General features: G+C 62.7%; 54 protein-coding genes, 1 tRNA gene and 1 pseudogene (2 of these 56 running past the window's edge). 30 read left to right on the top strand and 26 right to left on the bottom strand.

Annotation, left to right across the window (positions count from 1 at the left end; all coding sequences use genetic code 11):
* Positions 1-463, top strand: the 3' end of a protein-coding gene (locus ACX3P1_RS14645) for an AI-2E family transporter (RefSeq protein WP_459080317.1). Its footprint begins 1,514 nt before the window's first position; the window shows 463 of its 1,977 coding nt (coding positions 1,515-1,977); its start codon lies beyond the left edge, outside the window; its stop codon occupies positions 461-463.
* A 7-nt stretch (positions 464-470) separates the two neighbouring features.
* Here ACX3P1_RS14645 and ACX3P1_RS14640 read toward each other — a convergent pair whose 3' ends face one another.
* A complete protein-coding gene (locus tag ACX3P1_RS14640) occupies positions 471-596 on the bottom strand; it encodes a DUF1127 domain-containing protein (RefSeq protein WP_459080379.1) in 126 nt (41 codons plus the stop codon).
* Between ACX3P1_RS14640 and ACX3P1_RS14635 the strand changes: the two genes are divergently transcribed.
* Genes ACX3P1_RS14635 through xseA form a run of 3 tightly spaced genes read left to right on the top strand, consistent with a single transcriptional unit; the run spans position 537 to position 3,483 of the window.
* Positions 537-887, top strand: a complete 351-nt coding sequence (locus tag ACX3P1_RS14635; RefSeq protein WP_459080385.1) for a hypothetical protein — start codon at positions 537-539, stop codon at positions 885-887. The two genes, ACX3P1_RS14640 and ACX3P1_RS14635, sit on opposite strands and share 60 nt — an antisense overlap.
* 12 nt (positions 888-899) lie before the next feature.
* Complete coding sequence (locus tag ACX3P1_RS14630; RefSeq protein WP_459080316.1) at positions 900-1,856, top strand: LysR substrate-binding domain-containing protein; 957 nt, start codon at positions 900-902, stop codon at positions 1,854-1,856.
* Positions 1,857-1,902: 46 nt separating this feature from the next.
* Positions 1,903-3,483: an exodeoxyribonuclease VII large subunit gene (gene xseA, locus ACX3P1_RS14625; protein ID WP_459080315.1), complete on the top strand. Its 1,581-nt coding sequence runs from the start codon at positions 1,903-1,905 to the stop codon at positions 3,481-3,483.
* Between the two features lie 83 nt (positions 3,484-3,566).
* On the opposite strand, the gene ACX3P1_RS14620 is transcribed toward xseA, so the two are convergent.
* From ACX3P1_RS14620 to ACX3P1_RS14610, 3 genes are all read right to left on the bottom strand, one after another.
* Positions 3,567-3,872, bottom strand: a complete 306-nt coding sequence (locus ACX3P1_RS14620) for a DUF768 domain-containing protein (RefSeq protein ID WP_459080314.1) — start codon at positions 3,870-3,872, stop codon at positions 3,567-3,569.
* Between the two features lie 133 nt (positions 3,873-4,005).
* Positions 4,006-4,082: transfer RNA gene (locus ACX3P1_RS14615), tRNA-His, on the bottom strand.
* Between the two features lie 354 nt (positions 4,083-4,436).
* Entirely contained in the window at positions 4,437-4,886 is a 450-nt protein-coding gene (locus ACX3P1_RS14610) for a phasin (protein ID WP_459080313.1), read from the bottom strand.
* Positions 4,887-5,144: 258 nt separating this feature from the next.
* Here ACX3P1_RS14610 and ACX3P1_RS14605 point away from each other — a divergent pair, with 258 nt between their 5' ends.
* The gene (locus tag ACX3P1_RS14605; protein WP_459080312.1) at positions 5,145-8,534 is read left to right on the top strand and encodes a histidine kinase dimerization/phospho-acceptor domain-containing protein; all 3,390 of its coding nucleotides are present in this window, start codon (positions 5,145-5,147) and stop codon (positions 8,532-8,534) included.
* A 273-nt stretch (positions 8,535-8,807) separates the two neighbouring features.
* Here the strand turns inward: ACX3P1_RS14605 and ACX3P1_RS14600 are convergent, their stop codons facing one another.
* Positions 8,808-10,766, bottom strand: a complete 1,959-nt coding sequence (locus ACX3P1_RS14600) for an acetoacetate--CoA ligase (protein ID WP_459080311.1) — start codon at positions 10,764-10,766, stop codon at positions 8,808-8,810.
* Positions 10,767-10,956: 190 nt separating this feature from the next.
* On the opposite strand from ACX3P1_RS14600, the gene ACX3P1_RS14595 reads away from it, so the two are divergent.
* Entirely contained in the window at positions 10,957-12,816 is a 1,860-nt protein-coding gene (locus tag ACX3P1_RS14595) for an AsmA family protein (protein ID WP_459080378.1), read from the top strand.
* A 47-nt stretch (positions 12,817-12,863) separates the two neighbouring features.
* On the opposite strand, the gene ACX3P1_RS14590 is transcribed toward ACX3P1_RS14595, so the two are convergent.
* The 7 genes from ACX3P1_RS14590 to ACX3P1_RS14560 form a co-directional block, all read right to left on the bottom strand.
* Positions 12,864-13,682 (bottom strand): ABC transporter permease subunit, encoded by an 819-nt coding sequence (locus ACX3P1_RS14590; RefSeq protein WP_459080310.1) that lies wholly within the window; start codon positions 13,680-13,682, stop codon positions 12,864-12,866.
* A 1-nt stretch (position 13,683) separates the two neighbouring features.
* On the bottom strand, positions 13,684-14,658 hold the full coding sequence (locus ACX3P1_RS14585; RefSeq protein ID WP_459080309.1) for an ABC transporter permease subunit: 975 nt from the start codon (positions 14,656-14,658) through the stop codon (positions 13,684-13,686).
* Between the two features lie 9 nt (positions 14,659-14,667).
* Positions 14,668-15,807, bottom strand: a complete 1,140-nt coding sequence (locus ACX3P1_RS14580; RefSeq protein ID WP_459080308.1) for an ABC transporter ATP-binding protein — start codon at positions 15,805-15,807, stop codon at positions 14,668-14,670.
* 100 nt (positions 15,808-15,907) lie between these two features.
* Positions 15,908-17,005, bottom strand: a complete 1,098-nt coding sequence (locus ACX3P1_RS14575; protein ID WP_459080307.1) for a polyamine ABC transporter substrate-binding protein — start codon at positions 17,003-17,005, stop codon at positions 15,908-15,910.
* A 203-nt stretch (positions 17,006-17,208) separates the two neighbouring features.
* The gene (locus ACX3P1_RS14570; RefSeq protein ID WP_459080377.1) at positions 17,209-17,943 is read right to left on the bottom strand and encodes a 16S rRNA (uracil(1498)-N(3))-methyltransferase; all 735 of its coding nucleotides are present in this window, start codon (positions 17,941-17,943) and stop codon (positions 17,209-17,211) included.
* A gap of 31 nt (positions 17,944-17,974) precedes the next feature.
* A complete protein-coding gene (locus ACX3P1_RS14565; protein WP_459080306.1) occupies positions 17,975-18,169 on the bottom strand; it encodes a hypothetical protein in 195 nt (64 codons plus the stop codon).
* Positions 18,170-18,255: 86 nt separating this feature from the next.
* On the bottom strand, positions 18,256-18,903 hold the full coding sequence (locus tag ACX3P1_RS14560; protein ID WP_459080305.1) for a hypothetical protein: 648 nt from the start codon (positions 18,901-18,903) through the stop codon (positions 18,256-18,258).
* Positions 18,904-18,989: 86 nt separating this feature from the next.
* Between ACX3P1_RS14560 and ACX3P1_RS14555 the strand changes: the two genes are divergently transcribed.
* Together ACX3P1_RS14555 and ACX3P1_RS14550 are read left to right on the top strand one after the other, a co-directional pair.
* Positions 18,990-19,688, top strand: a complete 699-nt coding sequence (locus tag ACX3P1_RS14555; protein WP_459080304.1) for a type 1 glutamine amidotransferase — start codon at positions 18,990-18,992, stop codon at positions 19,686-19,688.
* 259 nt (positions 19,689-19,947) lie between these two features.
* Entirely contained in the window at positions 19,948-20,088 is a 141-nt protein-coding gene (locus tag ACX3P1_RS14550; protein WP_459080303.1) for a hypothetical protein, read from the top strand.
* On the opposite strand, the gene ACX3P1_RS14545 is transcribed toward ACX3P1_RS14550, so the two are convergent.
* The 3 genes from ACX3P1_RS14545 to ACX3P1_RS14535 are packed head-to-tail and all read right to left on the bottom strand — an operon-like array spanning position 20,061 to position 22,809.
* Positions 20,061-20,855, bottom strand: a complete 795-nt coding sequence (locus ACX3P1_RS14545) for a metallophosphoesterase (protein WP_459080302.1) — start codon at positions 20,853-20,855, stop codon at positions 20,061-20,063. The two genes, ACX3P1_RS14550 and ACX3P1_RS14545, sit on opposite strands and share 28 nt — an antisense overlap.
* A 13-nt stretch (positions 20,856-20,868) precedes the next feature.
* Positions 20,869-22,005 carry an alpha-hydroxy acid oxidase gene (locus tag ACX3P1_RS14540; RefSeq protein WP_459080301.1) on the bottom strand — a complete coding sequence of 379 codons (1,137 nt, stop codon included), beginning with the start codon at positions 22,003-22,005 and terminating at the stop codon, positions 20,869-20,871.
* Between the two features lie 15 nt (positions 22,006-22,020).
* Entirely contained in the window at positions 22,021-22,809 is a 789-nt protein-coding gene (locus tag ACX3P1_RS14535; protein WP_459080300.1) for an FCD domain-containing protein, read from the bottom strand.
* A gap of 257 nt (positions 22,810-23,066) precedes the next feature.
* Between ACX3P1_RS14535 and ACX3P1_RS14530 the strand changes: the two genes are divergently transcribed.
* From ACX3P1_RS14530 to glcF, 5 genes are all read left to right on the top strand, one after another.
* Positions 23,067-24,335: a DUF3422 family protein gene (locus ACX3P1_RS14530; RefSeq protein ID WP_459080376.1), complete on the top strand. Its 1,269-nt coding sequence runs from the start codon at positions 23,067-23,069 to the stop codon at positions 24,333-24,335.
* Positions 24,336-24,465: 130 nt separating this feature from the next.
* Positions 24,466-25,962 (top strand): FAD-linked oxidase C-terminal domain-containing protein, encoded by a 1,497-nt coding sequence (locus tag ACX3P1_RS14525; RefSeq protein WP_459080299.1) that lies wholly within the window; start codon positions 24,466-24,468, stop codon positions 25,960-25,962.
* Position 25,963: 1 nt separating this feature from the next.
* The gene (gene glcE, locus ACX3P1_RS14520) at positions 25,964-27,223 is read left to right on the top strand and encodes a glycolate oxidase subunit GlcE (RefSeq protein ID WP_459080298.1); all 1,260 of its coding nucleotides are present in this window, start codon (positions 25,964-25,966) and stop codon (positions 27,221-27,223) included.
* Positions 27,220-27,606, top strand: a complete 387-nt coding sequence (locus ACX3P1_RS14515; protein ID WP_459080297.1) for a DUF4870 family protein — start codon at positions 27,220-27,222, stop codon at positions 27,604-27,606. Before glcE ends, ACX3P1_RS14515 begins: the two co-directional genes overlap by 4 nt.
* A gap of 9 nt (positions 27,607-27,615) precedes the next feature.
* Entirely contained in the window at positions 27,616-28,929 is a 1,314-nt protein-coding gene (gene glcF, locus ACX3P1_RS14510; RefSeq protein WP_459080296.1) for a glycolate oxidase subunit GlcF, read from the top strand.
* 229 nt (positions 28,930-29,158) lie between these two features.
* On the opposite strand, the gene ACX3P1_RS14505 is transcribed toward glcF, so the two are convergent.
* Entirely contained in the window at positions 29,159-30,076 is a 918-nt protein-coding gene (locus tag ACX3P1_RS14505) for a bifunctional 5,10-methylenetetrahydrofolate dehydrogenase/5,10-methenyltetrahydrofolate cyclohydrolase (protein WP_459080294.1), read from the bottom strand.
* Positions 30,077-30,342: 266 nt separating this feature from the next.
* A complete protein-coding gene (locus ACX3P1_RS14500; protein WP_459080293.1) occupies positions 30,343-31,110 on the bottom strand; it encodes a L,D-transpeptidase in 768 nt (255 codons plus the stop codon).
* Between the two features lie 215 nt (positions 31,111-31,325).
* Here ACX3P1_RS14500 and ACX3P1_RS14495 point away from each other — a divergent pair, with 215 nt between their 5' ends.
* Complete coding sequence (locus ACX3P1_RS14495) at positions 31,326-31,964, top strand: DNA-3-methyladenine glycosylase I (protein ID WP_459080292.1); 639 nt, start codon at positions 31,326-31,328, stop codon at positions 31,962-31,964.
* 5 nt (positions 31,965-31,969) lie between these two features.
* On the opposite strand, the gene ACX3P1_RS14490 is transcribed toward ACX3P1_RS14495, so the two are convergent.
* Positions 31,970-32,176 (bottom strand): hypothetical protein, encoded by a 207-nt coding sequence (locus ACX3P1_RS14490; RefSeq protein WP_459080291.1) that lies wholly within the window; start codon positions 32,174-32,176, stop codon positions 31,970-31,972.
* 210 nt (positions 32,177-32,386) lie between these two features.
* Between ACX3P1_RS14490 and hisS the strand changes: the two are divergent.
* From hisS to hisG, 4 genes and pseudogenes are all read left to right on the top strand, one after another.
* Positions 32,387-34,023: pseudogene (gene hisS / locus ACX3P1_RS14485) on the top strand (histidine--tRNA ligase).
* A 9-nt stretch (positions 34,024-34,032) separates the two neighbouring features.
* Positions 34,033-34,398 carry a VOC family protein gene (locus ACX3P1_RS14480; RefSeq protein WP_459080290.1) on the top strand — a complete coding sequence of 122 codons (366 nt, stop codon included), beginning with the start codon at positions 34,033-34,035 and terminating at the stop codon, positions 34,396-34,398.
* On the top strand, positions 34,395-35,516 hold the full coding sequence (locus ACX3P1_RS14475; protein ID WP_459080289.1) for an ATP phosphoribosyltransferase regulatory subunit: 1,122 nt from the start codon (positions 34,395-34,397) through the stop codon (positions 35,514-35,516). Before ACX3P1_RS14480 ends, ACX3P1_RS14475 begins: the two co-directional genes overlap by 4 nt.
* Positions 35,513-36,211, top strand: a complete 699-nt coding sequence (gene hisG / locus ACX3P1_RS14470; RefSeq protein WP_459080288.1) for an ATP phosphoribosyltransferase — start codon at positions 35,513-35,515, stop codon at positions 36,209-36,211. Before ACX3P1_RS14475 ends, hisG begins: the two co-directional genes overlap by 4 nt.
* A gap of 6 nt (positions 36,212-36,217) precedes the next feature.
* On the opposite strand, the gene ACX3P1_RS14465 is transcribed toward hisG, so the two are convergent.
* The 3 genes from ACX3P1_RS14465 to ACX3P1_RS14455 all read right to left on the bottom strand — a co-directional run bounded on the left by ACX3P1_RS14465 (position 36,218) and on the right by ACX3P1_RS14455 (position 38,182).
* Positions 36,218-36,985, bottom strand: coding sequence for a class II aldolase and adducin N-terminal domain-containing protein (locus ACX3P1_RS14465; RefSeq protein WP_459080287.1), 768 nt, complete (start codon positions 36,983-36,985; stop codon positions 36,218-36,220).
* Between the two features lie 86 nt (positions 36,986-37,071).
* Positions 37,072-37,512 (bottom strand): DUF3995 domain-containing protein, encoded by a 441-nt coding sequence (locus ACX3P1_RS14460; protein WP_459080286.1) that lies wholly within the window; start codon positions 37,510-37,512, stop codon positions 37,072-37,074.
* A 70-nt stretch (positions 37,513-37,582) separates the two neighbouring features.
* Positions 37,583-38,182, bottom strand: a complete 600-nt coding sequence (locus ACX3P1_RS14455) for a hypothetical protein (protein ID WP_459080285.1) — start codon at positions 38,180-38,182, stop codon at positions 37,583-37,585.
* A gap of 153 nt (positions 38,183-38,335) precedes the next feature.
* On the opposite strand from ACX3P1_RS14455, the gene ACX3P1_RS14450 reads away from it, so the two are divergent.
* The 4 genes from ACX3P1_RS14450 to ACX3P1_RS14435 all read left to right on the top strand — a co-directional run bounded on the left by ACX3P1_RS14450 (position 38,336) and on the right by ACX3P1_RS14435 (position 41,254).
* Positions 38,336-38,785: a hypothetical protein gene (locus ACX3P1_RS14450; protein ID WP_459080284.1), complete on the top strand. Its 450-nt coding sequence runs from the start codon at positions 38,336-38,338 to the stop codon at positions 38,783-38,785.
* 240 nt (positions 38,786-39,025) lie between these two features.
* Complete coding sequence (locus tag ACX3P1_RS14445) at positions 39,026-39,280, top strand: acyl carrier protein (protein WP_459080283.1); 255 nt, start codon at positions 39,026-39,028, stop codon at positions 39,278-39,280.
* Positions 39,281-39,309: 29 nt separating this feature from the next.
* The gene (locus ACX3P1_RS14440; protein WP_459080282.1) at positions 39,310-40,518 is read left to right on the top strand and encodes a beta-ketoacyl-[acyl-carrier-protein] synthase family protein; all 1,209 of its coding nucleotides are present in this window, start codon (positions 39,310-39,312) and stop codon (positions 40,516-40,518) included.
* Positions 40,519-40,549: 31 nt separating this feature from the next.
* Complete coding sequence (locus ACX3P1_RS14435; RefSeq protein WP_459080281.1) at positions 40,550-41,254, top strand: glutathione binding-like protein; 705 nt, start codon at positions 40,550-40,552, stop codon at positions 41,252-41,254.
* Positions 41,255-41,277: 23 nt separating this feature from the next.
* Here ACX3P1_RS14435 and ACX3P1_RS14430 read toward each other — a convergent pair whose 3' ends face one another.
* The 3 genes from ACX3P1_RS14430 to ACX3P1_RS14420 form a co-directional block, all read right to left on the bottom strand.
* Positions 41,278-41,604 carry a hypothetical protein gene (locus ACX3P1_RS14430; protein ID WP_459080280.1) on the bottom strand — a complete coding sequence of 109 codons (327 nt, stop codon included), beginning with the start codon at positions 41,602-41,604 and terminating at the stop codon, positions 41,278-41,280.
* A gap of 54 nt (positions 41,605-41,658) precedes the next feature.
* Positions 41,659-42,300 carry a nucleoside triphosphate hydrolase gene (locus ACX3P1_RS14425; RefSeq protein WP_459080279.1) on the bottom strand — a complete coding sequence of 214 codons (642 nt, stop codon included), beginning with the start codon at positions 42,298-42,300 and terminating at the stop codon, positions 41,659-41,661.
* A gap of 76 nt (positions 42,301-42,376) precedes the next feature.
* The gene (locus tag ACX3P1_RS14420; protein WP_459080278.1) at positions 42,377-43,462 is read right to left on the bottom strand and encodes a hypothetical protein; all 1,086 of its coding nucleotides are present in this window, start codon (positions 43,460-43,462) and stop codon (positions 42,377-42,379) included.
* 144 nt (positions 43,463-43,606) lie between these two features.
* Here ACX3P1_RS14420 and ACX3P1_RS14415 point away from each other — a divergent pair, with 144 nt between their 5' ends.
* The gene (locus ACX3P1_RS14415; RefSeq protein WP_459080277.1) at positions 43,607-44,488 is read left to right on the top strand and encodes a D-alanyl-D-alanine carboxypeptidase family protein; all 882 of its coding nucleotides are present in this window, start codon (positions 43,607-43,609) and stop codon (positions 44,486-44,488) included.
* A gap of 10 nt (positions 44,489-44,498) precedes the next feature.
* On the opposite strand, the gene ACX3P1_RS14410 is transcribed toward ACX3P1_RS14415, so the two are convergent.
* Positions 44,499-45,053, bottom strand: coding sequence for a TetR/AcrR family transcriptional regulator (locus tag ACX3P1_RS14410; RefSeq protein WP_459080276.1), 555 nt, complete (start codon positions 45,051-45,053; stop codon positions 44,499-44,501).
* Positions 45,054-45,204: 151 nt separating this feature from the next.
* Between ACX3P1_RS14410 and ACX3P1_RS14405 the strand changes: the two genes are divergently transcribed.
* Together ACX3P1_RS14405 and ACX3P1_RS14400 are read left to right on the top strand one after the other, a co-directional pair.
* Entirely contained in the window at positions 45,205-46,443 is a 1,239-nt protein-coding gene (locus ACX3P1_RS14405; RefSeq protein ID WP_459080275.1) for an efflux RND transporter periplasmic adaptor subunit, read from the top strand.
* Positions 46,440-49,523, top strand: a complete 3,084-nt coding sequence (locus ACX3P1_RS14400; protein ID WP_459080274.1) for an efflux RND transporter permease subunit — start codon at positions 46,440-46,442, stop codon at positions 49,521-49,523. The genes ACX3P1_RS14405 and ACX3P1_RS14400 overlap by 4 nt, the downstream gene beginning before the upstream one ends.
* A 192-nt stretch (positions 49,524-49,715) precedes the next feature.
* Here the strand turns inward: ACX3P1_RS14400 and ACX3P1_RS14395 are convergent, their stop codons facing one another.
* Positions 49,716-50,189 (bottom strand): VOC family protein, encoded by a 474-nt coding sequence (locus tag ACX3P1_RS14395; protein WP_459080273.1) that lies wholly within the window; start codon positions 50,187-50,189, stop codon positions 49,716-49,718.
* 252 nt (positions 50,190-50,441) lie between these two features.
* On the opposite strand from ACX3P1_RS14395, the gene ilvD reads away from it, so the two are divergent.
* The 5 genes from ilvD to ACX3P1_RS14370 all read left to right on the top strand — a co-directional run.
* Complete coding sequence (ilvD, locus tag ACX3P1_RS14390; protein ID WP_459080272.1) at positions 50,442-52,277, top strand: dihydroxy-acid dehydratase; 1,836 nt, start codon at positions 50,442-50,444, stop codon at positions 52,275-52,277.
* A 153-nt stretch (positions 52,278-52,430) separates the two neighbouring features.
* Entirely contained in the window at positions 52,431-53,711 is a 1,281-nt protein-coding gene (locus ACX3P1_RS14385) for an amidohydrolase family protein (protein WP_459080271.1), read from the top strand.
* A 108-nt stretch (positions 53,712-53,819) separates the two neighbouring features.
* Positions 53,820-54,734 carry a DMT family transporter gene (locus ACX3P1_RS14380; protein ID WP_459080270.1) on the top strand — a complete coding sequence of 305 codons (915 nt, stop codon included), beginning with the start codon at positions 53,820-53,822 and terminating at the stop codon, positions 54,732-54,734.
* Positions 54,735-55,020: 286 nt separating this feature from the next.
* Positions 55,021-55,743: a WecB/TagA/CpsF family glycosyltransferase gene (locus tag ACX3P1_RS14375; RefSeq protein WP_459080375.1), complete on the top strand. Its 723-nt coding sequence runs from the start codon at positions 55,021-55,023 to the stop codon at positions 55,741-55,743.
* On the top strand, positions 55,740-56,269 hold the 5' end (the start) of the coding sequence (locus ACX3P1_RS14370; RefSeq protein ID WP_459080269.1) for an FAD-dependent oxidoreductase. The gene runs 697 nt beyond the window's last position; only the first 530 of its 1,227 coding nucleotides appear in the window; its start codon is at positions 55,740-55,742; its stop codon lies beyond the right edge, outside the window. Before ACX3P1_RS14375 ends, ACX3P1_RS14370 begins: the two co-directional genes overlap by 4 nt.

Raw genomic sequence — 56,269 nt, 5'->3', positions numbered from 1 at the left:
CATGACGGTGCTTTGCGCCGGCGGACGCGGCGAGATCGACGATGCCGCCGCCGCAATGCTGGCCCAGATATTTGAGGTGCAAGGTGCCGCCGCTACGTCGATTACCCATGAGGGCCTTCAGCCTCTGGCGGCCCGCAAGCTTGTGCTGGACAAGGTCGACACCGTCATCGTGACGTTTCTCAACGGGACATCGGCAACCCAGGCCCGCATCGTGGTTCGCAGGCTGAAGAAACTGCAACCGGGCCTGCGCGTTGGCGTTCTCGCTCCAGCCGAAGGCGGTTTCGGCGAGGCCAAGGCGGAAAGCATCGGCGCCGATTTCATCGCGTCCAGTGCTTCGGAAGCGGCGATTGCCGGCTTGACGAAAGCCGCGCCGGTACGGCTGAAGAACACCGTCCGGCATATGGCGAGACGCAAGCCGACGTCGCGAAAGGCCACTCTCGAAAAAGAGCCGTCGCCGGCGTGAGTCCGAATTAGCGCGCCGTCAAGCAGCGCAGGCGGGCGGTCGGATCGCTCCCGAAAGGAGCGTCGATGGCGGCGTGGAGGTCGCTGCGCGTCAGGCCTATATCGGCAAGCTCGGTGTCCGTCATTTCGCTCAGCCGATCAAAAGCCCGCCGGTTTTTCCACACGCGAAAGAAAGTTGCGATGCTCACGAACACACGCGCCGCAACGGTTGGACGCCGGGCGGCATGCGTATTGTCGGACGCGAAATCACAAGTGCTCATGGCCATGTTCCTTCATCTGTAAAGGCACGCAGAACCCCAACGGTCACCGGGAGGATGGTGACCGCCAAGGCTCGATGCGGGCCTTTTCGTGGACGATGGTATTTTGCCATCGGCGGATTGATTAATCCAACGAATGTTTCTAATCTTTATGATCAATATCAATGATGGATTGGACTCATGAAAGCGCCGCTCGATCTTGACCAGTTGCAGACCTTCATCGCTATCTCCGACACCGGCAGCTTTACCCGCGCCGCGGGCGAAGTGAACCGGACCCAATCGGCGGTGTCCATGCAGATGCGCCGGCTGGAGGAGCGCATCGGCAAGCCGCTGTTCGAAAAGGACGGGCGCACCAACAAGCTGACGGAGGAAGGCGACAAGCTGCTGTCCTATGCGCGGCGGCTACTTTTTCTCAACCGCGAAACCCTTGCCGCCTTCGACGATCAGCGCCTGGAAGGCACGATCCGCATCGGCACGCCGGATGACTACGCCGACCGGTTCCTGCCGGAGATCATGGCGCGTTTTGGCCGCTCCAACCCGCGTGTCGAAATGACCGTGATATGCGAACCGACGCCGGGTTTGGTCGAGCACCTCAAGCGCGGCAATCTCGACATCGCGCTGGTGACGCATAACGTAACGCGGGCGCAATCCGAGGTGGTGCGGCGCGAACCGCTTCTGTGGGTAAGTTCGGCCAACCATGCAACGCACGAGCAAACGGTGCTGCCCATGGCGTTCGGGCGTCCGAACTGCATCTGGCGGCGCGCTGCCTGCGATGTGCTCGACAATATGGACCGGGAATACCGCGTCCTCTTCACCAGTTTCTCGGCCACCGTCATCGCTGCCGCCGTGCTTTCCGGCCTGGCGATATCGGTGTTGCCTGAATGCGCGCTGCGCCCCGGCATGCGCGTCCTGGGCGAGGCCGACGGTTTTGGCGCATTGCCCGATTGCCACATCGCGATCATGCGGGGACAGAGTTCGCGCCCGGACATCGTCGAGGCGCTTGCGCGTCATATTTCGGAGAGCCTGGACAACATATCCGTGCCGCTCGGCGACGAAGCGGGAAGTTTCGATCTTTCCGCGCTGGCATTTTCGAAAATGAAGAAGCCCCGGTCCGCCCAACTCATGCCGGGATGGTAGCAGCGGCGGCCTTGACGCACCGCGCCGATAGAAGCTCAATCCGGCCATGAGCGAATTGGCATCCGAATCACGCACCAACGCTGCCGAATACACGGTGAGCGAAATTTCCGGCGCGCTGAAGCGTACCGTCGAGGACACATTCGGCAATGTGCGCGTGCGGGGCGAAATTTCGGGCTACCGCGGCCCCCATTCCTCCGGCCATGCCTATTTCGCCTTGAAGGACGACCGCGCCCGGCTGGAGGCTGTGGTCTGGAAGGGCGTGATGGGGCGGCTGAAGTTCCGGCCCGAAGAGGGCATGGAGGTGATCGCCACCGGCAAGCTCACCACCTATCCGGGTTCGTCGAAATACCAGATCGTTATCGACAATCTGGAGCCGGCCGGCGCCGGCGCGCTGATGGCCCTGCTGGAGGATCGCAAGCGGCGCCTGCAGGCCGAAGGCCTGTTCGACCCGGCCAGAAAACAGCTTTTGCCATACATGCCGCGCGTCATCGGCGTCGTCACCTCGCCGACCGGTTCGGTCATCCGCGACATCATCCACCGCATCAAGGACAGGTTTCCGCTGCATGTCATCGTCTGGCCGGTGCGCGTGCAGGGCGAGACATCGGGCGCGGAAGTGGCGGCCGCCGTCGAAGGCTTCAACGCGCTACCGCAGGACGGCGGCATTCCGATCCCCGATCTGCTGATCGTGGCGCGGGGCGGCGGCAGTCTCGAGGATTTGTGGGGTTTCAACGACGAAGCGCTGGCGCGCGCGGTTGCCGCATCGAACATCCCGGTGATTTCGGCGGTCGGCCATGAGACGGACTGGACACTGATCGATCTGGCTGCGGACGTTCGCGCGCCGACCCCGACGGGCGCCGCCGAAATCGCGGTGCCGGTACGGGCGGAACTCGAGGCGACGCTCGCCAGCCTGGCTGCACGGTTGCGCAGTTGTGTTTCGCGCGGCGTCGACCGCAAGCGTCAGGCCGTTCGCGCGGCAGCTAGGGCGCTGCCTTCGCCCGACCAGTTGCTGGCGCTGCCGCGCCGGCGTTTCGACGACGCCGTCAGCCGGCTCGACAGGGCGCTTGTCATCGGGGTCGAGCGCAAGCGGGCGCGGCTTGGTGGCGTACGGCTTTCGCCGGCTACGCTGTCTCGGCGCATAAACGAGGCGCGGACATTGACGGAACGCGACCTCGCGCGGGCGGGCGCAGCTTTCTTCGCCGTTGTGCGCGAGCGACGGACCCGGTTTTCCCACGCAGCCCTGCGGCTGACGCCAGCCCCGATCGAAAGACGGCAAAAACGGCAGGGTGAGGCGCTCACGGCGCTTTTCAGGCGCGGCGAGCACGCGATGTCTGCCAAGCTAGACCGATTGCGGGCACGGCTGACACAGGCGGATCGGCTGCTGGCGACGCTGAAATTTTCCGAACAGGCCATCCTCGATCGTGGCTACGCGCTGGTGCTGGATGCGTCCGGCGAACTGGTCAAGCGCGCGGCGAATGTGGAGGCCGGCGATGCCCTCGAACTGCGTTTTGCCGATGGCGGCGCAAGTGCGGTTGCGACGGGCGGTTCAGACAAGCCGAATCCGGCTCCAAGACAGGCGTCTCGGCCCGCCAAGCCGCGCGAGGGTGGCGGCCAAGGCTCGCTTTTTTAAGCCAGGTAAAGTTATAGGTGGGATGGGCTGGAGCGCTTTTTACCCAGCGCTACGAAATGCGCCGCGTGGCGCTCGGCGGCAGGTCAGCGCTTGCCGGTAGGCGTATTCTCGTTTTCGGCGGTCCTTGCCGCGGAAGAGTTCCGGTCGCCATCAGCGTTCTGCTCAGGCTTCGCAGCCTCGGCTGCTTCTTCGAGCTTGGCGGTGATGAGATCCTGAATGTCGCCGACCTCTTCCTGGATATCTTCAAGCGGAATGCCAGCCTCGGCGGCCTTTGCGGTGCATTCCTTGGCGAGCGTCTCGGCCTGCGTTTCGATGCGGGTTAGCTGGCATGGCGCATGAACCTTCTCGCCGATCCATTCCTGCAAAAATTCGATCGCGTGTTCGCTCATGCTGGCACCTGTTGCTGGCTTTGGCAGTTCGCTGACGTCAACGCGCAGAGCGGCGAAAAGATCACCATTTCGATGCGCGGGCGTAGTTCGGGAAAGATGCAGAATTCAAGAGAGTCCAATCCTTCAACAAGACTGGTACCGTTGGGTGGGCTCGAACCACCGACCTCCGGATCCACAATCCGGCGCTCTAACCAACTGAGCTACAACGGCACGATTACCTGGACATGATCGTGCTGGAATTTCGTCCTTGCCGATCATGCTCCCTTGTTCGGCGCTGCGTCCTTACGGGCATTCGAATCTTAATTCAAGACATTTGGGAAGGCAAAGCGCCTTCATGCACCGCTCTTGCCAAACGGCGGGCCCAAACGGCAGACAAAGAAAAAGGCCGGCGGGAGGAGGTGCCGGCCTTTTCCAGTACTTAGCCAGCGGGAGGAGGTGCTGGCCGCGTCGCCCGACAGGCGGAGGGAGGAGGAAACCACCCGCCGGGTATTCTGACCCCTAGATAGGGACGATTGTGCCCGAAGGAATGCGGCGTTTTGCAGCACACCCCTTCAGGCAGGAAAATCAGGCGACCTTGAGTTCCGAGAAAGCCTTCTCGACGGCAGCCTTGATCGGCTTGGAGGCGTCTTCGACAGCCTTGGTTGCGACGGTCTGGAAATCCTTGGTCTGCTGCACGGTCGTCTCGACCTGCTTGCGCACGAAAGCGGTCTGCAGTTCGATGACTTCCGACAGCGAGCGCGCGCCGATGAGGGCTTCGAGGTGCGAGAAGCTTGCGTCGGCATTGGTACGCAGCGCGGCGATGGTCTTCAGCGACAGGTCGCCGGAAGCGGACTTGGCCGTCTCATAGGTCGACTCGAGAGCCTTCTGGGTCTCTTCGGCGCCGGACTTGATCTTGGCATAGGCTTCCTTCGACTGCTCGACGCCCTTCTCGGCGAAGGCGCGGATCTGGTCGGTAGCCTTGCTTGCATCGAACGTGGGGAATTCAATGGTTTCGGCGGTCTTGGGCTTGTTCATCTCGGGCATCCTTCTGGGGAGCGGCTTTTGACAGGAAACACCGCTTCGTTCATGTATGGAACCTATATAGCGGCATTTATGGTGCATTGCAACATTTTTGTTGCGACGCACCATCAACGAGCCGGAGCGACGTTAACCACGCGGCCAAAATTCAATGGCCTCAACGCATGGATTGTGGACCTTCCGGCTGCGGACCTCTATTAATTAACAAAGCGTTAACCGCAAAATCGCCCGTATCGCGAGGGTATTCTCGAGCCCATGCCGCCAGACAGCTATTCGTTTCTCGATGTCGCCGTGCTTGACCCGGTTCGGCAGCGCTTTGCCTCGGGCGATGCGGTCGTCATTCTGTCAGTCGACCTCGAGCAGGTGATCTGGGCCAACGGGCCGGGTGCAGCACTGCTCGGCTACCCGGATATCGAGGCGACCATCGGCGCTTCGGCGCGGTTGCCGCTGATTGCGCGGCGGCAGGTCATGGCGACCGGCGGCTTCCCCGAGATTGGCAGCGACCGCGCCCTTCTGGTGAGGCTGGCGACAGGGGTGACGAGCCACGCCGTGCCGTTGCTGGCAAGCGCCGTCACCATGCCGGATGGAGAAAAGGCGATCATGCTGGCCGCGCCCCCGGCGCAGGCGGAACCCCCGGACACCGCAGAAAGCGCGCGCCGCGCCATCGCCGGCTTCAGCGAAGGCGGCCATTTCCTGGCGTTTGTCGACGGTGAAGGCAAGGTCGAGGCATCGTCGGCCGGCTTTGCGACTCTTGGCATCGCGCAGCAGACGCTGGTCGCGCTGGTGGCCGATGTCGCCGGCGGCCGCGACCGTATCGTCAAGCGTCTGGTTCCGGGCGAGGCCGGCGCCTATCCCGCGGGTTTCGCCCGCCTGACGGAGGACCCCGTGCGGCATTTGCTTGTCGTCATCGACGAAGCAAGGCTGGAAGGTGCCACGTCTTCCCACCCGGAAGTTGAACAGGAGGCGGAGGCGCTCGTAGCGCCCGGTTCGCAGGAACCGCAGGAGCATGAGGCGGATACGCGCCAAATGGCCCGCGAAAGCGCCACGTCGCTGCACGACCACTGGTATTTCAATACGGAAAACGAGGGGGAAGCCGCGCAGCAGCCTTCGCATCCCACACCCTATTCCATCGCGGAGGCAGAACGAGCTGCCGCGGAGAAAACGGAAGAAAAACAAGACCTGCCGGCACTGGCTATCAAGCGCAACGCCCCGCCCGTACGCTTCGTCTGGCGCACGGATGCGGACGGGATGTTCAGCATGGTGTCGCCGGAATTCGTAGCGGTGGTCGGCGCGCCGGCGACCGACATCATCGGCCGGCGCTTCAAGGATGTTGCCACCGTCTTCGGTTTCGACCCGGCGGGCGAGATTGCCGATCTTCTGGAGCGGCGCGACACCTGGTCCGGCCGCTCGGTGCTGTGGCCCGTCGCCGGCACTGATCTCGCCGTTCCCGTCGATCTGGCGGCGTTGCCGGTCTATGACCGCAACCGGGTTTTCGAAGGGTTCCGGGGCTTCGGCGTAGCCAGGGTCGCCGATGCCGTGGCCGATCCGGAGGCAGTCGGGCTGGCGCTCGTCAAGACGACGCCCGGGCCGAAAGAACCGGCTATGGAAGGAAGCGAGCCCGCCGCTCCAAAGGAATCCGCCGATCCTTTCAAAGGGGAAGTGCCGGCGCTGACGATCGTTCCCAAGCAGGAGCGCCGCTTTGCCGACAAGGTGATCCGCTTGGCGGAACATCGCCAACCGGCCAACGACAAGGGGTTGTCCTCGCTGGAGCGCAGCGCATTTCGCGAGATCGGCGAGCGCCTGAGGAAGGACAGCACGCCCGGTTCCCGTGAGGATCAGCCGCGTGCACCGGAAAGCCCACCCGCGACGGCCGAACCCGCCGACGCCGGGCCTGTCGCTTCCGTCCCGGAGGCATCTGACGCCGCGCCGCCAGAGGCCGACTTGCCAGTTGGGTCAGAGGCATCGGAAACGCCGGATGAACCCGATCGTCAGGTTGGCGGCAAGGCCGGCGAAACGACTTCCGGCTCGGTGCTCGACTATGCGGAAAACGGCAACGAAAGCACCGATGATTTGGCGTCCGAGCCGGAGTTAAAAGCCGAAGACTCGCCCTCGGCCTTCTCGACCGGGCGGGCAGGCGCAGGCACGCCCGACACGTCGATCCTTGGCAAGCTTCCCGTGCCGCTGCTGTTCCATTCCGGCGACAGCCTGCACTATGCCAACGATGAATTCCTGCACCTGACGGGCTATGAAACGCTTGCCGATCTGGAGCAGGCCGGCGGGCTTGGCGCCCTGTTTGCCGACCCCTATGCCCAGCAGGATGCGCCCGACAGCGCCGACCGTACGCTAAAACTCAAGACGCAGGACGGGCTGGAGTTCCCGATCGACGCCATATTGCGCTCGGTGCCATGGGGAGACGGCAAGGCGCTCATGCTGGTGGTGCGCCGTTCCGGCGACGAGGAGCCGCAAGAGCCTGCCGCGCCACCGATTGTCGAGGCACCCGCGCAGACGCAGCCGGACCTGGCCGACCTCAAGGCGCGCATCGCCGAAATGCGCACCGTCATCGATACGGCGACCGATGGCGTCGTCCTGATCGACCGCGACGGCACGATCCGCTCCATCAGCCGTCCGGCCGAGGCGCTTTTCGGCTTCGACAGCGACGACGTGGCGGGCAAGCCGTTCGCCTCGCTGTTCGCCATCGAGAGCCAGCGGGCGGCGCGCGACTATCTGAACGGGCTTTCCGACAATGGCGTCGCCAGCGTGCTGAACGATGGCCGCGAGGTCATCGGGCGCGAAGCGCAGGGCCGCTTCATCCCGATGTTCATGACCATCGGCCGGCTGCCCAACGAAAGCGGATTCTGCGCCGTGGTGCGCGACATCACCCAATGGAAGCGGGCCGAGGAGGATTTGACGCAGGCGCGCGCCGTGGCCGAGCGGGCGTCCTCCCAGAAGACGGACTTTCTTGCCCGCATCAGCCACGAGATCCGCACGCCGCTCAACGCCATTATCGGCTTTTCCGAATTGATGGTCGACGAGAAATTCGGGCCGGTCGCCAATGACCGCTACCGCGATTATTTGCGTGACATCAATCGCTCGGGCAACCATGTTCTCGACCTCGTCAACGACCTGCTGGACATTTCCAAGATCGAGGCCGGGCAGCAGGAAATGGACTATGAAGCGGTGTCGCTCAACGAAACGCTGGCCGAGACGGTGGCGATGATGCAGCCGCAGGCCAACCGCGAGCGCGTCATCATCCGCTCCAGCTTCGCCTCGAAATTGCCGGAAGTGGTGGCCGACCTGCGCAGCGTGCGCCAGATCGCGCTCAACATCCTGTCCAACGCCATCCGCTATACGCAGGCCGGCGGCCAGGTCATCCTTTCGACAGCCTACGAGCCGTCGGGCGACGTCGTCATGCGCGTGCGCGATACCGGCATCGGTATGAGCCAGGCCGAGATCGAGCAGGCGCTGAAGCCGTTCAAGCAGATCAACGCGCTGAAGCGCGGGCGCAATGACGGCACGGGGCTCGGCCTGCCCTTGACCAAAGCGATGGTCGAGGCCAACCGCGCCCGCTTTTCCATCAATTCGACGCCCGGCGAGGGCACGCTGGTGGAAGTGGCATTTCCCTCGACGCGGGTGCTCGCCGAATAGACGCGCTCCGTCGGGCAAAGAAAAAAGGCGTCCGCGAGGACGCCTTGAAATGATGAATGGGTCACAACGGGCTTGAGCAACATGCGTCCTCATGGGGTGAGGAGCGGGATTTCTCCCTCAAGTTGGCTTGGACTATCGCGGCTGCTCCTTAACAAGTCCTTACCGGCCCGGGATAAAGTTTACGAGTGTGTACCACTTGTGAAATTTAGGTAAATTCTCGCGATACGTTTTGTTAACCATGACAGCTTGCTTCAACCCAATCTGCAAGCTGACTCAGTCTGCAAGTTCGGGAAGGTTGCGAAACAGGTCGAGCGCTTCGGGATTGGCCAGCGCCTCCTTGTTCTTGATCTCCCGCCCATGCACGGCATCGCGCACGGCCAGTTCCGTGATCTTTCCTGACTTGGTGCGCGGAATGTCGGTGACGGCCACGATCCTGGCCGGAACGTGCCGCGGGCTGGCGCCGGTGCGTATCTTGGCGCGGATGCGCTTTTCCAGCTCGGCGTCGAGACTGACGCCCGGCGCCAGCCGCACGAACAGCACGACACGCACGTCATTGTCGAAATCCTGGCCGATACAGATTGCTTCCGCGACCTCGGGCATCTGCTCCACCTGGTTGTAGATTTCCGCCGTACCGATGCGAACGCCGCCGGGGTTGAGCGTGGCATCCGAGCGGCCATGGATGATCAGGCCGCCATGCTCGGTCCACTCCGCGAAGTCGCCATGGCACCAGACATTGTCGAAGCGTTCGAAATAGGCCGCGTGGTAGCGCTTGCCATCCGGGTCGTTCCAGAAGCCGATCGGCATCGCCGGAAACGCCTTGGCGCAGACGAGTTCGCCCTTTTCCTGGCGGATCGGCCGGCCGTCATCGTCCCAGACGTCGACGGCAAGGCCAAGGCCGGCGGCCTGGATTTCGCCGGTCCAGACCGGTTCGGTCGGCACGCCGAGCACGAAGCACGAGACTATGTCGGTGCCGCCGGAGATCGAGGCGAGGTGCACGTCCTTCTTGATGCCGTCATAGACGAAGCGGAAATCCTTCGGCGACAAGGGCGAGCCGGTCGAAGAGATCGTGCGTACGGTGGAAAGATCGTGCGTGTCCATCGGGCGAAGGCCGGCCTTGCGCACGGAATCGATGAATTTGGCGGAAGTGCCGAAATAGGTCATCTTTTCCGCATCGGCGAAGTCGAACAGCACATTGCCGTCCGGATAGAAGGGCGAGCCGTCATAGAGCAGCAGCGTCGCGCCGCAGGCCAGGCCCGACATCAGCCAGTTCCACATCATCCAGCCGCAGGTGGTGAAGTAGAAGAAGCGGTCGCCGTCGACAATGCCGGCATGCAGCCGCAATTCCTTGACGTGCTGGATCAGCGTGCCGCCGGCCGAATGGACGATGCATTTGGGAATGCCAGTCGTGCCCGACGAAAACAGAATGTAGAGCGGATGGGAAAACGGCAGCCGTTCGAAGGCCACCGGCCTGTCCGAAAAAGCCGCAAGCGCGGCATCGAGCGCTTCAGCCCCTTCGATGCTTGCCGCCACATCGCCGGACGTGCCGAGATAATCGACCACGAGCACCTTGCGCACGGTTGGCAGTTTTGCCGCCACCGCCGCTATCTTGGCCGCGACTTCGATCGCCTTGCCGTTGTACCAGTAGCCATCGGGCGCGATGAACACCACCGGCTCGATCTGGCCGAATCGGTCGAATACGCCCTGCTCGCCAAAGTCGGGCGAACAGGACGACCACACCGCGCCGATGGATGTCGTGGCCAGCATCGCCGCCACCGTCTCCGGCATGTTCGGCATCATGGCGGCGACCCGGTCGCCCTCCTTGACGCCGAGCGAAACCAGCAATTGCTGCAGGCGCGAGGTCAGCGCGTGCAGGTCGTTCCATGAAAGCCGCCGCTCGACCTTGTCCTCGCCGTGAAAGACGATCGCCTCGCCGGTTCCGGTCTTTTGCAGCAAGTTTTCAGCGAAGTTCAGCCTGGCATCGGGAAAAAAGGCAGCGCCCGGCATCTTGTCGCCATCGGCAAGCACCCTGTCGCCCTTGTCGCCGATAACGCCGCAAAAATCCCAGACCAGGTCCCAGAAGGCTTCCCGGTCGTCGATGGACCAGCGGTGAAGCTGCGCATAGGAGGATAGCGCGCTGCCGGATTTTGCCGCTACCGCCTTCATGAAGGCGGTCATCGGGGCTGTTTCGATCCGCTCCGGCGTCGGCGTCCAAAGCGCTTCATTGGCAGTCATGCGTTCTCCTCCAGATTAGGCTCCGGTTAAGCATAATGCCGCCGGGCAGGGCAAGATTTTGTTCGGCCTGCGGCATGGATGTATGCAAACGCCATCGGCAGGCCATAAAGACTTGTCCATAAAGACTTGTAATGCGACGGGCGTCGGCTACACCTTTGCTGCGATTTTCGAGACGAACATACGGGGCAAGATGCCATCACCTTTCATCCGGCGGGGCATTTGGACAATCGGCGCTGCCGTGGTTGTCGTCGCGTTGGCGTATGTGGCGCTTCCCTACATCGCCTCGACCCGTATCGTGCGCGACCGTATCGCCTGGGAGATGAGCGCGTGGAGCGGCTTTCGCGTGACCATCCAGGGCGCGCCCAGCATCAGCGTCTGGCCCAAGTTTCAAGCCACACTGACTGACGTGAACCTGTCGGAGTGGACGCGCAAGGACGGCCCGCCGGTCATCGAGGCCGAGCGCGTCGAAATCGATCTTTCGGCGATGGCGGCGCTGCGGGGCAATGTCGTGTTTTCCGCCGCCAGGTTGATCCGCCCGACGCTTCGGGTCCAGCGCTCGGCCAACGGTTTGCTGCTGCCCGCATCGCCGTCCGGCGGCCGCATCGCGCGCTCGATCGATACGGCGCGCAAACTGATCGCCGAGCAACCGACCAACCCCGATACCGACAAGCTGCCTTCCGATCCCTTCGGCACCGTGGAATTCAAGGACGGCAAGGTAGTCACCGCGGTTGCGGGAAAGGACGTGGAGGTTTTGACCAGCCTCAACGGCAGGGCCAACTGGACGGCCCTGAATGGCGCCGGGCAATTTTCAGCTACCGGAATCTGGCGCGGTGAAAGCGTTTCCGTGGATATGGCGTCGGACAGGCCGTTGGTCTTGTTTGCCGGCGGCGCCGCCCCGGTCAGCGTGGCCCTGAAGGCAGCGCCTGCGGTATTGTCTTTCATCGGCACGGCAGGCTTTTCCCAGAACGCCTATCTCGACGGCACGATGAAATTCTCGGCCCCGTCGCTGCGGCGCATGCTGGAATGGCTCCAGGCCGGCGTGGCGCCGGGCGCTGCGATCGGCTCCATATCCGTGACGAGCAAGGTTACGGCCGCGGCCGGCCGGGTCAAGTTCGACGGCACGCAGATCGCCCTCGACAACAATCCGGGCACCGGCGCGCTTGATATTTCCTATGGCGGCGCCCGTCCCGCAATGTCGGGCACACTCGCTTTCGAAAAGCTTGACCTTCGCTCCTTCCTCTCAGCCTTTACCCCGCTGACTTCCGCCCGCAAGGAAGACGCGAACGACAGCGAGAGCGCGCTTGCGAGCGGGCTGGACATCGATCTTCGGCTGTCCGCGACCCAGGCGACGGCCGGCGCGCTGCAACTTGCCAATGTCGCGGCGACGGCGCAGGTCAAGAACGAGCTTTCCGTATTCGACATATCGGACGCCACCGCCTTTGGCGGCACGGTACAGAGCAGCCTGCGCTTCGACCGCAAGCCGGAAGGCACGCAGGCCGAATTCCGGCTGCGGGCATCGGACGTTCACGGCGCGGATTTTGCGGCGGCGATCGGCATGACAAGGCTGGTGCCGACCGGAACCGGGACCGTTTCCGTCATCCTGAAGGGACCGGGAAAGGTGTGGGACTCGATCCTTGAAAACGCCGATGGCTCCATTTCCGCAAATTTCGGCCCCGGCACGCTGACCGGGCTCAACCTGCCGGCCTTCCTCAAGCGGAGCGAGCAGGGCGGCTTCTTTGCGCTCGACGACGTTGCTGATGGCAGCGTGCCTGTCGACGGCGCCGAACTGAAGGCGAGCATGTCCAAGGGCGTGGCGCGGATCGAAAAGGCGGAAGCGACGTCCGCGAAAAGCAAGATCTGGCTCACGGGCATTGTTCCCTATGCCGGCCGCGGCCTTGCTTTGTCGGGCGGCGTGATCCAGCCGAACCCGACGGCCGTTCCCGCCGAAGGTCAGGCGGCTATCACGCCCAATCAGATTTCGTTTTTTGTTGGCGGAACCTGGAGCAATCCGTTCATTTCGCCGATCAAGCCGGGGCTTTCGGCTCAATAGAACGCCGTGCGTTTGTCCCTGCCTTTGGGGGAGGGCGATGTGGCGCATCAACCTCTTTGCGCGATCTGCTCGTCCCGCAGGCGCTGCACCTCGCGGCGCTTGTTGACGATGGAAGCGGTGATGACGCCAAGCGCGACGATCCCGATCAGGAGCGTGCAGGCCGCATTGATCTCCGGCGTCACCCCCAGGCGCACCTGGCTGTAGATCTTCATCGGCAGCGTGGTGGCGCCCGGACCGGAGGCGAAGGAGGCGATGACCAGATCGTCCAGCGACAGCGTGAAGGCCAGCATCCAGCCCGAGACGATGGCCGGCAGGATGACCGGAAGCGTTACCTGGAAGAAGGTTTTTACCGGCGGCGCGCCCAAGTCCATGGCCGCTTCCTCCAGCGACCGGTCCATTGTGATCAGGCGCGATTGCACGACGACCGCGACGAAGCACATGGTGAAGGTGATATGCGCCAGCATCACCGTCAGCAATCCCCTGTCCAGCCCGATGGCCACGAACAGCAACAAGAGAGACAGGCCGGTGATGACGTCGGGCATGACCAGCGGAGCGAAGATCATGCCGGAGAACAGGACGCGGCCCTTGAAGCGGGTGTAGCGCGTCAGCGCCAGCGCGCCCATCGTTCCCAGGACCGTTGCAACGGTGGCGGAAACTAGGCCGACGCGTAAGGTCACCCAGGCGGCATCCATCAGTCCCTGATTATGGAAAAGCGATACGTACCATTTGGTCGAAAAGCCGCCCCATACCGTCACCAGCTTGGATTCGTTGAACGAAAACACGACCAGCAGCACGATCGGCAGATAGAGGAAGGCAAAGCCCAGCACGATCGAGGTGATATTGAAGCGGCTCCAACTCGTGTTCATGTCACCGGTCCTGTTCCTGGGATCGCGCCTGCGCCCGCTGGAAAAGCATGATCGGCACGATCAGCAGCAGCAGCAGGATGACGGCCACCGCCGATGAAACCGGCCAGTCGCGGTTGGAGAAGAATTCGTTCCACAGCGTCTTGCCGATCATCAGCGTCTGCGAGCCGCCCAAAAGGTCCGGAATGACGAACTCGCCAACCGCCGGAATGAACACCAGCAGGCAGCCGGCAATCACGCCCGGCAGGGAAAGCGGGAAGGTGATTTTCCAGAAGGCGGCGGTCGGCGGGCAGCCGAGATCCTTGGCCGCCTCGATCAGCGAGTAGTCCATCTTTTCGAGCGACGCGTAGAGCGGCAGCACCATGAAGGGCAGGTACGAATAGACGATACCGATGAAAATGGCGGTATAGGTGTTCAGGATGATCAGCGGTTCACTGATGACACCGATGCCGAGCAGGAACTGGTTGAGAAGGCCTTCTGGCTTCAGGATGCCGATCCAGGCATAGACGCGAATCAGGAACGAGGTCCAGAACGGCAGGATCACCAGCATCAAAAGGGTCGGGCGGATCGTAGCCGGCGCGCGCGCCATGCCGTAGGCGAGGGGATAGCCGACCAGAAGCGCCAGCACAGTTGAGATCGCCGCGATGGTGACGCTGGAAACATAGGCATAGAAATAGAGAGGGTCCTGCGTCAGCCATATGTAGCTGTCGAAACTGAGTTCCCCGAGTTGGCTGACAAGGCCGGAAATGCCGTTTTCCAAGCCAAACGCGGGTGTGTAGGGCGGAATGGCGATCGCCGTCTGCGACATCGAAATCTTGAAGACGATGATGAACGGGATGAAGAAAAAGAACAGCAGCCAGACATAGGGAATGATGATGACCAGCCGGCTGGCGAAGGCCGAGGCGAGCCGCACCAGCACCGGTTTCGTCGTCGTGGTGGTGGGTTGTGCATCGACGGAGGAAAAGACGACATTCGACATGGAACGCCCCTACCGCGCCAGCACGATACCGGCATCTGGCCGGAAGGATATCCAGGCGCGGTCGCTCCAGGTCAGCGGATCGTCGGACACGCGCGCCGCATTCATCGTGCTTGCCCGCACCACCTGCCCGTCGTCGAGCTTCACATGGAAAACGGTCATGTCGCCCAGATAGGCGATGTCATAGACTTCGCCTTCCAGCGCGTTGACGGCATCCGTCGGCTTTTTTGACGAGATCCTGATTTTTTCGGGACGGATGGCAAAGGCGATGTCGGCGCCGGCAGCCGCGTCTCCGGGGTTGTCCACGACGATCTGGGCGCCGGTCGCTCCGGTAATGCGCACCGTATTGGCGTCGCGCGCCGCCACCTTGCCCTCGAACATGTTCACATTGCCGACAAAGCCGGCGACGAAGCGCGAGGTCGGCGCTTCATAGACCTCGGTCGGCGTGGCCACCTGCATCACCTCGCCCTTGTCGAGGATGGCGATGCGGTCGGCCATGGTCATGGCTTCTTCCTGGTCGTGGGTGACGACGACGAAGGTGAGGCCGAGATTCTGCTGGAGGTCCATCAATTCGAACTGCGTCTCTTCGCGCAGCTTCTTGTCGAGCGCGCCGAGCGGCTCGTCCAGCAAAAGCACCTTCGGCCGCTTGGCGACCGAGCGCGCCAAGGCTACGCGCTGACGCTGGCCGCCCGACAGTTGGTGCGGTTTGCGCTGGGCGAACGGCTCCAGCTTGACCAGCTTGAGCATTTCGGCGACGCGTGCCGCGATCTCTGCTTTTGGCATGCCGTCCTGCTTGAGGCCGAAGGCGATGTTCTTTTCCACCGTCATGTGCGGAAACAGCGCATAGGACTGGAACATCATGTTGACCGGACGACGATAGGGCGGGATGCCGCGCAGATCCTGGCCATCGAGCAGGATACGACCTTCGCTCGGCTCCTCGAAGCCGGCGAGCATCCGCAGCAGGGTCGACTTGCCGCAACCGGAAGCGCCGAGCAGCGCGAAGAACTCGCGCTCGAAGATCGTCAGCGATAAATTGTTGACCGCGGTGAAGTCGCCGAACCGCTTGGTCACGTTCTCGAACTGGATGTAAGGCTTGGCATTCGGGTCGCTCCATGGTGCGAAATCCCTGCGGATGCTGCCCAGCGATGCCATATACTTCTCCGTCCCTGTTCGTGCCCTTGTCTCGTCCCATCAAGACCCGGTCTGAAAGAAAACCCCGGCATTAGCTGCCGGGGTTTTGCTTGAGAGAGCGCTACTGCCCCGTGACGATCTTGGTCCAGCTTCGGGTGAACAGGCGTTGCGTCTTCGAGTCGAGCGCGGTGTTGACGAACAGCTTGTCCATCGTCGCCTGGTCCGGATAGACGGCCGGGTCGTCGTGGACGGCCTTGTCGAGGAACTCCTGCGAGGCCTTGTTGCCGTTGGCGTAGAAGACATAGTTCGACGACTTGGCGATCACTTCCGGCTTCATCATGTAGTTGATGAATTCCAGGGCCTCTTGCGGGTGCGGCGCGTCGGCGGGGATGGCCATCTGGTCGAACCACATCTGCGTGCCTTCCTTGGGGATGGCATAGGCGAGTTCGACGCCCTGCTTGGCTTCCTCGGCACGGTCACGCGCCTGGAAGATGTCGCCCGAATAGCCGACCGCCACGCAGATATCGCCGTTGGCGAGGCCGTTGATGTATTCGGATGAATGGAACTTGCGAACGAAGGGTCGCACCTTCGACAGCGTTTCCTCGGCCTTGGCGATGTCGGCCGGATCGTGGCTGTCGGGGTTCAAGCCGAGAAAGGCCAGCGTCACCGGGAACATGTCGGTCGGCGAATCGAGGAAGTTGATGCCGCAATCCTTGAGCTTGGCTGCCTGTGCCGGGTCGAACACCGCGGCCCAGCTGTCGATCTTGTCGGTGCCGAGCGCTTCCTTGATCTTGGCGACGTTATAGCCGATGCCGACCGTGCCCCACATGTAGTTGACCGAATACTCGCTGCCCGGATCGAAGATGTCGGTGCGCTTGGTCACCGTGTCCCACATGTTCTTGATATTGGGCAGCTTGGACTTGTCGAGCTTCTGGAACACGCCGGCCTTGATCTGGCGCTGCAGGAAACTGCCCGTCGGCACGACGACATCGTAGCCGCTGCCGCCGGCCAGGAGCTTGGTTTCAAGAATTTCGTTGGAATCGTAGACGTCGTAGCGAACCTTGATGCCTGTTTCCTTGGTGAAGTCGTCAATGATGGAACTGTCGATGTAATCGGACCAGTTGAAGACGTTGACGACGCGTTCTTGCGCGTGGGCATTAAAGGTGGTCGATGTTATCAAAATCGAAGCTGCGGAAAGCCAGAACGCCTTACCGGTCATATGCGAAACTCCCTCTATTCACATTTTTTTGGCCTCGACGATCCCTCAACCGCCGCCCATGTATTTCAGACTATTGGCGTTTCCGGCGGTCGACAAGCCACAATTGAAGCGAAGTCAACAATCCTTCGATAGTTGCGTGCGGCCGTATTCGCAAATATGCCGAACCAGCCGGCTTGCGCCTGCCGGAAGGCGCGCCGCCGCTCTTACCAGTCGCCGATCGTCGCCTGGATGAGCGCAAGCGCTGCCACGGCCGCCGTATCGGCGCGCAGGATGCGAGGCCCGAGCGGAATGGGCGTCACGAAGGGCAGCGCGCGCAACATCCGGCGCTCGTCGTCGGAAAAGCCGCCTTCGGGACCGACCAGGAGGGCAAGGCTGTTGCCGGTCAGCGATTGGAGCGCGGACAGCGGATTATCGCTCGAGGCATCCTCGTCGCAGAAGATCAACCGCCGGTCCTTGTCCCATCCGGCCAGCAGCCGCTCGAACTTCTCGGCCTCCCGCACTTGCGGCACGGCAAGGATGCCGCATTGTTCGGCGGCTTCGGTCACATTGGCGCGCAGGCGCTCGATGGACGGTTTCGCAACCTGCGTATGCTGGGTGATGACGGGTTGCAGCACGCCGGCTCCCATCTCGACCGCCTTTTGCACCAGATAGTCGAGCCGGCCCTGTTTCAGCGGAGCGAAGCAATAGACGAGATCGGGCAGCGGCGGCTGCGGCCGTTGTGGCTCCAAAAGCTTCAAGCGCACTGATTTTTTTGTTTTTGAAGCGATCGCCGCCGACCACTCGCCGTCGCGGCCGTTGAACAGCAGCAGTACCGCGCCCTCGGCAAGCCGCAGCACATGCAGCAGATAATGGCTCTGCTGCGGGCTGGCTTCCAGTTCGACGCCGTGGGCAAAATCGTCCGGCACGAACAGCCGCTGCATCTTGTAGTTGGCGCGCATCGGCGAGCAATGCGGCAGGGCGGCTTCTTCGTCAAGGCGGAGAAGCACCAAGTCGAGGTGCAGGGGGGATTTCCTCCCGGCTCTCGGCATGCAGGCGGATCACCTCGGCAAATTCCAGTTCGGCCCGGACGAGTTCGGGCGGGCGTTGCAGCAAGGCGACGAATTCCGGCAACAGTCCGTCGCCTCGCGATGCGCAAAGGGTGTGAAATGAAAGCAGCGCATTCATTTTAGGGCTCCGCAGCCAGAGATGCATTGGAGATCAGTTAGGCCTGCGGATTGGGGCCTCGCCACCCGTTTCCTGATTTACCTTGCCTATGCTGCCGCCCATATCGGCCGATAGCCGGCGCGCAATATTTCGACGGTTGTCGGCGGGGTCACCAGCTTCAGGGGGCGGCCTTGCAGTGCGCTGAAATCATGCCGGTCCCGGTAGCCTCCGAACGACCAGCGCAGCGCTGTGCCTTCGCGCAGCGCGTAAATTGTTTCGCCATCCGCGATAATCGCGCCGTCGGGCAGCGCCGCCAGATCTGGCGCCGAAGCCAGCGTCCCGCCGCAAGCCAGCCGTTCCCTGTGCAGCCTTTGGTCGAGCATGGGCGCGCGCGGCTTTTCGATGCCGAAGGCGGTGCCGAAACGCTGCATGAAATCCGTCGCGCGCTCGCGCCGGCAGTAAAAGCAGGGGCGGTGCCCGGCCGCCAGTGCGGTCACTTCGTCGAGGAAGAACAGTTCGGTCCATCCGGCACCTGCCTGTCCGTTGCCCTGCAAGGGGCCGTTGAGGCCCATCGGATCGCGCCGCACGTTTTTGAAATCGCAGACGCAGACGATCCATGCCTTCAGCGTCCAGCGCCTTTTCAGCAGCGTCTTGGTCGCCGGATCGTGGATGATGCCGCGATTGCCGGTGAAAAGGCCGCGCTCCGGCACGGCATGGACGGCGCCGAACGGGTCGACACGATTTTGAAGTGGCACAGCGCTTGTCCTTTGCGTGTCCGGCTTGGTCGTCCGGGCGGCTCGTGGTATCGCGCATCGGGTCATTTTTCCGGCAGGGTATATCGATGCGCGTCCTTATCGTTGAAAATTACGGCAATACAGGGCTTGGGCAAGTGGGCGCGGCCCTTGCGGAAGTCGGCGCCGAAATCGATCATGTCCGGCCCTATCTGGGCGATGCATTGCCCGACAATGCCGCCAGCCACGACGCGGTGGCGATTCTGGGCGGCGGCCAGAACGCGCTGGCGGATGTCGACTATCCATATTTCCCGGCTCTGCTGGACCTGATCCGCGACTTTGCGGCCCGCAACAAGGCCGTGCTTGGCATCTGCCTGGGCAGCCAGCTCATCGCGCGCGCTTTCGGTGGCCTCAACCAGGTCGGCGGGGCCACCGAGTTCGGCTGGTGCGGCGTTTCGCTGACACCGGAAGCGAAAGAAGACGCCGTGCTCGGCGCGTTGCCGGAGAAATTTCCGATTTTCGAATGGCATGACGACACATTTTCGCTGCCGCCGGGTGCGGTCAGGCTGGCCGGCAGCAGCGTTGCGGAAAATCAGGCGTTTCGGCTCGGCCGCGCCGTCTATGGCTTCCAGTTCCATTTCGAGGCCGACCGGCAGCTGGTGCGTTACTGGAGCACGGAATTTGCGTCGCTGATCGCTTCGCGCCGCCCCGATTGGGCCGAAAGGCTCGACGATGAAATGGCCGAGCATGGCCCCGCCGCCGATGCCGCCGGCCTGGCGATCGCCCGCGCCTGGGTGGCCACGATCTGAAGGCGTAGACCCTTGATCGACATGACGCTGGGGAAGCCGTGGCAATTTTGGCACGCCGGGCGGAATCCGCTGTGAACGCTGGGATTCACCCTTGGCTTGTGCCCGGCCGCTCCCCTAGAAGACCCACGTTCTGCGGCATGCGCTAACGCCGTGCATGCAGTGCAAATAATGTGAAAAAGCGTTGAAACATTCAGGCGATTTGCGCGTTTCAATGCATTGGTAACCGTACTCGTGCAGGGATGCAGGAAGTTCAACAGAGATGACGACCGTGAAAGCTGCGTTCCTGTCTTTTGCCATGCTCTCGGCCATCGTGCTGTGCGGCCTCGGCATCTATGCCGCCGATGCGGCCAGCAATCACAATGCCGTCGACGGCTACGGCGTCACCGCTTCGCTGCGCTGAACCGTCCCGTCTTCCGACACCGTCAGGATTTCCTTTTTCGCGCCGTCCACGACGAGCGCGGTGAGCCGGCCCGACCGGTAGGCAAGGGTGTCGACATTGACCCGGTTGGCCAGGATTTCGGCCTCCTCGTTCGGCGTGTGGCCGTGCACGATCACTTTCGGGTAGAGGCCGGAATGGTTGTGAAAGACGTCGCGTATCCAGATCAGGTCCTGGCGATCCTGCTGTTCCAGCGCGATGCCGGGGCGGATACCCGCGTGGCAGAAGAAGAAGTCGCCGAAACTTGCTGAAAACGCCAGCGCCCGCAGAAATTCGACATGACTGGCCGGCACGGCCTCGACCAGTTCCGCATGGCTTGTTCGCAAGCTGTTCTTCGGGTGCCGGAACAGGCCGGTCTTATCCTGTTCCAGGTCGACGCCGTAGGACTTTGCCGTCTGCACGCCGCCATACTGCACGAACAGGCTTGCCGGGTCCGGATGATCGAGGAATTCGAGAAAACCGAGATCGTGATTGCCGGCTAGCATGACGGTGCGCGGATCGCGCTTGCGGGCCGCGACCAGCAGATCGAGGACGCCCTTCGAGCCCGGCCCCCTGTCCACATAGTCGCCGAGATGCACGACGCGCCAGTCGGCGACCCCGTCTCGCGCCAGGTCGGCGTTGATGTGGGCATGCATCGCGGCCAGCAGGTCGAGCCGGCCATGCACGTCGCCGATGGCATGGAGACGCATGCCGTCCGGCGCGCGCGCATCGCGAAAATGTATGCCGCTCATCGATGCGCCCATCCTATCGATGCAGCATGTCCTTGCCGACATCGAGGATGTCGCGCTTGCCGCACAGCGCCAGCGTGGTGTCCAGTTCCTTGCGGATGATCTCCAGCGCCTTGGTCACGCCGGCCTTGCCGCCCGCACCCAGCCCGTACAGGAAGGGGCGGCCGATATAGGTGCCCTTGGCGCCGAGGCACAGCGCCCGCAGCACGTCCTGGCCCGAGCGGATGCCGCCATCCATATGGACTTCTATTCTGTCGCCCACGGCATCGACGATCCCTTCCAGCACCGAGATCGAGGAAGGCGCGCCGTCAAGCTGGCGGCCGCCATGGTTGGAGACGATGATCGCGTCAGCACCTGTCTTCGCGGCCATGATCGCGTCTTCCTTGTCGAGGATGCCCTTGAGGATCAGCTTGCCGCCCCAGCGCTGCTTGATCCATTCTACATCCTTCCACGAAAGCTGCGGGTCGAACTGCTCGTTGGTCCATGCGGCAAGCGACGACAGGTCTTTCACGCTCTTGGCGTGGCCGACGATGTTCCTGAAGGTGCGGCGCGGTGTCCCCGCCATCTTGAGGCACCAGCCCGGCCGCGTCGCCAGTTGCCACACACTGCTCGGCGTGAATTTGGGCGGGGCGGACAGGCCGTTGCGCAAATCCTTGTGGCGCTGGGCCAGAATTTGCAAGTCGAGCGTCAGCACCAGCGCCGAGCATTTCGCGGCTTTGGCCCGGTCGATCAGATTATAGACGAAGTCCCGGTCGCGCATCACGTAGAGCTGGAACCAGAACGGCTTTGTCGTCACCGAGGCGACGTCCTCGATCGAGCAGATGCTCATGGTGGAAAGCGTGAAGGGCACGCCGAATTCTTCCGCCGCCTGCGCCGCCAGCATCTCTCCGTCCGCGTGCTGCATGCCGGTCGAGCCGGTCGGCGCCAGCGCCACCGGCATCGACACTTTCTCGCCGACCATGGTGGAGGCGAGCGAACGGTTGGTTATGTCGACCAGCACGCGCTGGCGCAGCTTGATCTTGCCGAAATCCGCTTCGTTGGCGGCATAGGTGCTCTCCGTCAGCGCGCCGGAATCGGCATAGTCGAAAAACATTTTCGGCACGCGCCGGCGTGCCTTTTCCTTCAGGTCGGCGATGGTGAGATCGAGGCTCATGGCGTGTTCCGGTTGCTAGGAGTTGGCTTCATTGGCAGGCGAGCGCTGGCGCAGCCTCAGCCGCGACACGCGCTGCCACTCGTCGTTGCGCTCGGCTTCCGCCATGGAACACTCGACATAGGTGATGTGGTCCATCGCCGCCTTGCGAGCGCCGGGCGGATCGCCGGCCTTGACCGCCGAATAGATGGCGCGGTGCTGGGCAAGCAGCGCCTCGCGCGCGCCGGGCAATGCGAACACCAGCAGGCGGTTCTGGAAGACGCCTTCCGACAGGAGCCGGTAGCAGGAGCGCAAAGTGTGCAGCAAGATGATGTTGTGGGCGCATTCGCCGACCGTGTGGTGGAATTCGACGTCGATCTCCGCTTCGTCTTCGAAATTGCCGGTGCGGTGCGCCTCGTCCATGCGCTCCATGATGCCGTCGAGCAGCGCGAAATCGTGAGCGGTAGCGCGTCGCGCCGCATATTCGGCCGCCACGCCTTCGATTTCGCGCCGATATTCAAGATAATCGCGTGCCGCTTTGCTGTGGGTGGCGAACAAATCCACCACCGGCTTCGAAAAGACCTGGCCAATCACGTCGGCGACATGCGTGCCGCCGCCATGGCGTGTCGTCAAAAGCCCGCGCATTTCCAGCGTTTTCAAGGCGTCGCGCAGGATCGGCCGGGATACCTCGAACTGAAGCGAAAGCTCGCGCTCGCCGGGAAGCCGGTCGCCGGTCGAGAGAACCCCTTCCAGGAGAAGGCTCTCGATCTGCTCCACCACCTCGTCGGCGGTGCGCGAATGTTCGATCCTGGAGAAAATGTCGCTCACCTGCGTGCCTGTGGTTCGACGGCCGGCGCCAAGGATAAAGGCAGCGGCATCAACTGGTCAAATTATTTATCCAATTATTCGATCCCGGCTCTTTCTGCTATCATGCCGGCCATCAAGCTCGCTCCCAAGTTCCGTTTGCGTCGCCTGGAAATTGGTCTTAGTCGCAAAGGCGTTGCAGGCTGGCCAAGCCGAGGGAACCACCCGTGCCGAACAACCCTGCCAATCTCCAGTTCCAGCCGCGCACGACGGGCAGCGTCATGGGCTTTCCGACCCATGAAGGCCGCTCCGGCGCCCTGGGCGAGGTTCATGCGCGGCCACAGCCGCTGGTCCGCACGCCGCGCGTCATGGTTCAACTGTCCTTCATGACCGAGGGCGGTGCCAGCGTCGATCACGCCGTGCTGTGCGAATTGTCGCGTCGGCTGGGCGTCGCCGAGCCCGAGCATCAGGCGCGGCACTACGCCATGCCATGGGGGAACGGCTCGCTGCGCTGGGAGCGCCACACCGAATTCTCCACCTATCTGTTCGAAGGGCCGCTTGGCGGAAATGGCCGCGTCCAGCAGCAATCACCGTTCGGCAACGGATTTTCGCCGCCCGGAACGGTCATTTCCGGCATCAGGCTGGAAATCCGCAAATGGACCGCAGCTGCCGAAAAGCTGATCGCCGGCTTCGACCCGACAAGCCTATGCTACTCGCTGGTCGAGAACGGCAAGGCCGCCATCGTCACCGATTTCCGCCAGGACGGCGACGGGCTGACCCGCATTCTGGTGCTCGACCGGGGCCTGACGCCGGCACGGACCGGTGCGCTGTCGCAGCGCCTCATCGATATCGAGACATACCGGACGCTGGCCATGCTTGGCCTGCCGCTGGCGCTGGCGCTGTCGGGCAGGGCGCGCCGTATAGAAGACAGGCTGGCCGCCATCACCCGCGAAATGAAGGCCTCCGAAACGCGCGATAGCCAGACCCTGCTGGCCGATCTCACCGAATTGGCGGCCGAACTGGAGGCGGATGCCGCGTCGAGCCTCTACCGCTTCGGCGCCAGCCGCGCCTATGACGGCATCGTGCGCGAGCGGCTTGAGGCGCTGGATGAAGCGCCGGTGCCCGGCTACGACACCTGGGCTGGTTTCCTGCAGCGCCGCGTCGCCCCCGCCATGCGCACCTGCCGCTCGGTCGAGGAACGCCAAGCCAATCTGTCGCGCAAACTGACACGCGCCACCACGCTGCTGCGCACCTGGGTCGATGTCGAACTCGAGAAGCAGAACCGCGACGTGCTTGCCTCGATGAACAACCGCGCGCGCCTGCAACTGCGGCTCCAGCAAACGGTGGAGGGGCTCTCGGTCGCGGCCGTTTCCTATTACGTCGTCGGGCTGATCGGGTATCTGGCCAAGGGCGCATCCATATTCGGCCATGCCTTCGCGCCGGAGATCATCACCGCCGCGTCGGTGCCGGTGGCGATCCTGCTGGTCTGGTGGGGTGTGCGCCGCGTGCAGCGCAGCCATTCGGAGCCGGGCAAGACGCCCGGAGAGTAGAACGGTAGCGGCCATTTGACGCTCCGGAAGCGGCGCGTGGCGTCGCATCCGGATTCATCCACTGCGGCATTTGCAAGCAATCGATCCAACTGGTAAAAGCTTTTTACCAGTGAAGCGAGGGGTGCTGCGAATGTCCGGCCTTGTCATGCCGAAACCCGACGATGCCACGCTGGCGCGCCGCGTCGAAATCGTCGCCGACATGCGCCAGATCGTACCGGGCGAGGGCGTCGTCGATGCCGAAAACTCCATGCGCGTCTTCGAAAGCGACGGGCTGACCGCCTATCGCCAGTTGCCGTTGGTCGTGGTGCTGCCGGAAACGGTCGCGCAGGTTTCCCGCATCCTGAAATATTGCGACGCAAGAAACATCCGCGTGGTGCCGCGCGGCTCCGGCACCTCGCTGTCGGGCGGGGCGCTGCCGCTGGAAGATGCCGTGCTTCTGGTGATGAGCCGCTTCAACCGTATCCTCGACATCGACTTTCCCAATCGCACGGTTGTCGCCCAGCCGGGCGTCACCAATCTCGGCATCACCACCGCCGTCGAGCAGGAGGGCTTTTATTACGCCCCCGACCCATCCTCCCAGATCGCCTGCTCGATCGGCGGCAATGTCGCGGAAAATTCCGGCGGCGTGCATTGCCTGAAATACGGGCTGACCGCCAACAATGTGCTCGGCATCGAAATGGTGCTGATGAACGGCGAGGTCATCCGTCTCGGTGGCAAGCATCTGGACGCCGAAGGCTACGACCTGCTCGGCGTCATGACTGGCTCGGAGGGGCTTCTGGGCGTCGTCACCGAGGTCACCGTGCGCATATTGAAAAAGCCTGAAACGGCGCGCGCGCTGCTGATCGGCTTTCCGACCAGCGAACAGGGCGGCCAGTGCGTTGCCGACATCATCGGTGCCGGCATCATTCCGGGCGGCATGGAGATGATGGATCGCCCGGCGATCCACGCAGCCGAGGATTTCGTCCACGCCGACTATCCGCTCGATGTCGAGGCGCTGCTGATCGTCGAACTGGATGGGCCGGGCGTCGAGGTCGATCATCTCATCACGGCAGTTGAGGCGATCGCCATTCGTAATGGCTCCACCACCTGCCGCATTTCGCAGAGCGAGGACGAGCGGCTGACCTTCTGGGCGGGGCGTAAGGCCGCGTTCCCGGCGGTCGGGCGCATCTCGCCGGATTATTATTGCATGGACGGTACCATTCCGCGCGGACAATTGCCGAAAGTGCTGGCCGGCATGCGCGAGTTGTCGGAGCAATACGGCCTTGGCGTCGCCAATGTCTTCCATGCCGGCGACGGCAATCTGCATCCGCTGATCCTCTATGATGCGAACGTACCGGGCGAGTTGAGGAAGGCCGAGGATTTCGGTGCCGATATTCTGCGGCTGTGCGTCAGGGTCGGCGGCGTCCTGACAGGCGAGCACGGCGTCGGCGTCGAAAAGCGCGACCTCATGCCGGAGATGTTCAACCAGATCGATCTCGATCACCAGATGCGCGTCAAATGCGCCTTCGACCCCAACCACTTGCTCAACCCCGGCAAGGTTTTCCCGCAACTGCGCCGCTGCGCCGAACTCGGTCGCATGCATATATCGGGCGGCAAACTGCCGTTCCCCGACATTCCGAGGTTTTGAGTTGACCACCTTTACCCCCACCACCGCCGCCGAAGTTCTCTCCGCCGTCCAGGGGGCGTTGGCGGAAGAAGCGCCGCTGGAAATCGTCGGGCATGGCTCCAAGCGTGGCATTGGCCGGCCTTCGCAGACGGCCCACACGCTCGACCTGGCACAACTTTCCGGCGTCACGCTGTACGAGCCGGCGGAACTGGTGCTGTCCGCGCGCGCCGGCACGCCGCTTGCCGAGATCGAAAACCTGCTTGCCGACAACGGTCAGCAACTTGCCTTCGAACCCATGGACTATGGACCCTTGCTGGGCGGCGAGCCGGGCAGGGGGACCCTCGGCGGCGTGCTTGCGGCAAACCTCTCCGGTCCTCGCCGGCTGAAGGCGGGGGCCGCGCGTGACCACATCCTCGGCATCAATGCGGTTTCTGGCCGGGGCGAGGCGTTCAAATCCGGCGGGCGGGTGGTCAAGAACGTCACCGGCTACGACATGTCCAAGCTGATGGCCAATAGCTGGGGCACGCTGGCCGTCGTCACCGACCTCACCTTCAAGGTGCTGCCTTCCGCCGAAACCGAAACGACGCTTGCCGTGCGCAGCCTGCTCGACGAACACGCTGCCGCCGCCATGGCAATGGCGGTCGGGTCCAGCGCCGAAGTGTCGAGCGCGGCACATTTGCCCTATCCCGCCGTGGCGCGTGTCGCTGGTGGTGCGCTCGGCAACGATGCAGCGACCGTGCTGCGCGTCGAGGGCTTTGGCCCGTCCGTCGCTTACCGCATCGAAACGCTGAAAAGCCTGCTGAAGAATGCCGGCGCGCTGGAAGAGATTTCCGGGGAAACGTCGCGAAAAATATGGGCCGATATTCGCGACTGCGTGCCCTTCGCGGGCGCCGGGAAAAAACCGGTCTGGCGCGTGTCGATGGCTCCGGCCGATGGCCACGCCATGGTGATGACCTTGCGGATGCAGACCGCCGTTTCGGCTTTATACGACTGGCAGGGCGGGCTGATCTGGCTGCGCATGGAACACGGCGAGCCGGAAGCCGACCTGCTACGCGCGCTGGTAAAGCGGCATGGCGGCGGTCATGCAACGCTGGTGCGCGCGGCACCCACAGAGCGCGCGAGCATACCGGTTTTCGAGCCGCAGGCACCGGCACTTGCCGCCCTGTCGGCGCGGCTGAAGGCCGAATTCGATCCGAAGAATATCCTCAACCCCGGCCGGATGGCGTGGGCGGCATCTTCTGCTAGCTTGCCACCCGTTCAAGCAACAGAGGGGATGTCATGAGCGACACGAACAACGAACCGATCGGATCACGCCAGGACGGCGGTTGGTTCGCGCCGGGGCGCACCAATGCACAACTGGTCTATATTCTTTATCTTGCCGGCTTTGTCGTTGGCATCAGCAGCCTGATCGGGCTGGTATTTGCCTATGTCAACCGGGGCAAGTCCGAGGCCTGGGTGGATACCCACTACACGTTTTTGATCCGCACGTTCTGGATCGGGCTCCTGTATGGGCTGGCCTCGTGCCTGCTGATGCTCGTCGCCATCGGTTTTGTGCTGGTGTTTGTAACCGTGGTTTGGGTCATTGCCCGCTGCATCATCGGGCTGCAGGCCGTATCGCGTGGCGCACCAATCGCAAACGCGAATAGCTGGCTTCTGGGCCGTTAGGACAGCACCGTGCAGACCTCATTCACGCTCGCCCAGCTTGCCGATCCGCATGTCGCGGAATCGGAAAAGATCCTGCGCAAATGCGTACATTGCGGCTTCTGCACGGCGACCTGCCCGACCTATGTGACGCTGGGCAACGAACTGGATTCGCCGCGCGGGCGTATTTATCTGATCAAGGACATGCTGGAAAACGGCCGTGCCGCCGATAGTGAGATCGTCACCCATATCGACCGCTGCCTGTCCTGCCTCGCCTGCATGACCACTTGCCCGTCCGGCGTCAACTACATGCATCTGGTCGATCATGCCCGCGCCCATATCGAAAAGACTTACAAGCGCCCGCTGCCCAATCGCGCCATCCGCGCGCTGCTGGCTTTCGTGCTGCCCTATCCGTCACGGTTTCGCACAGCGCTGAAACTGGCGAAGCTGGGCAAGCCGTTTGCCGGCCTGTTCGACACGGTGCCTGCGCTGAAACCGCTTGCCGCCATGCTGCGGCTGGCTCCTGCGGCGGTGCCCACCGCATCGCCCATGGCGCAGCCCGGCGTTCACGCATCCACCGCTGGAGCGCGAAAAAAACGCGTCGCCATCCTCACCGGCTGCGCGCAACCTGTGCTCGATCCGGGCATCAACGAGGCGACGATTTCGCTGCTTAACCGGCTTGGTGTCGAGGTGGTGGTGCCGGAAGGCGAAGGCTGCTGCGGTGCGCTGGTGCATCATATGGGCAAAGAGGAACAGGCGCTGGCTTCCGCCCGGCAGAATGTCGACGCATGGATGCGGCAGATCGAGAGCGGCGGCCTCGACGCCATAATCATTACGGCATCCGGCTGCGGCACGACAATCAAGGATTACGGCTTCATGCTGCGGCTCGATCCGGACTATGCGGACAAGGCGGCAAGGGTTTCGGCGCTGGCCAAGGACATCACCGAGTTCCTGTACGCGCTCGACCTGCCGGAGCCGGCGCAAAAGCCCGGCACCGTCGTCGCCTATCATTCGGCCTGCTCGATGCAGCATGGCCAGAAGATCGTTCGCGAACCGAAGGAGCTTTTGGCCAGGGCAGGTTTCGTGGTGAAGGAGCCGCGCGAGGGGCATCTGTGCTGCGGCTCGGCCGGCACCTACAACATCATGCAGCCCGAGATTTCCGCCCGCCTGCGCGACCGCAAGGTGAAGAACATCGAGGCGACCGGCGCGGCCATTGTCGCCACCGGCAATATCGGCTGCATCACGCAGATCGCGTCCGCTGCCGGCATGCCGGTGGTGCATACGATCAAGCTGCTCGACTGGGCCTATGGCGGACCGAAGCCGGAAGGGCTGGTGGACGGCGCGTAGGGCGCAAGAGCCCCTCTCCGTCTCGCTTTGCGAACCACCTCTCCCCAAAGGGGCGAGGAACCCAGGTTCGGCTTGATCTACGTCAAGCAAAGACAGTGCGCCCACCTGAACGTGGCGCTTCGTACTTTTTGAAGAACACGAACCCTCGCGGGTTCCGGTTCCTCGCCTCTTTTGGGGAGAGGTGGCTCGCGAAGCGAGACGGAGAGGGGCCCTTGGCGCAGTTCCAACGCTACTCCGCTGCCAGTTTTTCCGCCGTGTAGCTGTCCCGGTACAGAGCGCGCTGGCGGCTGAGCGCGACCATGGTGTTGCGCAGCAGGATCGATACCGTGATCGGCCCGACGCCCCCCGGCACCGGGGTGATCCACGAAGCGACATGCCGCACGCTTTCGGTGTCGACGTCGCCGACGATGCGGCTCTTGCCGTCCGGGCCGATCTCGGAATTGATGCCGATGTCGATGACCGCGGCGCCCGGCTTGACCATGTCGGCCTTGATCAGGCGCGGCTTGCCCACCGCGACGAACAATGCATCGGCGCGCCGCGCATGCGCCGCCACCGAGCGCGTCATGTGATGGCAGACCGTCACCGTCGCCCCTTCGCTCATCAAGAGAAAGGCGATCGGCTTGCCGACGATTTCCGAATGGCCGACGACGACCACCTCCAGCCCCTTGAGATCGAGGCCGGTTTCCTTGAGCAGTTCGACCGAAGCGGCGGCCGTGCAGGGCGCGAGGTCAAGCTCGTTATAGACGATGTTGCCGATGGAAGCCGGATGCATGCCCTCCACGTCCTTGAGCGGATGCACCGCCGCCTGGATCGCCTTGATCGGGATATGCGGCGGCACCGGGCGCTGGATGATGATGCCGGTGATGCGCGGATCGGCGTTCATGCCGTGGATCGCCGCTTCCAACTCGCCAGCCGTCAGGTCGGCCGGAAAATTCCGCTCCTCGAAGCCGATGCCGGCCTGTTCGGCCTTGGCGCGCTGGTTGCGCACATAGACACTGACCGCCGCTACGTCGCCGACGGTGATCGACACCAGCTTGGGTGGAAAGCCCTGCGCCGTCGCCTCCGCCGCGTCGCGGGCGACCTCGGCCATGATGCGCTGCGCGACCGGAGCGCCCTTCAAGTAGCGGCTATCGTCTGAGAGGGACATGGCGGACCTTCTGCCGGTGGATTTTGCGCCTACATAGCAGACGGACGCAGCAAAGGGCAGTTCGAAAGCGCAGTTCGGTGCTTTCGGTGCGACTGAGGGCTTTGTTCGAGCGGGGATACCCCCACCCCTAACCCCTCCCCACAAGGGGGAGGAAGACTCTGTCGCAACCAACCCCGACAAACAAAAAGGGCAGCCGGTTTCCCGGACTGCCCTTTTCGCGACCGGCCGCGTTCCCAAGCGGTCCGTCCCCCGTTGTTGAGTGGGCGCTACATCACCACCACGGTCGTGCCGACCGGCACACGCTCATAGAGATCGACCACGTCTTCGTTGCGCATGCGGATGCAGCCCGACGACACCGAACCGCCGATGGTCCAGGGCTGGTTGGTGCCGTGAATCCGGTAAAGCGTCGAGCCGAGATAGAGCGCGCGCGCGCCAAGCGGGTTTTCGATGCCGCCGGCCAGATGCGTCGGCAGGTAGCGGCCCTTGGCCTTTTCGCGTGCGATCATTTCGGCAGGCGGACGCCAGTCCGGCCATTCGCGCTTCTGGCTGACCTTGTGGGTTCCGGCCCATTCGAAACCGGGCTTGCCGGTGCCGACGCCGTAGCGCCGCGCCATGCCATCCTTCTCGACCAGATAGAGGAAATTCTGGGTCGTATCGATGACGATGGTGCCGGGTTTTTGCGGACCGTCATAGGCGACTTCGCGCGGCAGGTAGATCGGATTGATTTCCCGGTGCCTGACCAGCTTCCGAGTCGGCGCGCCTACGGCCGCGGTCCGAACCCGGTCCGGCTGCACCTGGACCCGGTCGACGGGCTGGACGCTGCGCCTTTGCTGGCGCGTGGCGACGGGCGCCGGGCGGGTTTTCCGCACGACGACGCCGGGCTCCTGGCCAAGCTGCATTACCCAGGGGGCGGAAAGATCGGGGCTGACCGTCACGGGCGGCCGTTCCGCATAGCGGTCGTTGGCAGCAGCCGCATTCGCGCCAAGGGCGAGGATCGCCACCGCGCCAAGCAGGGATGGAAACAAAAATTTCATCGGACGCACTCTCGAACTGATCGTCACATGAACCGGGTGGCTTGCCTTCCGGTTTGCGTGATCATTGGCGCGGAGCGGCAACCGAAACATGAATCGGAATGCGTAAAATGCGAGAATGTCAGTAAAGCTTTCGGTGTGGTTACCGGCGGGTGCAGGAATCTGGTAAAGCGCCGGTAAAGTCGCTTCTATCCACGTTAACGAATGGGTTTTTTGCCATGGATGACGAGAATTCAGGCCTGACCGTCGGCCCCGACGGCATCAAGCGCTGCGCCTGGCACGGCAATCTGCCGGATTATCTCCATTATCACGACCATGAGTGGGGCCGTCCCATGGCCGACGACACGCGGCTGTTCGAAAAGATCTGCCTTGAGGGTTTTCAGTCGGGTCTGTCCTGGCTGACCATCCTCAGGAAGCGCGAGAATTTTCGCGCCGCGTTCGACGGTTTCGACATCGACCGCGTAGCAAGGTTCACCGAGGCCGATGTCGAGCGGCTGGTCGCCGATGCCGGCATCATCCGCCATCGCGGCAAGATCGTCTCCACTATCAACAACGCCAGGCGTGCCCGCGAAATGGCCGATGAAGGCGGTTCCCTTGCCGCTTGGTTCTGGAAGTTCGAGCCGACTGCGGACGAGCGGCCGGAGATCGTGGATATCGCCCATCTGCGCGCCAACCCGACCACGGCCGTTTCGGTGCGCCTGTCGAAGGAGTTGAAAAAACGCGGCTGGAGTTTCGTCGGCCCGACCACCGTCTATGCCTTCATGCAGGCCATGGGGCTGGTCAACGATCACCTCGAAGGCTGTGCCTGCCGCGAGAAAGTGGAAGCAGAGCGTCGGGCCTTCAAGCGGCCGGCATAACAGGTTCAGGCGGTGCCGGTCAGCATCATGCCGGCAACGATGGCGGCCGCCGTCGCGAAGGTTGGAAACAGCACCAGCAGGCCGGTCATCAACGCCGCCTGCATGCCGCTCATCTCTGGCTTCTGAACGGCCAGGTCGAACCGCCCGGCAATTTGGCGGCATGCATTGTTCGGCAGGCTTGCTTCATTGTATTCGATTGTCTGCGCGGTCATCGGTTGGAACCCGAGGTTTGTGTTTCAGCTCGGTTATCTTTTGTGATTATGTCGGCACAAAGCCCCGATTAAGGCGGAATTGGTTTCTTTTGCAAAAGCAATGGTGCGGGGCAAACCCTTGCCGCTCCCGGCTGCATCGGTTAGGACAGCCGCGCTGTCGCATGCGGCCTTTGGCTGGGTGGCGCCCACGAAACATCGAGTACAAATCCCATGGCCGACAAATGGAAAAGATGAAGGCGCGATTGCCGCGCGGTCTGGTCGATCGCAGCGCGCAAGACATCCGCGCCGTCGAGACGATGATGGCGAAGATACGGGACGTGTACGAGCTTTACGGCTTCGAGCCGGCCGACCAGCCGCTGATCGAATACACCGATGCGCTGGGCAAATTCCTGCCCGATCAGGACCGGCCGAACGAGGGTGTTTTTTCCTTCAAGGACGATGACGAGCAGTGGCTGTCGCTGCGCTACGATCTGACCGCACCGCTGGCGCGCTATGTCGCCGAAAATTACGAGCGCCTGCCAAAACCGTTCCGCTCCTACCGCGCCGGCTGGGTGTTCCGCAACGAGAAGCCGGGGCCGGGCCGTTTTCGCCAGTTCATGCAGTTCGACGCCGACACGGTCGGCACGCCGGGCGTCGCCGCCGATGCCGAAATGGCGATGATGATGGCCGACGTGATGGAGGCGCTGGGGATTGCGCGCGGCGATTACGTTATTCGGGTGAACAACCGGAAAGTGCTGGACGGGGTGCTGGAGGCCCGTGGCATCGACGAAAATCAGAAGCTCACCGTCCTTAGAAGTCTCGACAAATTCGACAAGATCGGGCGCGCTGGTGTCTTGGAGTTGCTGACTAGCGGTCGGAAGGACGAAAGCGGAGATTTTACGCCAGGCGCCGGATTGGAATCGAAGACCGCGAATGCGATCCTTAGACTTTTTGAAATCCCCAGTATTGTCGGAAAGGAGCCTCTCACCGTCAAATTTGGCGATGAGGTCGTTAGCTTTAACCAGTCGTGGGCTGAGTATTTGAGCAGCTTCAAAGTGAATGGCGAGCCGATATTCCGCCAAGAAGATGCTGCTAAATCGGATGCCTACTGGACAATCCCTATCGTGCTTGCCCTAGCCGATCCAGTGGGGTCGGACCACTCAGGAAATGAGGGAATAGGCGAGCTACTGTCTATCTATGAAATGGTTCGTGCTGCCGGCTATGACGACGGACGCATCAGTATCGACCCCTCGGTCGTCCGTGGCCTCGAATACTACACCGGCCCGGTCTACGAAGCCGAGCTTCTGGCCGAAATCCCCAACGAGGATGGAAAAATCGTGCGCTTCGGCTCGGTTGGCGGCGGCGGGCGTTATGACGGGCTGGTGTCGCGCTTTCGCGGCGAGCCGGTGCCGGCGACCGGCTTTTCCATCGGCGTCTCGCGCCTGATGACGGCGCTGAAGAACCTCGGCAAGCTGGACACGTCCGACGTGGTTGCACCCGTCGTCGTGCTGGTCATGGACAGGGACACGGAAAGCCTCGGCCGCACCCAGAAGATGGTGGCCGATCTTCGCAGGGCAGGCATCCGCGCCGAAATGTATCTCGGCGGCGCCGGCATGAAGGCGCAGATCAAATATGCCGACCGACGCGGTTCTCCCATCGTCGTCATCCAGGGCGGCGACGAGCGCGCGCAGGGCGTTGTGCAGATCAAGGACCTGATCGAGGGCGCGCGGCAGGCCTCAGCCATTGCAGGCCACGCCGAATACAAAGAAGCGCGGCCCGGCCAGGTAACGGTGCCGGAGACGGACCTGGTGGCGGAGGTGCAGAAGATTCTTGCCGCACAAGCCGCTGATCGCAGCGGCGGGCGCTGACGTTCGGCCATGTTGCTCGCGATCGATCACATCCAAATCGCAATGCCGGCCGGCAGGGAAGGTGAGGCGCGCGCCTTCTATCACGGCGTGCTTGGCCTTTCGGAGCGCGAAAAACCGGCCAGCCTAGTCGGCAGGGGCGGCTGCTGGTTCGAATCTGGTCCCGTAAAGGTCCATCTTGGTGTCGACCCGGACTTTCATCCCGCCCGCAAGGCACATCCTGCCTTTGTGGTGGATGGCTTGCGCGAACTGGCCAAGCGCGCGGAAGCCGCCGGCTGCCAGGTCGCAACCGATGTGCAGCTCGCCGGATACGCGCGCATCTTCGTCTACGACCCGTTCGGCAACCGGATCGAACTGATGCAGAAAGTGGCATCATGACCACCCGCCCAGCGATCGCCGCCGATATTGCCAACCTGTTCGCTGCACAAAACACGCACGCGGCCGAGGTGGCGATCATCCAGCCGGCCGATCCGTTTCTCGACATGGCCGGCGAGGATTTGCGCCGCCGCATCTTCCTGACCGAAAGCGAGACGGGGCAGAGCCTTTGCCTGCGGCCGGAATTCACCATTCCCGTCTGTCTCGACCATATCGCCAGTCAGGCCGGCACGCCGCGCCGCTATTCCTATCTGGGCGAAGTGTTTCGCCAGCGCCGCGACGGCGCCAACGAATTCTTTCAGGCCGGCATCGAGGATCTGGGCGACCGCGATATCGCGCAGGCCGATGCCCGTTCCGTCGCCGACGCCCATGCGCTGCTGGCGCTTGTGCTGCCGGGCAGGAAACTGACCATTACGCTCGGCGATCAGTCGGTGTTCGAGGCGGTGCTGGCAGCACTTGGCCTGCCGCGTGGTTGGCGCATGCGGCTGGCGCGTGCCTTCGGCTCCGAGACGATGCTGGAGGCAGCCCTTGCCGATCTCGCCAACCCGCCGCACAACGGGCAACTGACCGGGACGGTGGCAGCCCTTGTGGCCGATGGCGACGCGGCCCTTCTGGCCGGGCATATCGCGCACGGCATGGAGCAGGCCGGGCTGTCAGCTTCTGCCGGGCGCACGCCGGCCGACATCGCGCGCCGCCTGATCGAAAAGGCCGAACTGCGCAGCGTGCGGCTGTCGAGCGAGGCGTTTTCGGCGCTGAAGGCGTTTCTTGCCATCGACGTGCCGCTGGCAGGAGCCGCCCCGGCGCTGGAAAAATTTGCCGCCGATGCCGGCCTGGCGCTGGGCAATGCGTTGGAGAATTTTCGCGCGCGCGCGGAAGCGCTTGCCGGCCATGGCCTGGCGGTCGAAAGCATCCGCTACGACGCCGCTTTCGGCCGGCCGCTCGATTATTACACCGGGCTGGTGTTCGAAATCACGTCGTCGCATGAGGGCGACCCGGTATTGGCCGGCGGCGGCCGCTACGACCGACTGCTCACGCTGCTCGGGGCCAAGACGCCGATCCCCGGTGTCGGCTTTTCCGTCTGGCTCGACCGCGTGGAAGCGTTGAGAGGGGCGGCACGATGATCACGCTTGCGCTGCCGTCAAAAGGCCGGCTGAAAGAGCAGGCGCTGGAAGTGCTGGCCAAGGCCGGGCTTTCCGTCTGCCTGCCGGACGATTCGAGGACCTATCGCGCCCACATCGAGGGTCGCGCCGACATCGAGGTGGCGTTCCTGTCCGCGTCCGAGATTGCCGGCGAAATCGGGCAGGGCGCGGTCGATCTCGGCATCACCGGCGAGGATTTGCTGTGCGAAAACCTCGCCGACTGGGAAAGCCGGGTGGAGATTGTCGCGAGGCTCGGCTTCGGCCATGCCGACGTGGTGGTGGCGGTGCCGGACATGTGGCTGGACGTCGAGACGATGGCTGACCTGGACGACGTGGCCGCCGATTTTCGCCAGCGCCACGGACGCCGGCTGCGGATCGCGACCAAATACTGGCGGCTGACGCAAAAATTCTTTTCGCAAAAGCACGGCATCCAGGTCTATCGCATCGTCGAAAGCCTGGGCGCGACTGAAGGCGCACCGGCCGCGGGTTCGGCCGACATCATCGTCGATATCACCTCGAGCGGTTCGACGCTTCGCGCGAACCATCTGAAAGTGCTGGTCGACGGCGTCGTGCTGCGCTCGCAGGCTTGCCTCGCCGCCTCGCGCAAGGCGCGTAGCACCGACGACGAAGCCCTGCTTCGCGCGGTTGCCGACAAGGTAAAGCTGGCGCTGGAATAGCCCGCGTCAGTTGCGGTAGGCCGGCTCCTGCTCGTCGAGGATTGCTTTCAGTTCCGAAAGGTGACGGTCGGCCTGGCCCGGATAGTCGTCGAGTTCCTTCGCCGTCTTTTCGGCGATTTCGTCGGAAAGCACGCGCAGCGGCCGGCCGGTCCACAACGCCTTGATGTAGGTTTCGGCGGCGCGCTCGAAATAGAACATGCGGTTGAAGGCATCGGCCACGCTATCGCCGATGACGAGCACGCCATGATTGCCCATGACCATTACCCTGATCTTGGGATCTGACAGCAGCGTCGAACAGCGCTCGCCCTCTTCCTCGAAGGCCAATCCGCCATAATGCGCGTCGACGACATGGCGATTGTAGAAGGTGGCCGAATTCTGGTCGATCGGCGGCAGCGTGGAATCGGCCAGCGAGGCCAGCACCGTGGCGTGGATCGAATGCACATGCATGACGCAGCGCGCATGGCGCACATTGCGGTGGATGGCGCCGTGCAGCCCCCACGCGGTCGGGTCCGGCGCATTGGGGCCGGACAACGTTTCAGGATCGTTGGCGTCGATCATCAGCATGTCGCTCGCCTTGATGCGCGAAAAATGCATCTGGTTCGGGTTCATCAGGAATTTCGTGCCGTCCTCGTTGACGGCCAGCGAGAAATGGTTGGCGACCGCCTCATGCATGTTGAGCCGCGCCGTCCAGCGGAAGGCGCAGGCGAGGTCGACGCGCTCTTCGTAGAAGGGCAAATTGCTCAGCGGTTCGGTCTGCAGGCGGGCGATGCTCATCGAAAAATCCTCCGTGGTAGCGCCAAGAGTGCCGTGGGCAGCCCGCGCGCGCAACCGCTTTGCGTTGGCACAGGGCTATGGCTGGTTCAGGCAGGAAACCGTGCGATGGAAAGCGTGATGAATCCGGCCCCGAGCAACAGGCACAGCGGCGAGAAATAGCGGACATCGTTGGTTGCGAAAGGCTGCTCCGGCGTCAGCCGGCGCCACGCCGGCGTGAAGCCGGCAATGCCGCGCGCAAGGAAGACCAGTCCGATAAGAAATGCCGTGATCGCCAGTCCCTGCAGCGCAAAAGGCGTGGCAAAGACGCCCATCAGCGCCATCGGCCACAAGGTGGCAAGGCCAAGGCAGGCGGCCACCGCGAAGCAGGCGGCGGGCGTCGGCATCTGGTCGACGCCGCGAAAACCGCCGACGGCGCGGGCGCAGGACGCCGCATCCGTTCCCGGCCAGATGCCGCCGATGCCCCAATGGACATGCAGCGTGGTGACAAGCAGCAGGACGAAGGAGAGCGCGAAGGCGAGAACGATCATGGACGGAGCCCGTGGCATTCATGAATGACGGCTATTTCCTAGAACATTCTGCATCGCGACCCAATGCCCATCAGGAGATGGTGTCGAAGAGCCGCAGGATCCACCACGCCTGATAGGCCAGCGCGAATGCGACGAAGGCGATGTGGTAGCGCTTGTCCCGTACGAGGATCGCGATGATGCACAGGGCGACGAAAACCGGCGTTCGGATCAGATATTCGTGGCCGAAGCGGGCGAAATGCGCTTCGCCTTTCAGCAGCGTATCGACCACGTCGAGCAGATAGGTCGCGGCAAGCAGGCCGAAGAACCACGCGCGGCGCGCGTAAAAATAGTCCTCGTAGCCGCGATAGTCCTGCATGCTGTCTGGAAACAGCAGCGCGCACAGCAGGAACAGCACGACGGCGTAGCCGATGACGAACAAATATTTTCCGAAGGTCCAGTTGTCGACCTGAAAGAGGCTGAATTCCCACCACCAGAAATGAACGAGCATCAGAAGGACCGACGCCACCCAGGCCAGATGTACGGGATAAAGCAGGTACTGCTTGGGGTGCTGCACGATACGCGCCAGCCCTGAGAGCAGGCGGGTAACGCCGAGCCCGATCACCATGCCCATGACGATGCGGATATGCGGAAAGATATCGTGCGCCGAAACCGCCGCGTCCTGGACCGCCATCTGTCCCTCGCTTGTGCAAGAATCAATCGTATGCGGTTTCAATGTGCATGCCTCACGTCCTATATGGAACCATGCAAGCGAGCTTCCGTTTGCGTCTGGACACGAACGCAACTGAAAAGGAGCGGACATTTGCGTCAATTTGGATTGAATTTAATGCTGGCGCTGCTGTTCGGTGGTGCGCTGATCTCCCCCGCTTCAAGCCAGGGGCTGACCGGGAATGAGGCCGTCGAAAGCATTACCGGAGACTCGGACATCCGCCAGGAGGAAACCACGACCTCGGCAGAAGAGCAGAAGGTGCTGGCGGCCATCGACAACACCGTGCAGAACACTAGTACCGTCCGCAAATTGTCGGCGGTCAAGCATGTCGATATCGTGTTTCTTGCCGATGCGGCGCGCGCGCAGGGCGTGCCTTCCCCGAAGATCGAGGCCAAGCTGAAGGATCACGCCAGCGAAATTGCGACACTTCGCCAGGAGCTGGAAGCCAATGCGCTTCTGTTTCATGCCGTCGATTCGCGCCGGGTGATGACCAAGGACATACTGGCCGTGGAATTTCCCGATTCTGACCGCGTCGTCGTCTACGCTGCGGGTAAACCGGCCAACTGACGCATGGGAAGGCGAGCAGCGCAGTGACAGCGGGTTTGCAGTCCCTGTCGCCCCGGCAACCGATTGTGGATATATCGCTTGTTGCCTCTCACCGTTTCGGTTTCTATAGAAGGACATGGTGGCGCTCACCGGCATCCGGCGGGAGCGACAATGGCGACCAGGCTCGATTGAGCAGGCGAGCTTGATGAGCAGGAATGCGTTGCCAGGTCGGCACCCGGAAAGAAGTGAGAAAGGAACCGAATGGCTGACGAGTTGGCGACGGAAATCATTGCAAGGATCAAGACGCACGCCGAAGAGGGTGGCGAGGAGATCACGTCCGCTACCGAACTGACCGCGCTCGGTATTCATTCGCTTGAACTGACCGAGATCATTTTCGATCTTGAAGAAGATTACGGTATCGAAATCGAAATGAACACGGTCGATGCCTGGAGCAATTTGAAGAACGTCGGCGACATCGTCGAGGCGGTTCGCGCCCTGATCGCTAAAAAAGCCTGATTGCCGTAAAGCCCGAGCGAGAGTTCCCCATGCACCACCGCGTCGTCATCACCGGCCTTGGCGGAATTTGCGGGCTTGGCACCGATTCCGCCACGATATGGAGCGAGATGCGCGCCGGACGCTCGGCGATCGGAGAAATCACGAACTCGAACCTGCATCAGCTCAAGGTCAGGATCGGCTGCGAGGTCAAGCAGCTTCCCGATCATGGCATTCCTCACAAGCAACTCGTTTCCATGGACCGCTTCAGCCTGCTTGCGGTGATCGCCGCGCGTGAAGCCATGCGGCAGTCGGGGCTCGTTGGGGGCGATGTCGATAGCTACAGGATGGGTGCGGTCGTCGGCGTCGGCATTTGCGGCTGGGAAGCGATCGAGGAAAATTATCGGGCGATCCTGCTCGAAGGCAAGAACCGCGCCGGCATCTTTACCGTACCCAAGGTCATGCCGGGTGCGCCGGCGGGCCAGATCAGCATGGATCTCGGACTGCGCGGGCCGGTTTTCGGCGTCACCTCCGCCTGCTCGTCATCCAACCACGCCATTGCCTCGGCGGTCGACCAGATCAGGCTCGGACGCGCCGATGTCATGGTTGCCGGCGGCACCGACGCCCCCCTGTTATGGGGCATCCTGAAGGGCTGGGAAGCGTTGCGCGTTCTGGCGCCGGATACGTGCCGTCCCTTCTCTGCCGATCGTCAGGGGCTGGTGTTGGGCGAAGGCGCCGGCATGGCTGTGCTGGAAAGCTATGAACATGCTGCCACCCGTGGCGCGACCATCCTTGGCGAGGTGGCGGGCGTTGGCCTGTCGGCGGATGCATCCGATATCGTCGCGCCCACCATCGAGGGGCCGGAGAGCGCCATGCGGGCCTGCCTGCACGACGCCGGGTTCAACCCGCAAGACGTCGACTATCTCAATGCCCATGGCACCGGCACCAAGGCCAACGACCAGATCGAAACCGCCGCGATCAAGCGCGTATTCGGCGATCATGCGAAGAAATTGTCGGTTTCCTCGACCAAATCCATGCATGCGCATTGCCTCGGTGCTTCCGGCGCGCTGGAAATGATCGCCTGCGTCATGGCGATCCGCGAGGGGCTGGTGCCGCCGACCGCCAATTACCGGGAACCGGACCCCGATTGCGACCTCGACGTCACGCCGAACGTCGCCCGCGAACGCCCGGTACGCACGGCCGTCAGCAACGCCTTCGCCTTCGGCGGCACCAACGCCGTGCTCGCCTTCAAGGCCGCCTGACGCGTCTCCCGCGCGACATTTAGGAGCTTTTATGACCGATCTTTCCGCGTTTCCCGTAGCCACGCGCTGGCCGGCAAAGCATCCGGACCGTCTCCAGCTTTATTCGGCAACCACGCCGAACGGCGTCAAAATCTCGATCCTGCTGGAGGAACTCGAGATGCCCTACGAGGCGCACTACATCGATATCGGCAAGGACGAGACCTGGACGCCGGAATTCCTGTCGCTCAATCCCAACGGCAAGATCCCTTCGATCATCGACCCGGACGGGCCGGGCGGCAAGCCACTGGCGCTGTTCGAGTCCGGGGCGATCCTGCTCTACCTGGCGGAAAAGACCGGCAGGTTTCTGCCGGCCGATGCCGGCCTGCGCTACGAGACGATCCAGTGGGTGTTTTTCCAGATGGCGGCGATCGGCCCGATCTTCGGCCAACTCGGCTTCTTCCATAAATTCGCAGGAAAAAATATCTCCGACAAGCGCCCGCTCGAACGCTATCGCGTCGAATCCCGGCGTCTCGTCGGCGTCCTGGAAACGAGGCTCACCGGCCGCACATGGATCATGGGTGACGATTATACGATCGCCGACATCTCGATGCTGGGCTGGGTGCGCAATCTGATCGGCTTTTACGAAGCGCGCGAACTTGTCGGCTTCGACGACTTCCCCAATGTCGCGGCCTGGCTGGAGCGTGGGCTTGCCCGCCCAGCGGTACAGCGCGGCCTCACCATTCCGGCGAAAGCCTGACGTGCCCTAATCGGCAGATCAGTTTATTTGGTTTTTGATTTGCCTTCGCCACCCTTGCCGACCACCGAGGCGGCAAGCTTGGCGGTCGCCACGACGGCTCCCGTCGCGACCTGGGCGATCTTGGTGGCAAGCGATGGGCTGCTTTTAGAGCTTTTGGCGCTCTTGGATGCAGGTTTTGCCGCAGGTGCGGCACTCTTCTGCGCCGGTGTCACTTTCCTGGGTGCTGCCTTGCCAAAAGCCGCAGGCTTTGCCGCGTCCCTGGAACGCTCCGCGATGGCGGCTCCGGCCCCGGTCTTGGACTGCACGGATGCGGTTTTTTTCGCCGCGGGTTTCTTCGCCTTGGTTACCATGGGTTCTCTCGTTATCGGCAAGATTGCCGTCTCACCCATAACGACCCGAAAGTCTTAAAGTTCCTGTATGGCCGGCTCGGCAGGGATGCCGACCTCCAGGTCGGCCACCCGCCGGCGCGCCAGAACACGCTCTATATTGGGCATGTCGTTCGAGGCGATCCAGGCGCGGGCGTCTTCATCGGAGCGGCCATGCTCGCGCCAGCGCGCCATCAGCCGGCGCTCGAGTTCCCCACGCTCGACACCCACGAAAATCGAGAAATCGAACAGCGGCGCCAGCCGCGACCACGGTTCCTCGTCGAGCAAAAGGTAGTTGCCTTCGACCAGTATGAATTTGACGTCTTTCGAGACAATGGCTGCGGCGGCCCGCGATAATTCCATGCCGCGGTCGAATACGGGAATGGCGATGTCCGGTTCGCTTGCGCGGATGCGCTTCAGGAGCGCTTCGAAGCCGGCGAAGTCGAACGTCTCGGGCGCGCCCTTGCGGGGTCGCAAGCCGCGCGGAACGAGCACGGTGTCGTCGTAATGGAAGCCGTCCATGGGCACGACTTCGCAGAGGCCCTCGGGCAGCAGTTCGCGCAGGCTGGCCGACAAGGTCGATTTCCCGGAGCCCGGCGGCCCGGCGATGGCGACGACGAACCGCTGCGCCGTGCTGGCCCGCTTGAAGATGGTAGCCGCGATGTGTGCGATTTCAGACATGGGCGATCCACAGTTCTGTCCGGCCATCTTGCCGACATCTTCCCCAAAATTCAACGCGGCAGGGTGCGGAAGGGTTTCAACCGGTCTTTAGAAAATCGTCGTCGAACGGAATTTGAAGCGTCGAGTCGCCGGGAAACGCCAGCAGCAGACAGCCGGATTGGGCCGAAACCGTATGCGGCGGCTCGCTGCCCGAAAGCGGCAATCCCCCGATAATCTGGCGAAACGCCACGCGTCCGCCCAGATCGAACGCCGTCGCAATCCCTTCCCGTTTCAGCCAATTGTCGCCGATCGAGGCGGCGTGGCCGATTGCCGTGCGCCCATCCTCGATGCCGAGAACGCCGCGATGGCGTCCTCTCCACGGCGCATAGTCACGCCCGCCATTGCTGATCCACAGCATGGTTACGGGCAGTTCCGCCGGATTTTTCAGCACCAGCACCAGGTCGCCTTCGTCCTTGCGCGCTACGGCGGTCCAACCCGGCCCGCCATGATCGGCCTCGACCAGCGTGACGAAATCCTCATGCCGCCGGTCCATCCGGTATTCGGTGAGGTCGGTTGTGCCGCCACCTGCATCGGGAAAGCGCGTGAGATCGGCGGTCTGGGCCGGGTAGGCCAGCAGAAAGCGGCCGCGTTCAGGGTCGGGCTCCAACGGATCGCCGGGTGTTGCCGCCAGCCGCTTCGGCGAAAACGACAGCCTGCCGCCGCCTTGCATGACCGTCATGGTGTGATGGGCGACTGAAATCGCGCCCGAACCGCCAGAAAACACATGCTCCTGATACAGGAAAGGGTGGCCGTCGCGCAAAGTGAGGATTTTCTCGACGCCGGCGCCCATGACCTTGCGGCGCAAGCGAAAACGCGCGCGCCAGCCATCGGCAAGCGCGGCACTCTCGATCAAATCCCAGCCGCTGTTGGCCGGCCAGCCATGCAGCGGCGCTTCCTCGACATCGCTGCGCGAAAACGGCGCGCACAGGAAATCGCCGGACAGCCGCACCACGCCCTCGGGCAGGTTTTCCGGCAAAAGCGCCTCCGGCTCATCGATCCAGGGCGCGCGATGCAGCGGCCGCAATGTCCTGCCGCCGGCATCGATGGCCATGTCGGCAAGGTGGCCGACGCTCAAATCCACCGACACCGCAATGCCTTTTGCCTCGATCGTAACCGTGTCCATGGCACCCTCGATTCGCTTTTATTGTAGGAGAGCCTTTCCGGCGTGCCCGACGCAAGCGGAATAGCCATTAACCAAATGGACGTGGGGCAACGGTTACTGTAGACACGTCCCGCCTCAGCAACAGCATGCCGAAATAGAAAAATCTTGAGCCTTTTCTCCCTCATCCAGAAATGCCTCGTCGCCATCGCCCTTCTTGGGGCGGTCACCGGCTGCACGACAATGACGCCGCCCGACCAGGTGCTGACGGTGCCGGCACCGGCCGGAAAATACGCGGCCATCGTCGTCGATGCGAAGACCGGCAAGCAACTGTTCGAAGTGAATTCGACCGCGCAGCGCTATCCCGCTTCGCTGACCAAGATGATGACGCTTTATCTGCTCTTTGAAGCGCTGGATTCAGGCCGCGTCACCAAGGATACGCAAATTCCGGTTTCGGCCCATGCCGCCTCGCAGCCGCCGACCAAGATGCGGCTGAAAGTCGGCGAGACCATCGACGTTGAGACGGCGATCCATGCACTGACCGTAAAGTCGGCCAACGACGTGGCCGTGGCGGTCGGTGAGTTCCTTGGCGGCAGCGAGGAGGCGTTCGCCGGCATGATGACCGCCAAAGCGCGCCGGATCGGCATGCGCAACACCGTCTTCCGCAACGCTTCCGGCCTGCCCGACGATGCGCAGCACACGACCGCGCGCGATATGGCGGTGCTGGGCATGGCGCTGCGCCAGCGCTTCCCGCAATATTATCGCTACTTCTCGACTACCGATTTCATGTTCCGCGGCAAGTTGATCCGCGGCCACAACGACATGCTCCGCAGCGTCCGCGGCGTCGACGGCATCAAGACCGGCTATATCCGCGCATCGGGCTTCAACATCGTGACCTCCTACGACGCCGACGGCCGACGTATCGTCGTTGTGGTCATGGGTGCCGACAGCGCCCGCGAACGCAACGCACACGCAGAAGCACTGCTTCGAAGGGCGCTTTCGCCCTCGCCGGGCGATACAAGACTGGTTTTTGCCGATCAGCAGCCCTGATTGCGTCTCGTCACAAAGCTACCGCCGGCGAACCGGCAACCGATAGCAGCGATGCAACGAGGGTGTCGCGTTCGTCCCGCGACAGGATATCGGAATCGAACAGGTTCATGCTGCGCAGGCCTTCGATGGCGAGATAGCAGATCAGCAGCGCGTCCTTGCTTGGCGTTTCCGCCTTGAGACGCTGAAACAGTTGCAGGCGAAACGCCTTGATCGGGTCGAGGAATTCCGGATCCTCGGCGACGGCTGAAAATATCCATGAAGCCGAAGGCTTGGTCTCCTCGCATTCCCTCGCCGCCAGCTTGATATAGATGGAAAGCAGGTTCTCTCCGCTGGTATTGTCCGCGCGCGCTGTTTCCAAAGCATGCTCGAATTCGGTCAGGTAGCGTTCCACCAGCCCCTGCATCAGCTTAGCCTTGGTCGGGAAATTATAGAGCAACCCGCCCTTCGAAACGCCGGCACGCAAGGCAACGGCATCGAGCGAAAGGCTTCCCGGCCCCGCCTCGGCTGCCACATCGGCGGCGGCGTCAAGGATTTTCTCGCGCGAGTTGGTTCTTGGCAGTTTCATTGCGTTCTCCAGCTTCCAAGTACCTAAACCCAATTGACAAGACCGTCCAGACGGTACAGTAAGCGCCGGAGAATTTTCAGGCCGACATGCCGCGAAGACGTTCGCCCGCATTTTTCGCCATCAAAGCTCAATTCGACCGAGGGGACTTTTCTTGATCAAGCGCTTCATCATCGCCTTCGTCCTGCTCGTGCTCATTGGTGGCGGCATCGTCGGCTTCAACATTTTCCGCGACAACGCGATCAAGCAGTATTTCGCGACCATGAAGCCGCCGGCAGCGACGGTTTCGACCACGGTCGTCAAGCCGATGGAGTGGACACCGGGCGTTGAGGCGATCGGCACGGTCAGCGCCGTGCGCGGCGTCGACCTGACGGTGGAAACCACCGGCATCGTCAAGGAAATTCTTTTCCAGGCGAACCAGAAGGTGGAAGCCGGCGCCGTTCTCGTCCAACTCGACGATGCGGTTGAACGCGCCGATCTCGATGCGCAAAAGGCGCAGGCAGCTCTCGACCAGACGTCTCTGACGCGCGCCATCGAACTTCAAAAGCGCGGTGTCGGTTCAGAAGTCACACTGGACACGGCCAGGGCCACCGCTTCGGCCTCGGCGTCCCAGGTGACCAAGCTTGAAGCCGTTCTCGACCAGAAGCAGTTGAAAGCACCCTTTGCCGGTACGGTCGGCATCCCGAAAGTCGACCTTGGCCAATATCTGGCGCCGGGCACCGCCGTGGTGACGCTTCAGGATCTGGACACGATGCGGGTCGACTTCACGGTTCCCGAACAGCAGCTTGCGCTCGTTACGATCGGCCAGGCCGTGAAACTCGGCACGGGCGGCGAAGACATGCCTTTCACAGGCACCATTCGCGGCATTGATCCGAAAATCGATCCGACGAGCCGGCTGGTCACGATCCGGGCCGAGGTCGCCAATACGGAAGGCAAGCTGACCCCCGGTCAGTTCGTTCAGGTGCGCGTTGAACTGCCGGCGGAAAAGAACGTGCTGGCGCTGCCGCAGACGGCGCTCACTTCCAGCCTTTACGGCGATTTCATTTTCGTGGTGCATCCGGCCGACGCGAAGCCGGAGGCAAAGCCGGCGGACGCCGGTGAAGCGGCACCGGCTGCTGCTGCCAAGGAGGGCGCCGCCAAGGAGGGCGAGGCCAAGGATGCCGCCGGTGAGGCTGCAAAGCCGGCGGCTGAAGGGCCGGACCTGGTGCTGTCGCAGGTATTCGTCACGCCGGGACGCCGCAACGGCGACGTGGTTGAAATCCTTAAAGGGCTGGCCGCTGGCGACGAGGTGGTCACCGCCGGCCAGAACCGGCTGTCCAACGGCATGTCCGTTCATGTCGACAACACCATCGACCCGACCAAGCCCGCCAACCCGCAGGCAGCCGCGCAATGAGTATTTCCGACATATTCATCCGCCGCCCGGTCCTCTCGACCGTGCTGGCCTGCATGATCCTGCTTCTCGGGTTTCAGGGTATCTTCAATCTGTCGATCCGGCAGTATCCGAAGGTCGATGAGACGGCGATCACCATCACGACCGCCTATCCGGGCGCCAGCGCCGACCTGATCCAGGGGTTCATTTCGGCGCCAATCGCGCGCGCCGTTTCCTCCACCGAAAATGTCGATTACGTCACCTCGCAGAGCAGTCCCTCTGTGAGCACGGTCACCGTGCAGATGAAGCTCGGCTCCAACCCGGACGTGGCGCTGACCGAAGTCCTGTCGAAAGTGCAGGGCGTTCGCGGCACGCTGCCGACCGAAGCCAAGGACCCGGTCATCGTCAAAGGTACCGGCCAGCAATTCGCGATGATGTATCTGTCGATGCAGAATCCGAACATGACGCCCGAGCAGCTCACAGAATATATCGAGCGCGTCGTGCGGCCGCGCATGACGACGGTTGAAGGCGTGGCCGACGTGCAGATATTCGGCGCCGCCGATTATTCGATGCGTGTCTGGATCGACCCGATCAAGCTGGCCGCACGCGGCATGACGGCGACCGACGTGCTGACGGCGATCAACAATTCGAATTTCCTGTCCGCGCCCGGCAAGGTCGAGAACGAATATGTCGTCTCTTCCATCACCGTGCGCTCGACGCTGCAGACGCCTGAAGCCTTCGCCCAGCTTCCGCTTCAATCCAAGGACGGCAATGTGGTGCGGTTGCGCGACGTGGCGCGGGTGGAGCTTGCGGCCGAAAGCACCGACACGAGGGTCAATTTCAACGGCAAGCCGGGCACCTTCCTCGCCATCTTCCCGACGCCAGCGGCGAATCCCCTGAGCACGGCGGAAGCGATCCACAAGATCGTGCCGTCGATCCAGGAAACCCTGCCCAAGGGCATGACTATTGTCATCGTCTATGATTCGACTGAGCAGATCAGCGCGTCGATCGATGAAGTGTTCAAGACCATCGCCGAGGCCGTCGCCATCGTCGTCGTTGTCATCCTGCTTTTCCTCGGCTCGTTCCGCTCGGTCCTGATGCCGATCGTCACGATCCCGCTGGCGCTGATCGGGGCTTGTTTCCTCCTCTATGCCGTCGGCTATTCGATCAATCTGTTGTCGCTGCTGGCCATGGTGCTTGCTATCGGCCTTGTCGTCGACGACGCCATCGTGGTGGTGGAAAACGTCCACCGGCACATGGAAGAGGATCACATGTCGCCGATGCAGGCGGCGTTCAGCGGCATGCGCGAAATTTCCTCGGCCATTGTCGCCATGACGCTGACGCTGGCTGCGGTGTTCGCGCCGCTTGCCTTCACCGGCGGCTTGACCGGTGCGCTGTTTCGCGAATTCGCCGTAACGCTGGCCGGTGCGGTGGTGCTGTCCGGCATCGTCGCCATCACCATCACGCCGATGATGGCGGCCCGCCTTCTGAAGGCAGGGACGGGCAGCCGTTTCCAGCGCATCGTCGACAGTACTTTTTCGCGCGTCGAGCATGGCTATGAGAAGCTGGTTAGCGGGTCGCTGAAATATCGCCCGGTAACGCTGATGATCGTCGCAGCGCTGGTTGCGCTGACGGGCTTCATGTTCGTCAACACGTCCAGCGAGCTGGCGCCGGAAGAAGACCAGGGCTTCCTGCTGTCGCTGGTGACCGGGCCGCGCTACGCAACGGCCGACTATACGGAAACCTACGTCAACCAGATACTGGACCTGGTGAAGGACGTGCCGGAAACACGCGCCTTGTTTGCCGCCACAGCCTTCGGCGGCGCGACCAACAGCGCTTTCGTCGGCTTTGCCTTCAAGGACTGGGCCGACCGCACCCGCTCGCAAAAAGAATTGCAGGCTGACATTCAGGGCAGGCTGTCCAATGTCGCAGGCGTCGAGGCTTTCGTGTTCGCGCCACCGACCTTGCCGGGGTCCGGCGGCGGCCTGCCGATCTCCATGGTGGTGCGCTCGACTGGTGACTCCAGCCAGGTCTATGAGGCTGCCGAGCAGATCAAGAACAAGGCGCAGGCTTCCGGGCGCTTCATCGTCGTGCAGAATTCGATGTCCTTCGATGCGCCGCAAGTCACGGTAACCATCGACCGCGACCGGGCCGCGGCGCTCAATATTCCCATCGCCGACATCGGCCGTACGCTGACGCTTCTGGTCGGCGGCGCGGAAGTGGCGCAATTCGACCGCGATTCCAACAGCTACGACATCATTCCGCAGGTGCCGCAGGAGTATCGTAACAATCCCGAGAAACTGGGTGACTTCTTCGTGCGCAGCGCTGCCGGCGACATGGTGCCGCTGTCGTCGGTGGTGAAAATATCCAACAACGCCTCTCCCGCCGCCATCGAGCAGTTCAACCAGTTGAATTCGGCGACGATTTCCGCGCTGCCGGTGCCCGGCGTCACGACAGGCGACGGTTTGAAAACGCTTGAGGACATCGCCACTGAGAGCCTGCCCGACACCTTCTTCGTCGATTATTCCGGCCAGTCGCGGCAGGAGAAGGAGCAGGGCAATACCATCCTGATTGCCTTCGCGGCGGCCATTCTGGTGATTTATCTGGTGCTTGCCGCGCAGTTCGAAAGCTTCCGCGATCCGCTCATCATCATGATGTCGGTGCCGCTGTCGATCTTCGGCGCCATCGTGCCGCTCAACCTCGGGCTAGGTACATTGAACATCTACACGCAGGTCGGCCTTATCACCCTCATCGGGTTGATAACCAAGCACGGCATCCTGCTTGTCGAGTTCGCCAACCAGCAACGCGAAGTTCACGGCATGCGACGGCGCGACGCCATCATCGCCTCGGCCAAGGTGCGCCTGCGTCCGATCCTGATGACCACAGCGGCCATGGCGCTTGGCGTCCTGCCGCTGATCACGTCGAGCGGGGCGGGTGCTGCGGCGCGCTACTCGATGGGTCTGGTGATCTTCACCGGCATCCTGATTGGCACGATGTTCACGCTGTTCGTGGTTCCGATGTTCTACACACTGATCGCCAGCAAGGACCTTCCGCAACATGCGGAAAAGCCGGACCCGAAACTGATGCCGGTCGCGGCCGACTGACCGGTTAGCAAACCCACGCGGCGTCATCCTCGGCCTTGTGCCGAGGATGACGCCGCGTAAACAGGCGACGACGCTGACGATTGGCAAAGAGCCGATAGAATTTCGTCATTCCCGATCTCGTGAGCGACCGGAGAGTGTCGGGAATCCATGCCTCGGCGCCGAAAATGCACCGAGGCATTCAAGGCGTCGAAGCTAGCCCTTTGCCGCTTCCTCGAGCTTGGCGACGTCGATCTTGACCATTTCCATCATCGCCTTCATGACGCGGGCGGCCTTGTCCTTGTCGGCATCGTTGAGAAGCCTTGGCAGGATTTCCGGCACGACCTGCCACGAGACGCCGAACTTGTCCTTTAGCCAACTGCACTGGACCTCCTTGCCGCCGTCGGCGGTCAGTTTATCCCAGAAATAATCGACCTCTTCCTGGTCCTTGCAGTCGATGGACAGCGAGATCGCCTCGGTGAAGTGGAATTCCGGCCCGCCGTTCAGCGCCTGGAACGCCTGCCCGTCGAGTTCGAACGTCACCATCAAGACGCTGCCTTGCTTGTCCGGTGCCTCCTTGCCCCAGCGCAGGACCTGGCCGGCCTTGGAATTCTTGAAGATCGAGACGTAGAAATTCATCGCGTCTTCCGCCTGTCCGTCGAACCACAGGCATGGGGTGATTTTCTGCATTTTCCGCTCCTTGACGTTGATCCCGCTTGATCGAAACCGGCTCCCGCTTCGGCGGCCGGCATCCTATTGCTGCCTGCTTCGAGGACGTCCCGAAGCCGGGCAATCCGACATCGTTGCCGATTTTTCTTCCCGGCCGTCTCGCTGGCGCAGTGCAAAACCGTGGCCAGCCTGAACGTTGGCGTATATAAAGCTCGCGGCTCAATTCAGGTTCCGCACCTCGATCGGCGCGGCGTAAGTTTCAAGGACAGTTTCATGCCTCCCTATCGTTCACGCACCACCACCCATGGCCGCAACATGGCCGGCGCGCGCGGCCTCTGGCGCGCCACCGGCATGAAGGACGGCGATTTCGGCAAGCCGATCATCGCGGTGGTGAATTCTTTCACGCAGTTCGTGCCCGGCCATGTGCATCTGAAAGACCTTGGCCAGCTTGTTGCACGTGAGATCGAGAAGGCCGGCGGCGTCGCCAAGGAATTCAACACCATCGCGGTCGATGACGGCATCGCCATGGGCCATGACGGCATGCTTTATTCGCTCCCCAGCCGCGAAATCATCGCCGACTCGGTCGAGTACATGGTCAACGCCCATTGCGCCGACGCCATGGTCTGTATCTCCAATTGCGACAAGATCACCCCCGGCATGCTGATGGCGTCGCTACGCCTCAACATCCCGACCGTGTTCGTTTCGGGCGGGCCGATGGAAGCCGGCAAGGTCGTCATCGCCGGCAAGACACAGGCGATGGACCTAGTCGACGCCATGGTGGCGGCGGCCGACGACAATGTGTCCGACGAGGACGTCAACGCCATCGAACGCGCGGCCTGTCCGACCTGTGGCTCGTGCTCGGGCATGTTCACCGCCAATTCCATGAACTGCCTGACCGAGGCGCTCGGCCTGTCGCTGCCCGGCAACGGTTCGACGCTGGCGACGCATGCTGACCGTAAGCGCCTGTTCGTCGAGGCCGGCCACGTGATCGTCGATCTTGCCCAGCGCTATTACGAGCAGAATGACGAGAGCGCGCTGCCGCGCAACATCGCCTCCAAAGGTGCGTTCGAAAACGCCATGACACTCGATATCGCCATGGGCGGCTCGACAAACACCGTGCTGCATATCCTCGCCGCCGCCCATGAAGGCGAGATCGATTTCGACCTTGCCGACATCGACCGGCTGTCGCGCCGCGTACCCTGCCTGTGCAAGGTGGCTCCGGCCAAGGCTGACGTCCACATGGAAGACGTGCACCGCGCCGGCGGCATCATGGCGATCCTGGGCCAACTCGACCGCGCCGGCCTCATCAACCGCGACCTGCCGACCGTTCATACCGCGACCCTCGGGCAGGCCATCGAGCATTGGGACATTTCCTCGACGAACAGCCAATCCGTGCGCGATTTTTACCTCGCGGCCCCCGGCGGCGTCCCGACGCAGACTGCCTTCAGCCAGGACCGGCGCTGGGACGATCTCGACCTTGATCGCGAGAACGGCGTCATCCGTTCGTCGGAGCATCCGTTCTCGAAGGATGGCGGCTTGGCCGTGCTCAAGGGCAATATCGCGCTCGACGGCTGCATCGTGAAGACGGCGGGTGTGGACGAATCGATCCTGAAGTTCACCGGTCCGGCGCGCGTTTTCGAAAGCCAGGATTCGAGCACGCTCGCTATCCTCAACGGCAAGATCAAGCCGGGCGACGTGGTGGTGATCCGCTATGAAGGCCCGCGCGGCGGCCCCGGCATGCAGGAAATGCTCTATCCGACCAGCTATTTGAAGTCGAAAGGCCTGGGCAAGGTCTGCGCGCTGTTGACCGACGGGCGCTTTTCCGGCGGCACGTCCGGCCTGTCCATCGGCCACGTTTCGCCGGAAGCGGAGGAGGGCGGGCTGATCGGGCTGGTGCGCGAAGGCGACACCATCGAGATCGACATCCCGAACCGCACCATCAACCTTGCTGTGGACGAGGCAGAACTGGCCAGCCGCCGCGCAGCCCAGGATGCCGCCGGCTGGAAGCCCACGGAAGTGCGCAAGCGCAAGGTCACGCAGGCGCTGCGCGCCTACGCCGCCTTCGCCACCAGCGCCGACAAGGGCGCGGTGCGCTACGTGCCGGAGTAGTTTCGGCGCTTTCCGGGGCGTGCGGACTGCGATGTTGCTGATGCCGTGACCGACCGCAAATCAAAGCCGTGGACAGTCAGCGGCGGAATTGGCACACCGGTTTCCGGATGGCAGTGTGTTCGCGAACATCCGGTCTAAACCAAGGGCTAAAAAATGAGCTTCGACATCATCGTTGCCGGCTGCACGCTGCCTGACGGTAGGGTTGCGGACATCGGCATCAGGGGCGAAACCATCACGGCGATCGAGCCGAAACTTGACGCCGAGGCAAAGACCGTCATCGACGCCGCTGGCGATCTCGTTTCGCCACCCTTCGTCGATCCGCATTTCCATATGGATGCGACGCTCTCTTACGGTCTGCCGCGCATTAATGCGTCGGGCACGCTGCTGGAAGGCATCGCGCTGTGGGGCGAGTTAAAGCCGCTTTTGACGCATGAAGCCGTGCGTGACCGCGCGCTTGCCTATTGCGATTGGGCAGTGTCGATGGGTCTGCTTGCCATCCGCACCCATGTTGACACCTGCGACGACCGGCTGCTTGCGGTCGAGGCGCTGCTCGACGTGAAAAAGACGGTCGCGCCCCATATCGACCTGCAACTGGTCGCTTTTCCGCAGGACGGGTTCTATCGCTCGCCTACAGCCCGCGCGAATACTATTCGCGCTTTGGATAAGGGCGTTGAGATCGTCGGCGGCATCCCGCATTTCGAGCGCACCATGGCCGACGGCACCCGCTCGGTCACCGAACTGTGCGAGATCGCGGCCAAGCGCGGACTGATGGTCGACATGCATTGCGACGAGAGCGACGATCCGCTGTCGCGCCATGTCGAGCAACTGGCCTACGAGACGCAGCGCCTTGGCCTGCAGGGCAGGGTGGCCGGCTCGCACCTGACCTCCATGCATTCGATGGACAATTATTATGTCTCGAAGCTGTTGCCGCTGATCGCGGAAGCCGACCTGTCGGTCATCCCCAATCCACTCATCAACATGATGCTGCAGGGCCGCCACGACACCTATCCGAAGCGGCGCGGCCTGACCCGCGTGCCGGAAATGCTGAAACTCGGCATCCGCGTCGGCTGGGGCCAGGATTGCGTGCTCGATCCGTGGTATTCGCTGGGCACGGCGGACATGCTCGATGTCGCCTTCATGGGCCTGCACGCAGCCCAGATGTCGAGCCCGACTGACATGGCGAAGTGTTTCGACATGGTGACCAATGTCAACGCCGCCATCATGGGCCTCGACCATCTTGGCCTGGAAGTCGGCAAGCGCGCCAGCCTTGTGGTGCTCGATGCCGGCAACGCGATAGAGGCGGTTCGTCTGCGTCCCGACCGGCTATGGGTCGTCGCGCGCGGCAAGGTGGTGTCCCGCCGCGAAAAACGCGACGCTGTCCTGTCGCTTCCGGGCCGTCCCGCCTCGGTCAACCGGCGGCATAAAACCAGGTAGAGCGCCGCGCGTCCGCGTACTGATTCTGTGCTGGCTCCCCTCGTCAAACGGGGAGCGTTGCGCTAACACCTCGCCGACCGGCCATCGACCGGTAAGGACTTGCCGGCCATGACCTTCGTACAAAAGATTGGCGTGAAGAATCTTCTGCTGGCCGGTATCTTGCTGATGCTGGCCGGCGACTTCATGTTCGCGCTGAACGACGCCATGGGCAAATGGCTGGTCGCGTCCTTTTCCGTCGGTCAGGTCGTGCTGATCCGCTCCATCGGCGCGTTCATCGTGCTTGGGCCGATGCTGGCCAAGCAGGGCACCGAAAAGCTGTTCCACATGGAGCGGCGCGATCTTCAGTTCTGGCGCGTCGTCGCCACCACGCTCGATACTTCCTTCTTCTACGCGGCCGTGGTTTACCTGCCGCTGGCCGACGTCATGAGCTTCTATATGGCCGGGCCGATCTATGTCGCGGCGCTGTCGCACTTCCTGCTTGGCGAGAAAGTCGGCTGGCGCCGTTGGTCGGCGATCCTGATCGGCTTCTGCGGCGTGTTGATCATGCTCCGGCCGTCTACCTCCGCCCTTTCGCTGTCTTCGATCTTCGCGCTTGTCGGCAGTCTGTCGTTTGCCTTTGCCATCGTTCTCAACCGCCGGCTTCGCGGCACCAGCGACACCTCGCTCGTTACCTGGCAGACGGTCGGCACTCTTATCGTCGGCGGCGTGCTGACGATCGGCGCATGGCAGACGCCGAGCGCGTTCGACGTCGGTGCGATGCTGCTTCTAGGCATCGTTTCCTGCATCGCGCATCTGCTCATCACGAGAGCATTGAAGCTGGCCCCGGCCTCGACGCTGGCGCCGCTGCACTACACGCTGCTCTTGTGGGCAATTATTTTCGGCCTGGTCTTCTTTGGCGATGTGCCCTCTTCACGCATCCTGATCGGGGCCGGCATCGTCGTGCTGGCCGGGCTGTTCATCTTCCATCGGAAGAACGTGGTCGATGAGGTCGTTCCCACGGACGTGCCCAAGGGCGTCAGCTGAGGCGGGACTGGAATTTCTTCAGGCGCAGTTGTTGGGTAGAAGAGTATCCATATAATTTGATTAAAGAAGTAAATATTAACTGATTCTTAACAATAGACTTCACCTGAGTCACGTTTTTCACTAAATATTCGGGAGATGATGCGCGCAATGGTGGCAATAGATATGTTACCCAAGCGCTGTAACGCCGGATGCATGCGCGGGCGCGCCGCATGGATGACAGGAGAATTTGGTGCTGCAGTGGCATGAGCGGAAACTGGACGACTTCCCTACCGCTTTGGTGGGCGGCATGCCTATCAGCACGGCGGACCGACAGGCCACGGCTGCGCTCATGATCCGGGCTGCCCGCGAACACAGCCGCGGCGACCGGCCGCTCTACTTCACGTCCGTTAACGGCGAGACGATCGCGCGGGCAAACGCCGACAAGGCGATCGCCGCCCTGTTCCGGAGTGCCGACCATATCGCCGCCGATGGGCAACCGCTGGTGCTGGCCTCGCGCTGGCTCTGCGCCCAGAAATTGCCGGAGCGGGTCGCGACGACCGACCTGTTCCACGACGTGGCCAAGCTTGCGGAAAAGAGCGGCTCGACCTTCTATCTGCTGGGCTCGACCGAAGCGGAAAATGCACGCGCGGTCGCCGTCATCGCGGCAACCTATCCGGCATTGAAAATTATCGGCCATTCGCACGGCTACCTGAAGGGCAAGGAACTCGAAGCCAAGCTGGACGAGATCGACGCGCTGGCACCGGATATCCTCTGGCTGGGTCTGGGCGTGCCGCTGGAGCAGATTTTCGTCCGGGACTTCTCCACTCGGCTTGGCCATGTCGGCATCATCAAGACTTCGGGTGGCCTGTTCAATCATCTTTCGGGCAAGAATCCGAGAGCGCCGAACTGGATGCAGAAAGCCGGGCTGGAATGGCTGTGGCGGCTGCTGATCGAGCCGCGCCGGCTGTTCTGGCGTTATCTGACGACCAATCCCCGTGCCATCTATGCCATTTTGAGGTATTCCAAGTGAGTACTGGTCCTGCATCAGCCAGGACGCCTTCCATCGACGCCGATATCGTCATTATTGGCGCGGGCCTTAGCGGCACGCTTGCTGCCATCGTGCTTGGCCGCGCCGGATACGATGTCGTCCTCATCGATCGAAATGCGGTCTGCCCGCCGGAATTCCGCGTCGAGAAGATTGGCGGCGTCCAACTCGCCATGATGGAACGGGCGGGCATGCTCGGCATCTTGTCGGCGAACGCCACCCGGTTCGACGGGATCGTCAATGCCCGCAAGGGACGCATTCTCGACAAAACCAAGGGGACGTATTTCGGTTTCCGATACGGCGAGATCGTGGCAACCATGCGTCGCCACCTGCCGGACAATGTCCGTTTCGTCGTCGGCCGGGTGGACACCATCGCGACAAGCCCCGACCGGCAAAGCGTGACTGTCGCGGAATTCGGCGATGTGAGCGCGCGGCTGGTCGTGCTGGCGACCGGCATGGGCGACATGCTGCGCCGCACGGTCGGCATCGAGCGCCAGGTCATCCACCAGCG

The sequence above is a fragment of the Mesorhizobium sp. A623 genome (genome assembly GCF_054489405.1).
The sequence above is the reverse complement of the archived record's forward strand: the minus strand, read 5'-3'. Positions and strand labels throughout refer to the sequence as shown.

Coding starts and splice junctions, on each gene's coding strand:
- ACX3P1_RS14630 (WP_459080316.1), top strand. CDS start 900: ATGAAAGCGCCGCTCGATCTTGACCAGTTGCAGACCTTCATCGCTATC.
- xseA (WP_459080315.1), top strand. CDS start 1,903: ATGAGCGAATTGGCATCCGAATCACGCACCAACGCTGCCGAATACACG.
- ACX3P1_RS14620 (WP_459080314.1), bottom strand. CDS start 3,872: ATGAGCGAACACGCGATCGAATTTTTGCAGGAATGGATCGGCGAGAAG.
- ACX3P1_RS14610 (WP_459080313.1), bottom strand. CDS start 4,886: ATGAACAAGCCCAAGACCGCCGAAACCATTGAATTCCCCACGTTCGAT.
- ACX3P1_RS14605 (WP_459080312.1), top strand. CDS start 5,145: ATGCCGCCAGACAGCTATTCGTTTCTCGATGTCGCCGTGCTTGACCCG.
- ACX3P1_RS14600 (WP_459080311.1), bottom strand. CDS start 10,766: ATGACTGCCAATGAAGCGCTTTGGACGCCGACGCCGGAGCGGATCGAA.
- ACX3P1_RS14595 (WP_459080378.1), top strand. CDS start 10,957: ATGCCATCACCTTTCATCCGGCGGGGCATTTGGACAATCGGCGCTGCC.
- ACX3P1_RS14590 (WP_459080310.1), bottom strand. CDS start 13,682: ATGAACACGAGTTGGAGCCGCTTCAATATCACCTCGATCGTGCTGGGC.
- ACX3P1_RS14585 (WP_459080309.1), bottom strand. CDS start 14,658: ATGTCGAATGTCGTCTTTTCCTCCGTCGATGCACAACCCACCACCACG.
- ACX3P1_RS14580 (WP_459080308.1), bottom strand. CDS start 15,807: ATGGCATCGCTGGGCAGCATCCGCAGGGATTTCGCACCATGGAGCGAC.
- ACX3P1_RS14575 (WP_459080307.1), bottom strand. CDS start 17,005: ATGACCGGTAAGGCGTTCTGGCTTTCCGCAGCTTCGATTTTGATAACA.
- ACX3P1_RS14570 (WP_459080377.1), bottom strand. CDS start 17,943: ATGCGCGCCAACTACAAGATGCAGCGGCTGTTCGTGCCGGACGATTTT.
- ACX3P1_RS14565 (WP_459080306.1), bottom strand. CDS start 18,169: ATGAATGCGCTGCTTTCATTTCACACCCTTTGCGCATCGCGAGGCGAC.
- ACX3P1_RS14555 (WP_459080304.1), top strand. CDS start 18,990: ATGCGCGTCCTTATCGTTGAAAATTACGGCAATACAGGGCTTGGGCAA.
- ACX3P1_RS14550 (WP_459080303.1), top strand. CDS start 19,948: ATGACGACCGTGAAAGCTGCGTTCCTGTCTTTTGCCATGCTCTCGGCC.
- ACX3P1_RS14545 (WP_459080302.1), bottom strand. CDS start 20,855: ATGAGCGGCATACATTTTCGCGATGCGCGCGCGCCGGACGGCATGCGT.
- ACX3P1_RS14540 (WP_459080301.1), bottom strand. CDS start 22,005: ATGAGCCTCGATCTCACCATCGCCGACCTGAAGGAAAAGGCACGCCGG.
- ACX3P1_RS14530 (WP_459080376.1), top strand. CDS start 23,067: ATGGGCTTTCCGACCCATGAAGGCCGCTCCGGCGCCCTGGGCGAGGTT.
- ACX3P1_RS14525 (WP_459080299.1), top strand. CDS start 24,466: ATGTCCGGCCTTGTCATGCCGAAACCCGACGATGCCACGCTGGCGCGC.
- ACX3P1_RS14515 (WP_459080297.1), top strand. CDS start 27,220: ATGAGCGACACGAACAACGAACCGATCGGATCACGCCAGGACGGCGGT.
- ACX3P1_RS14505 (WP_459080294.1), bottom strand. CDS start 30,076: ATGTCCCTCTCAGACGATAGCCGCTACTTGAAGGGCGCTCCGGTCGCG.
- ACX3P1_RS14500 (WP_459080293.1), bottom strand. CDS start 31,110: ATGAAATTTTTGTTTCCATCCCTGCTTGGCGCGGTGGCGATCCTCGCC.
- ACX3P1_RS14495 (WP_459080292.1), top strand. CDS start 31,326: ATGGATGACGAGAATTCAGGCCTGACCGTCGGCCCCGACGGCATCAAG.
- ACX3P1_RS14490 (WP_459080291.1), bottom strand. CDS start 32,176: ATGACCGCGCAGACAATCGAATACAATGAAGCAAGCCTGCCGAACAAT.
- ACX3P1_RS14480 (WP_459080290.1), top strand. CDS start 34,033: ATGTTGCTCGCGATCGATCACATCCAAATCGCAATGCCGGCCGGCAGG.
- ACX3P1_RS14475 (WP_459080289.1), top strand. CDS start 34,395: ATGACCACCCGCCCAGCGATCGCCGCCGATATTGCCAACCTGTTCGCT.
- hisG (WP_459080288.1), top strand. CDS start 35,513: ATGATCACGCTTGCGCTGCCGTCAAAAGGCCGGCTGAAAGAGCAGGCG.
- ACX3P1_RS14465 (WP_459080287.1), bottom strand. CDS start 36,985: ATGAGCATCGCCCGCCTGCAGACCGAACCGCTGAGCAATTTGCCCTTC.
- ACX3P1_RS14460 (WP_459080286.1), bottom strand. CDS start 37,512: ATGATCGTTCTCGCCTTCGCGCTCTCCTTCGTCCTGCTGCTTGTCACC.
- ACX3P1_RS14455 (WP_459080285.1), bottom strand. CDS start 38,182: ATGGCGGTCCAGGACGCGGCGGTTTCGGCGCACGATATCTTTCCGCAT.
- ACX3P1_RS14450 (WP_459080284.1), top strand. CDS start 38,336: ATGCTGGCGCTGCTGTTCGGTGGTGCGCTGATCTCCCCCGCTTCAAGC.
- ACX3P1_RS14445 (WP_459080283.1), top strand. CDS start 39,026: ATGGCTGACGAGTTGGCGACGGAAATCATTGCAAGGATCAAGACGCAC.
- ACX3P1_RS14440 (WP_459080282.1), top strand. CDS start 39,310: ATGCACCACCGCGTCGTCATCACCGGCCTTGGCGGAATTTGCGGGCTT.
- ACX3P1_RS14435 (WP_459080281.1), top strand. CDS start 40,550: ATGACCGATCTTTCCGCGTTTCCCGTAGCCACGCGCTGGCCGGCAAAG.
- ACX3P1_RS14430 (WP_459080280.1), bottom strand. CDS start 41,604: ATGGTAACCAAGGCGAAGAAACCCGCGGCGAAAAAAACCGCATCCGTG.
- ACX3P1_RS14425 (WP_459080279.1), bottom strand. CDS start 42,300: ATGTCTGAAATCGCACACATCGCGGCTACCATCTTCAAGCGGGCCAGC.
- ACX3P1_RS14420 (WP_459080278.1), bottom strand. CDS start 43,462: ATGGACACGGTTACGATCGAGGCAAAAGGCATTGCGGTGTCGGTGGAT.
- ACX3P1_RS14410 (WP_459080276.1), bottom strand. CDS start 45,053: ATGAAACTGCCAAGAACCAACTCGCGCGAGAAAATCCTTGACGCCGCC.
- ACX3P1_RS14400 (WP_459080274.1), top strand. CDS start 46,440: ATGAGTATTTCCGACATATTCATCCGCCGCCCGGTCCTCTCGACCGTG.
- ACX3P1_RS14395 (WP_459080273.1), bottom strand. CDS start 50,189: ATGCAGAAAATCACCCCATGCCTGTGGTTCGACGGACAGGCGGAAGAC.
- ilvD (WP_459080272.1), top strand. CDS start 50,442: ATGCCTCCCTATCGTTCACGCACCACCACCCATGGCCGCAACATGGCC.
- ACX3P1_RS14385 (WP_459080271.1), top strand. CDS start 52,431: ATGAGCTTCGACATCATCGTTGCCGGCTGCACGCTGCCTGACGGTAGG.
- ACX3P1_RS14380 (WP_459080270.1), top strand. CDS start 53,820: ATGACCTTCGTACAAAAGATTGGCGTGAAGAATCTTCTGCTGGCCGGT.
- ACX3P1_RS14375 (WP_459080375.1), top strand. CDS start 55,021: ATGCCTATCAGCACGGCGGACCGACAGGCCACGGCTGCGCTCATGATC.